General features: G+C 30.5%; 46 protein-coding genes and 2 tRNA genes (2 of these 48 cut by a window edge). 24 read left to right on the top strand and 24 right to left on the bottom strand.

Annotation, left to right across the window (positions count from 1 at the left end; all coding sequences use genetic code 4):
• Window positions 1-771 carry the 3' portion of a type I glyceraldehyde-3-phosphate dehydrogenase gene (gene gap / locus MAGB_RS02515; RefSeq protein ID WP_004024235.1) on the top strand. Its footprint begins 240 nt before the window's first position, so 771 of the gene's 1,011 nt are visible here — the last part of the coding sequence; its start codon lies off the left edge, out of view; its stop codon occupies window positions 769-771.
• A 31-nt stretch (window positions 772-802) separates the two neighbouring features.
• On the opposite strand, the gene MAGB_RS02510 is transcribed toward gap, so the two are convergent.
• Window positions 803-1,477, bottom strand: a complete 675-nt coding sequence (locus MAGB_RS02510; RefSeq protein ID WP_004024234.1) for a hypothetical protein — start codon at window positions 1,475-1,477, stop codon at window positions 803-805.
• A 128-nt stretch (window positions 1,478-1,605) separates the two neighbouring features.
• Between MAGB_RS02510 and mnmE the strand changes: the two genes are divergently transcribed.
• The 6 genes from mnmE (at window position 1,606) to MAGB_RS02480 (ending at window position 7,424) form a co-directional block, all read left to right on the top strand.
• On the top strand, window positions 1,606-2,943 hold the full coding sequence (gene mnmE, locus MAGB_RS02505) for a tRNA uridine-5-carboxymethylaminomethyl(34) synthesis GTPase MnmE (RefSeq protein ID WP_004024233.1): 1,338 nt from the start codon (window positions 1,606-1,608) through the stop codon (window positions 2,941-2,943).
• A gap of 9 nt (window positions 2,944-2,952) precedes the next feature.
• Window positions 2,953-3,714, top strand: coding sequence for a TatD family hydrolase (locus MAGB_RS02500; protein WP_004024232.1), 762 nt, complete (start codon window positions 2,953-2,955; stop codon window positions 3,712-3,714).
• Window positions 3,707-4,495 carry a 16S rRNA (adenine(1518)-N(6)/adenine(1519)-N(6))-dimethyltransferase RsmA gene (rsmA, locus tag MAGB_RS02495; RefSeq protein ID WP_004024231.1) on the top strand — a complete coding sequence of 263 codons (789 nt, stop codon included), beginning with the start codon at window positions 3,707-3,709 and terminating at the stop codon, window positions 4,493-4,495. The genes MAGB_RS02500 and rsmA overlap by 8 nt, the downstream gene beginning before the upstream one ends.
• Window positions 4,496-4,510: 15 nt before the next feature.
• Window positions 4,511-5,509, top strand: a complete 999-nt coding sequence (locus MAGB_RS02490) for an NAD(P)H-dependent glycerol-3-phosphate dehydrogenase (RefSeq protein ID WP_004024230.1) — start codon at window positions 4,511-4,513, stop codon at window positions 5,507-5,509.
• 89 nt (window positions 5,510-5,598) lie between these two features.
• Complete coding sequence (locus MAGB_RS02485) at window positions 5,599-6,111, top strand: MAG0490 family ComEA-like DNA-binding protein (protein ID WP_004024229.1); 513 nt, start codon at window positions 5,599-5,601, stop codon at window positions 6,109-6,111.
• Window positions 6,036-7,424, top strand: coding sequence for an MAG0480 family ComEC-like protein (locus MAGB_RS02480; protein ID WP_004024228.1), 1,389 nt, complete (start codon window positions 6,036-6,038; stop codon window positions 7,422-7,424). Before MAGB_RS02485 ends, MAGB_RS02480 begins: the two co-directional genes overlap by 76 nt.
• A gap of 18 nt (window positions 7,425-7,442) precedes the next feature.
• On the opposite strand, the gene MAGB_RS02475 is transcribed toward MAGB_RS02480, so the two are convergent.
• From MAGB_RS02475 to MAGB_RS02430, 11 genes are all read right to left on the bottom strand, one after another.
• Window positions 7,443-7,519, bottom strand: a tRNA-Arg gene (locus MAGB_RS02475).
• 6 nt (window positions 7,520-7,525) lie between these two features.
• Window positions 7,526-7,601: transfer RNA gene (locus tag MAGB_RS02470), tRNA-Cys, on the bottom strand.
• A gap of 89 nt (window positions 7,602-7,690) precedes the next feature.
• The gene (frr, locus tag MAGB_RS02465; protein ID WP_004024227.1) at window positions 7,691-8,239 is read right to left on the bottom strand and encodes a ribosome recycling factor; all 549 of its coding nucleotides are present in this window, start codon (window positions 8,237-8,239) and stop codon (window positions 7,691-7,693) included.
• Window positions 8,239-8,961 (bottom strand): UMP kinase, encoded by a 723-nt coding sequence (gene pyrH / locus MAGB_RS02460; protein ID WP_004024226.1) that lies wholly within the window; start codon window positions 8,959-8,961, stop codon window positions 8,239-8,241. The genes frr and pyrH overlap by 1 nt, the downstream gene beginning before the upstream one ends.
• A 189-nt stretch (window positions 8,962-9,150) precedes the next feature.
• Window positions 9,151-10,185, bottom strand: a complete 1,035-nt coding sequence (locus MAGB_RS02455; RefSeq protein ID WP_004024225.1) for a YihY/virulence factor BrkB family protein — start codon at window positions 10,183-10,185, stop codon at window positions 9,151-9,153.
• 130 nt (window positions 10,186-10,315) lie between these two features.
• Window positions 10,316-10,915, bottom strand: coding sequence for a transcription termination/antitermination protein NusG (nusG, locus tag MAGB_RS02450; protein ID WP_004024224.1), 600 nt, complete (start codon window positions 10,913-10,915; stop codon window positions 10,316-10,318).
• A 5-nt stretch (window positions 10,916-10,920) separates the two neighbouring features.
• Window positions 10,921-11,157, bottom strand: coding sequence for a hypothetical protein (locus MAGB_RS02445; RefSeq protein WP_004024223.1), 237 nt, complete (start codon window positions 11,155-11,157; stop codon window positions 10,921-10,923).
• A complete protein-coding gene (gene rpmG / locus MAGB_RS04210; protein WP_004024222.1) occupies window positions 11,157-11,306 on the bottom strand; it encodes a 50S ribosomal protein L33 in 150 nt (49 codons plus the stop codon). Before rpmG ends, MAGB_RS02445 begins: the two co-directional genes overlap by 1 nt.
• Window positions 11,307-11,361: 55 nt before the next feature.
• Window positions 11,362-11,868: a sigma-70 family RNA polymerase sigma factor gene (locus tag MAGB_RS02440; protein WP_235750735.1), complete on the bottom strand. Its 507-nt coding sequence runs from the start codon at window positions 11,866-11,868 to the stop codon at window positions 11,362-11,364.
• Between the two features lie 67 nt (window positions 11,869-11,935).
• On the bottom strand, window positions 11,936-12,637 hold the full coding sequence (rlmB, locus tag MAGB_RS02435; protein WP_004024220.1) for a 23S rRNA (guanosine(2251)-2'-O)-methyltransferase RlmB: 702 nt from the start codon (window positions 12,635-12,637) through the stop codon (window positions 11,936-11,938).
• A gap of 46 nt (window positions 12,638-12,683) precedes the next feature.
• Window positions 12,684-13,925 carry a class I tRNA ligase family protein gene (locus MAGB_RS02430; protein WP_004024219.1) on the bottom strand — a complete coding sequence of 414 codons (1,242 nt, stop codon included), beginning with the start codon at window positions 13,923-13,925 and terminating at the stop codon, window positions 12,684-12,686.
• Window positions 13,926-14,383: 458 nt separating this feature from the next.
• Here MAGB_RS02430 and MAGB_RS02425 point away from each other — a divergent pair, with 458 nt between their 5' ends.
• Genes MAGB_RS02425 through MAGB_RS02400 form a run of 6 tightly spaced genes read left to right on the top strand, consistent with a single transcriptional unit; the run spans window position 14,384 to window position 32,364 of the window.
• The gene (locus MAGB_RS02425; RefSeq protein WP_004024218.1) at window positions 14,384-24,364 is read left to right on the top strand and encodes a PDxFFG protein; all 9,981 of its coding nucleotides are present in this window, start codon (window positions 14,384-14,386) and stop codon (window positions 24,362-24,364) included.
• 15 nt (window positions 24,365-24,379) lie between these two features.
• A complete protein-coding gene (locus tag MAGB_RS02420; protein ID WP_004024217.1) occupies window positions 24,380-27,331 on the top strand; it encodes an ABC transporter substrate-binding protein in 2,952 nt (983 codons plus the stop codon).
• An 8-nt stretch (window positions 27,332-27,339) separates the two neighbouring features.
• Entirely contained in the window at window positions 27,340-28,425 is a 1,086-nt protein-coding gene (locus MAGB_RS02415) for an ABC transporter permease (protein ID WP_004024216.1), read from the top strand.
• Window position 28,426: 1 nt separating this feature from the next.
• The gene (locus MAGB_RS02410) at window positions 28,427-29,440 is read left to right on the top strand and encodes an ABC transporter permease (protein ID WP_004024215.1); all 1,014 of its coding nucleotides are present in this window, start codon (window positions 28,427-28,429) and stop codon (window positions 29,438-29,440) included.
• 7 nt (window positions 29,441-29,447) lie between these two features.
• Complete coding sequence (locus MAGB_RS02405; protein WP_004024214.1) at window positions 29,448-31,037, top strand: ABC transporter ATP-binding protein; 1,590 nt, start codon at window positions 29,448-29,450, stop codon at window positions 31,035-31,037.
• Window positions 31,030-32,364 carry an ABC transporter ATP-binding protein gene (locus MAGB_RS02400; protein WP_004024213.1) on the top strand — a complete coding sequence of 445 codons (1,335 nt, stop codon included), beginning with the start codon at window positions 31,030-31,032 and terminating at the stop codon, window positions 32,362-32,364. The genes MAGB_RS02405 and MAGB_RS02400 overlap by 8 nt, the downstream gene beginning before the upstream one ends.
• A gap of 72 nt (window positions 32,365-32,436) precedes the next feature.
• On the opposite strand, the gene MAGB_RS02395 is transcribed toward MAGB_RS02400, so the two are convergent.
• From MAGB_RS02395 to MAGB_RS02370, 6 genes are all read right to left on the bottom strand, one after another.
• Window positions 32,437-32,880: an MHO_1590 family protein gene (locus MAGB_RS02395; RefSeq protein ID WP_004024212.1), complete on the bottom strand. Its 444-nt coding sequence runs from the start codon at window positions 32,878-32,880 to the stop codon at window positions 32,437-32,439.
• Window positions 32,864-34,297 carry an MHO_1580 family protein gene (locus MAGB_RS02390; protein WP_036433295.1) on the bottom strand — a complete coding sequence of 478 codons (1,434 nt, stop codon included), beginning with the start codon at window positions 34,295-34,297 and terminating at the stop codon, window positions 32,864-32,866. Before MAGB_RS02390 ends, MAGB_RS02395 begins: the two co-directional genes overlap by 17 nt.
• A complete protein-coding gene (locus MAGB_RS02385; RefSeq protein WP_004024210.1) occupies window positions 34,272-34,619 on the bottom strand; it encodes an MG284/MPN403 family protein in 348 nt (115 codons plus the stop codon). The genes MAGB_RS02390 and MAGB_RS02385 overlap by 26 nt, the downstream gene beginning before the upstream one ends.
• Before the next feature lie 98 nt (window positions 34,620-34,717).
• Window positions 34,718-35,743, bottom strand: coding sequence for an ABC transporter ATP-binding protein (locus MAGB_RS02380; protein WP_004024209.1), 1,026 nt, complete (start codon window positions 35,741-35,743; stop codon window positions 34,718-34,720).
• Window positions 35,743-37,710, bottom strand: coding sequence for an ABC transporter permease (locus MAGB_RS02375; protein WP_004024208.1), 1,968 nt, complete (start codon window positions 37,708-37,710; stop codon window positions 35,743-35,745). Before MAGB_RS02375 ends, MAGB_RS02380 begins: the two co-directional genes overlap by 1 nt.
• Window positions 37,711-37,749: 39 nt before the next feature.
• Complete coding sequence (locus tag MAGB_RS02370) at window positions 37,750-38,574, bottom strand: HAD-IIB family hydrolase (protein WP_004024207.1); 825 nt, start codon at window positions 38,572-38,574, stop codon at window positions 37,750-37,752.
• A gap of 162 nt (window positions 38,575-38,736) precedes the next feature.
• Between MAGB_RS02370 and MAGB_RS02365 the strand changes: the two genes are divergently transcribed.
• The 5 genes from MAGB_RS02365 to MAGB_RS02345 all read left to right on the top strand — a co-directional run bounded on the left by MAGB_RS02365 (window position 38,737) and on the right by MAGB_RS02345 (window position 45,737).
• Complete coding sequence (locus MAGB_RS02365; RefSeq protein ID WP_004024206.1) at window positions 38,737-39,636, top strand: PfkB family carbohydrate kinase; 900 nt, start codon at window positions 38,737-38,739, stop codon at window positions 39,634-39,636.
• A 1-nt stretch (window position 39,637) separates the two neighbouring features.
• Complete coding sequence (locus MAGB_RS02360) at window positions 39,638-40,543, top strand: pseudouridine-5'-phosphate glycosidase (RefSeq protein ID WP_004024205.1); 906 nt, start codon at window positions 39,638-39,640, stop codon at window positions 40,541-40,543.
• 167 nt (window positions 40,544-40,710) lie between these two features.
• Window positions 40,711-42,165, top strand: coding sequence for a BspA family leucine-rich repeat surface protein (locus MAGB_RS02355; RefSeq protein ID WP_004024204.1), 1,455 nt, complete (start codon window positions 40,711-40,713; stop codon window positions 42,163-42,165).
• A 74-nt stretch (window positions 42,166-42,239) separates the two neighbouring features.
• Window positions 42,240-43,703 carry a BspA family leucine-rich repeat surface protein gene (locus MAGB_RS04400; RefSeq protein WP_004024203.1) on the top strand — a complete coding sequence of 488 codons (1,464 nt, stop codon included), beginning with the start codon at window positions 42,240-42,242 and terminating at the stop codon, window positions 43,701-43,703.
• A gap of 102 nt (window positions 43,704-43,805) precedes the next feature.
• Window positions 43,806-45,737 carry a S41 family peptidase gene (locus MAGB_RS02345; RefSeq protein ID WP_004024202.1) on the top strand — a complete coding sequence of 644 codons (1,932 nt, stop codon included), beginning with the start codon at window positions 43,806-43,808 and terminating at the stop codon, window positions 45,735-45,737.
• Between the two features lie 53 nt (window positions 45,738-45,790).
• Here MAGB_RS02345 and MAGB_RS02340 read toward each other — a convergent pair whose 3' ends face one another.
• The 5 genes from MAGB_RS02340 to MAGB_RS02320 all read right to left on the bottom strand — a co-directional run bounded on the left by MAGB_RS02340 (window position 45,791) and on the right by MAGB_RS02320 (window position 51,969).
• Window positions 45,791-46,444, bottom strand: a complete 654-nt coding sequence (locus MAGB_RS02340) for a deoxynucleoside kinase (RefSeq protein ID WP_004024201.1) — start codon at window positions 46,442-46,444, stop codon at window positions 45,791-45,793.
• 1 nt (window position 46,445) lies between these two features.
• Window positions 46,446-47,108, bottom strand: a complete 663-nt coding sequence (locus MAGB_RS02335; RefSeq protein WP_004024200.1) for a deoxynucleoside kinase — start codon at window positions 47,106-47,108, stop codon at window positions 46,446-46,448.
• Window positions 47,109-47,406: 298 nt separating this feature from the next.
• Window positions 47,407-48,384: an ABC transporter permease gene (locus MAGB_RS02330; RefSeq protein ID WP_004024199.1), complete on the bottom strand. Its 978-nt coding sequence runs from the start codon at window positions 48,382-48,384 to the stop codon at window positions 47,407-47,409.
• Window positions 48,384-50,372: an ABC transporter permease subunit gene (locus tag MAGB_RS02325; RefSeq protein WP_004024198.1), complete on the bottom strand. Its 1,989-nt coding sequence runs from the start codon at window positions 50,370-50,372 to the stop codon at window positions 48,384-48,386. The genes MAGB_RS02330 and MAGB_RS02325 overlap by 1 nt, the downstream gene beginning before the upstream one ends.
• Entirely contained in the window at window positions 50,365-51,969 is a 1,605-nt protein-coding gene (locus tag MAGB_RS02320) for an ABC transporter ATP-binding protein (protein WP_004024197.1), read from the bottom strand. The genes MAGB_RS02325 and MAGB_RS02320 overlap by 8 nt, the downstream gene beginning before the upstream one ends.
• 113 nt (window positions 51,970-52,082) lie before the next feature.
• On the opposite strand from MAGB_RS02320, the gene MAGB_RS02315 reads away from it, so the two are divergent.
• Both MAGB_RS02315 and MAGB_RS02310 read left to right on the top strand, forming a co-directional pair.
• Window positions 52,083-52,532 carry an MAG0130/MAG3770 family membrane protein gene (locus MAGB_RS02315; RefSeq protein WP_004024196.1) on the top strand — a complete coding sequence of 150 codons (450 nt, stop codon included), beginning with the start codon at window positions 52,083-52,085 and terminating at the stop codon, window positions 52,530-52,532.
• Between the two features lie 121 nt (window positions 52,533-52,653).
• Window positions 52,654-54,057: a BMP family ABC transporter substrate-binding protein gene (locus MAGB_RS02310; protein ID WP_004024195.1), complete on the top strand. Its 1,404-nt coding sequence runs from the start codon at window positions 52,654-52,656 to the stop codon at window positions 54,055-54,057.
• 45 nt (window positions 54,058-54,102) lie between these two features.
• Here MAGB_RS02310 and MAGB_RS02305 read toward each other — a convergent pair whose 3' ends face one another.
• Window positions 54,103-54,921, bottom strand: a complete 819-nt coding sequence (locus tag MAGB_RS02305; protein WP_004024194.1) for an MAG0110 family membrane protein — start codon at window positions 54,919-54,921, stop codon at window positions 54,103-54,105.
• 122 nt (window positions 54,922-55,043) lie between these two features.
• Between MAGB_RS02305 and MAGB_RS02300 the strand changes: the two genes are divergently transcribed.
• The 4 genes in view from MAGB_RS02300 to MAGB_RS02285 are tightly spaced (at most 1 nt apart) and all read left to right on the top strand, a layout consistent with a single transcriptional unit that may run on beyond the window.
• Window positions 55,044-56,045, top strand: coding sequence for an LLM class flavin-dependent oxidoreductase (locus MAGB_RS02300; RefSeq protein WP_004024193.1), 1,002 nt, complete (start codon window positions 55,044-55,046; stop codon window positions 56,043-56,045).
• The gene (locus tag MAGB_RS02295) at window positions 56,029-56,373 is read left to right on the top strand and encodes a calcium-binding protein (protein WP_004024192.1); all 345 of its coding nucleotides are present in this window, start codon (window positions 56,029-56,031) and stop codon (window positions 56,371-56,373) included. The genes MAGB_RS02300 and MAGB_RS02295 overlap by 17 nt, the downstream gene beginning before the upstream one ends.
• A gap of 1 nt (window position 56,374) precedes the next feature.
• On the top strand, window positions 56,375-57,244 hold the full coding sequence (locus tag MAGB_RS02290; RefSeq protein WP_004024191.1) for a hypothetical protein: 870 nt from the start codon (window positions 56,375-56,377) through the stop codon (window positions 57,242-57,244).
• Window positions 57,222-57,671, top strand: partial view of a lipoate--protein ligase gene (locus MAGB_RS02285; RefSeq protein WP_004024190.1) — the 5' end (the start) only. 588 nt of this gene lie beyond the right edge of the window; 450 of the gene's 1,038 nt are visible here — the first part of the coding sequence; the start codon lies at window positions 57,222-57,224; the stop codon falls past the right edge of the window. The genes MAGB_RS02290 and MAGB_RS02285 overlap by 23 nt, the downstream gene beginning before the upstream one ends.

Genomic DNA, 57,671 nt, shown 5'->3' with positions numbered 1-57,671 from the left:
CCTGCTTTATTGCCTTGAAAAGAACTTAATATTGACATAGTTTTGGAATGCACAGGTTTTTTTGTTAAAAAAGATCTTGCTCACAAACACATAGATGCTGGTGCTAAAAAAGTTATTATTTCGGCTCCTGCTGGCAAAGATGTAAAAACTGTTGTTTATGGTGTAAACCATGAAATTTTAAATGCTGATGATGAAATTATCTCAGGTGCTTCATGTACAACCAACTGTTTAGCTCCTGTAGTTAAGGTTTTAGTTGACAACTTTGGCATTGAAAATGGATTCATGACTACAGTACACTCATTCACAGGTGATCAAATGCTTCAAGACGGCCCGCACCGTAAGGGGGACTTACGGCGTGCTCGTGCTGCAGGACATAACATTGTCCCCTCATCAACTGGCGCAGCTAAAGCAATTGGACTTGTTGTTCCTGAAGCTGATGGTAAACTTGATGGTTTCGCACTTCGTGTGCCAACAATCACTGGTTCATTTGTTGACTTATCAGTTCAATTAACTAAGCAACCTTCAGTTGAAGAGATAAATGCAGCGTTTGAAAAAGCAGCAAGCTTATCACTAAAATACGAAACAGATCCAATTGTTTCATCAGATGTTATAGGTTCATACTACGGTTCAATATTTGATTCAACATTAACTAAAATTAAAGAATCAAACGGTCATATAATTTATAAAATTTTTGCATGATATGACAACGAAATGTCTTACACGGCTCAATTAATAAGAACATTAACTTATTTTGCAAAATTAACTAAGTAATAATTATTACAAAGCTCCTTCATTGGAGCTTTTAATATTTTAAGTTGCGTTTGTTTAAAAACGATTGATCAATTTTGGTATATTTCTGATTTAATTCGCTTGTACTTATACTCCTATATTTTAGGCTTATTGGCAAAAATACACAATTTATATATGATCTGTTTTCATTATAAAAATACTTACTACTTTGAATATGCTTAAACTCATACAGTGAACTTGATATGCCATATAAAATTAGCCTTTTGTTTTTATTATCAGGCTTACTTACTACAACTAACTGACAATGGTTATATGTTGTGTCATTATTAGTTTCTGGCTTGATCTTAAAATATTCAAAAATATTTGTATAGTTATCTTTAAGCAAGGGATATGCAAAATTATTAGTCAGTATTTTGATTGACTCTAATTTTTTCTCAAAATATTTCTGCTTGCTTTTGGGAATATCAAGCAGAATTTGCTCCTCAGTTAATCTTTTAGTTAAAATATCCTTAATGAGGCTTCCAGTATCCTTTCTGTACCTTCCAAAAAATGTCTTGCAATAGTTAAGGCCTAATGAATGAATTAAAAATTTATTATTAATAATTATTCTTATTCTTAGTTTTAGATCGCTTATACTATTTTTCTTTAATAAAGATATAGACTTAACATTATTTAAAAACATTGCATAGCTGACAAAGGTGTTACAAAACTTATTTTCATTTTCCATAACTTATTAAGTAGTGTTTTATGCAGATTATCAAAAGAAGTAAAAATTCGGGAAAAACGGCCTGTTTTTCCTTTTTTTGTTCACTTTAATACAATTCACTAGTTTTATATTATTGTAAAATTAGAAATATGATAAATGACACGATTACAGCAATTTCATCCGGTGGAAAAATCAATCAAGCTATTTCAATCATTAGAGTAAGTGGACCAGATAGTGTTAACGTTGTTAAAAAGGTTTTCACCGGTAAGGTAGGCACTAGTCATACAATTACTTTTGGTAATATTGTTGATAATTTAAATGATAATGAAGTGATTGATGAAGTTTTGTGTATGTGATTTTTAGGCACAAATAACTTTGTTGGCGAAGATACAGTTGAAATAAACTGTCATGGCGGCGTAGTAATTACTAATCGAATTTTAGAATTGTTACTTGCTAATGGTGCAAGGTTGGCTGAGCCTGGTGAATTTAGTAGAAGAAGCTTTTTAAATGGGAAAATGGATCTTATTAAAGCTGAAGCAATTAATGACTTAATCCATGCTAGCACAGTTAGTCAAACTAAATTAGCTATTAAAAAATTTGATGGTAAAACATCCATGTATATTCAGGAATTAAAGAATGAATTAGCCTATTTGATAGGCGAAATGGAAGTTTCAATCGATTATCCTGAATATGATTTTGACAACCCTTTTACAGATAAATTAATATCAAGATTAGAATCTATTAGAAGTAAAATTAATAAAACTATTGAGTTAAGCCAAACATCAAGAATGATCTTCGAGGGCATTAAAATAGCCATTTTGGGAAAACCTAATGTTGGAAAAAGTTCTATTTTAAATGCAATACTGGAAGAGGATAAAGCCATAGTAACAGACATCGCTGGCACAACTAGAGATATAGTTGAAGCTATGTGACAATACAAGGGACTTTTATTTAAATTCATTGATACAGCAGGTATTAGAGATACTAAAGAAAAAATTGAAAAAATTGGTATTGATAAATCATTTGAGCAAATTGACAAGGCCGATGTTGTTTTACACATATATGATCCAAGCCAAAATGATAATGAGTTTGATTTGCAAATTAAAGATAAGGCGCTTTCATTAAATAAAATTTATGTTCCAGTTATAAACAAAAAAGATTTGCTCAAGACAACAAGCGATGATTTTCTTTATGTGAGTGCAAAACTAAATGACTTAGATCCACTAAAAGAAAAATTGGTCACTGTTTTTAAAAATGTTGACTTAAACAATGATCAATATGTTAATAATTCTAGACAGTTAGCACTTATAAAACAGGCCCACAAGTCGCTTGATGATGCTATTCAATCAATCAAACAAGGCTATGATCCTGATGTTGTAATTATTGATCTTAGACAAGCTTGAAGTCATTTGACTGATATAACTGGTCGTGCAGATAACGAATTGCTGCTTGATGAGATGTTCAAAAACTTCTGCCTTGGAAAGTAGGAAAAAAATATGAGCATAAAATATATTGATTGCCATACCCATCCAATTAAAGAGTATTACAAGGATAACTTTCAGGTAATCGAAAAAGCCTATTTTAAAGGGGTTGCGGCAATGCTTATAACCGGATGTGATCCTAAGGAAAATCTTGAAGTATTAAATATTTGCTCGCATTTTGACTACACATTTCCGGTTATTGGTGTTCATCCTAATAATTCAACCGGAGCAGAAGACGGTATTATTGTTGAAAGTCAGCTTACCAAAAATGTTGTTGCTATTGGCGAAATTGGACTTGATTATCACTATCCTGATACCAAAAAGGATGTTCAAAAAGAATCGTTCATTGCCCAAATTAAGGTTGCCCAAAAGCATAACTTGCCTGTTGTTGTGCACATGAGAGATTCTTATGAAGACTTATATGAAATACTTAGTCAGTTTAATGATGTTAAGTTCATGATTCACACATTTAGTGGTAACTTATATTGAGCAAAAAAATTTAGTGAATTAGGATGCTACTTTAGCTTTAGTGCAATAGCAACTTACAAAAATAATTCGTCATTACTAGAAGTTTTACAATTCCTTCCTGTTGACAAAATACTAACTGAAACTGATGCTCCATACTTACCACCAGCAAGTAAGCGTGGGATGATAAATTATCCAAATTATGTTAAGCACACAGCAAACTATATCGCGGGAGTTAAAGGTTTATCAATTGAGAAGTTTACTGATAAAGTGTTAAAAAATGCAAAGAGGTTATTTAAAATAAATGTTTAGTGGGCATATTCAACCAAAAGCTAAGAAAAAATTTGGACAGAATTTTTTGCATAGTGAATCTGTTATTCAAAGAATAGTTGATATTATTAACCCTGAAGGTAAACAAATTATTGAAATTGGACCAGGAACTGGAGCTTTGACAAAATACCTTGTAAATAAATGCTCAAAGTTAGTTGCTTTTGAAATTGACCCAGATATGATCCAGTTTTTAAACAAGCAAAATTATTTTGATGCTGAAAATAAAAAGCTTGTTCATGACGACTTTTTAAATGCTAATTTGGACCAATATGCCTGTTTTGAAGTAGTAGGCAACATTCCTTACTATATTACTAGTGAAATAATATTTAAAATAATTGAGAATAGATTTTTGTTTAAGCGAGCAGCATTATTAGTTCAGAAGGAAGTGGCTGACAGAATAGTTGCAGCGCCTAATAGCTATGAATATTCTAAATTAAGCATAACTTGCCAATATGTTGCTAAAGTTAAAAAAGAATTATTTGTAAGCAAAAACAACTTTAGCCCTGTTCCAAAGGTGGATTCAGCAATTGTTACATTTGATTTTTATCAAGATAAGAATGATAATTATGACCAACTAAAAGACTTTTTTAAACTTTGTTTTAGTGCAAGAAGAAAAAAACTAATTTGATCTTTAAAACAGGTTTATTCACAAGAAAAAATTCTATATGCTTACAACTTGTTAAATATAAATGAAAACATTAGAATTCAGCAGCTAGACTTAGAAACTATAAAGAAATTATATTCTGAGTTAGAAGCAAAATAGATCGAGGAGAAAATTATGTCTAAGAAAGTAACTATAATAGGCACAGGTGCATGAGCTAGCGGATTAGCAAATGTGTTGTCTTATAATAACCATAAAGTCACCATGTGAGGAATTGATGCAAAAGAAATTAGTGACATTAATAATGGCATTAATTCTAAGTATTTTGGCGATAAAAAGTTCAATAATCCTAATAATGTTTGTGCAACTGCCAACTTAGAACAGGCATTGAATGAGCTTGATTTAATGATACTTGCTGTGCCATCAGGAGCTATTGACAGTGTTCTTAGTCAAATCAGAAACATATTAGGAACACGCAAAATTAAAATAGTTAATGTTGCTAAAGGTATAGATTCAAAGACTAAAAAATTCTTTTCAGATGTCTTAGTTGAGAAATTTTCAGACAATATTGAACACTACTGCTCAATACTTGGCCCTTCTTTTGCAGCTGAAGTATTTGAAAATGCACTAACAATGATTAACATTGTTGGGCCTGATCATGACTTCTTGCTAGAAGTGTCAAAAATATTCAATAATAAATATTTTAGGTTGATAATTAATCCTAATGAAAAAGGAAGTGAGTTATTTGCTGCACTTAAAAATGTTCTTGCAATAGGCATAGGTGCAATAACACATATGTTTCCTTACAAAAATACCGAATCTGCTTTATTGGCTGCAGGAGCAAAAGAAATTTACCAAATTTATAAAGCTTTGTTTAACTCTGCTGATAATAATTTGCCTTTAGAACTTTCAGCAATTGGTGACATATTCTTAACATGCTCTAGCGTGAAAAGTAGAAACTTTCTTTTTGGAACACAAATTGCCCAGAAAGGCCTTAAAACAGTGCTGGAAGAAAATACTAAAACAGTTGAAGGCTACCATAATGCCAAAACATTAGAAGATATATTAAATGATAATAAGTCAATTAACGCACCATTTTTAAGGTCTATTATCGATGTTTTATATCACAATAAGGATGTTAAAAAGTTAACTGACTTTATTGAAGAGTATAACTAAGCACAAACTTTTTAGGGAAAAACGGGGAGTTTTTCCCTATTTTTTTCTTTTTTTATTTTGGCAACCTATTTTAAAACTAATAAGATGAAATGAGAATTAAAAGATTTGTTATTGGCTCTTTAGTTCTAGTTGCTGTTGCTGCCTCTACAATAGCAATTACTTTTGATTCAAATCGTACCTCATTTTATAAAATTTCGCCAAGCGATAGCGATGTCGTGGCAATAGATGTATCGGGCGCAGTTTTATTTAAAGGAAAACACTATTTTAAGAAGGGAGTCAAGTTAAAAGAAATTCTAAATGTTGTAAAAGAAAATAATGCAGATCTTTCGAATGTTGACATGAACAAGGAGTACACAAATAATGTAAAAATATTTATTCCATTTCTGAAAAACAATTTTGATAATGATGTTAACAAACAAATACATTGACTAGAATTAAACGATGAGCAACAACTAAGAAAATTGGGAGTTTCCGCAAATGTTTCAAGACAACTAGTTCAGTTAAGGAGAAACAAATCCAAAGTTAGATGAGACGATATTCGCTCTTTAAAGGGCATTGGAGACAAAACTTTTTTAAAACTAAAGAAAGTTTTAATCTTGTAAGCCTAAATTTACTGGCATTTATTTTGCCTGTATTTATTCACTTATCTATTTTTAGTACTGAAACTAGGTATGTGTGGGTTGTAGCATATGTTATCTTAGCAGTGTACATTAATTTTAGAAATTGAAAATATTTAGGAACTGCTCTGGTAGCTATTGTTTTTTATCTGTGCATTTTAATGCCGACAATGTTTAAACATTTACTAGATGATGGTTTATATATTGTTCAAGGAACAGTAATTAAATCAAGTGATAATTATTTAATAATTAGTAACTCAAAACATAATGTTCTAGTCTTGGGTATCAACTTAACATCAGTGTCAAAAATTATTCATGGTTCGCTAGTTGAAGTGAAAGGCAATTTAAGTAAAAATTTGTCGAATATTAAGTTTGATAAAACATTTATATTATCTAATTCTATAAAATATGTTGTAAACAATTCAACAATTAAACAAGTGTCATATCAAACCGAAAGTCTTAATCAATTACTAAGCGCCTATGGTGCAAACAAGATCTACTTTGCTAGATACTGAAGCACAATGGTCTTTGGAATTAATGATTCTCAAATTGCCAATACAAAGGCTAGACTTATAAATGTTTCACATTTACTAGTCATATCAGGACTACATTTTGACTTATTATTCTATTTTATAGCGCTTTTGGCTAACAAGATATTCAAAAAACATAAATCTTCACTATACTTTGTAATTGCAATATTATTCTGTTATGTCATTTTGCTTAATTCATTTGTTTCAGCAATAAGAAGTTTAATAATGTTGTTTATTAAACACCAAAAGAGACTTGGAAATTATGAATTTAAGTATTATGATGGCTGATTCATAGCCTTAATTGTCGTTTTTAGCTTAAATTTTGATCTTGTATTTTCACTATCTTTTATTCTTTCCTTCACTTGTTCATTCGTTCTGCTTACACTAAGCAATTTAATAAATATAAAATGAAATATTCTAAAGACACTCATTATATTCACACTAATATATTTGTTTAATTTACCAATAATAGCTAAGATAAATTCATCTCTAAATCTCTTGTCTTTTATCTTTAGTATTGTTTTAATCCCGATATTTGAAATATATTATTTAATGTCAATAATTTTTTTCTGAAGCACTGACTTTATGAACTTTGCATACTATCTTTTAGATGAATTATTGAATATCTTGATAGATTTTTCAGCCCTACTGACGGTTAAAGTATATTCTTCCTGACTGTTAGTATCAATAAACATATTTGCCTGATTTATAGTGCTATCAGTCATGAGTGTGGTAAAAAATAATAAAAAAATTAGGCAACTTGCCTAATTCAGTAACATTGTTATATGGCGCGCCCAAGAGGAGTCGAACCCCTAACCTTTTGGTCCGTAGCCAAACACTCTGTCCAGTTGAGCTATGGGCGCATAATATGGAGGCACCAACCGGACTCGAACCGGTAAATCGGAGTTTTGCAGACTCGTGCCTTGGCCTTTTGGCTATGGTGCCACAATGACCGATCTCTAATTGCCGTGTAATGTATTATATATTAATAGCTCTATATAAAAAGCATATTTATAAAATAGAGATCGATTAAATTAAACTGTCATGATTTCTTTTTCTTTTTTAGATACTAATTCATCAACGTGTTCAATATTTTTGTCAACTATTTTTTGCACATCTGTTAAGTATCTTTTTTGCAGATCCTCAGAAATTTCTTCATTGGCCTTTATTGCTTTATTAGCATTTTGACGGGCGTTTCTAATAGCAACCTTAGCAGTTTCAGAATGCTTTGATAATGATTTAACTAATTCTCTTTTTCTTTCAGTTGTTAAAGGTGGAAATTTAATACGTATTTGGCTTCCTTCATCAACTGGATTAATACCTAACTGAGCACTAGTAATAGCTTTTATTATGTCTCTAACAGTTGTAGCATCAAAAGGCTTAATTAGTAGTTGTTGAGCTTCAGGAACACTAATGTTTGATAACTCTTCGATTGGTGTAAGGGTGTCATAATAATTAATTTTGATTCCTCTAATTAATTGCGGATTGGCTCTTCCTGTTGAAGTTTTTGAAAGTTCAAAAACTAAGTGATTTATAGCCTTATCAATTTCTTCTTCTAATTGTAAAATAAATAATTCATCCATTAGCTTACTACCTCAGTGTGATCAATCTCTCCATCAATAGCTCTTAAAATAGCATTTGGCTCATTGATGTTAAAAATAATTAAGTTAATTTTATTATCTCTAGCCATACTTGTGGCTGTTAAGTCCATAACTTGTAGCTTTTTGTCCAAAATTTCATCATAAGAAATTTTTCCAAATTTCTTGGCATCTTTATTGGCTTTTGGATCTGAATCGTAAATGCCAGAAACACCATTTTTACCCATTAAAATGACTTCTGCACCTATTTCAGACGCAAATAAAGTCGCTGCTGTGTCAGTTGTGAAATATGGTCTTCCTGTTCCACCAACAAAGATAACAACTTCACCTTCTTCTAAATATTTAATTGTTTTTTCATTAACATAGTTTTCAGCAACTTTTTGGTCAACAACTAAAGATGACTGAATACGAGTTTTTAAACCAATTCTCTCAAATCCACTTTTTAATGCTAAGCCATTCATTATTGTAGCTAGCATTCCAATATAATCTGCTCTGTTTCTAGGAATGCCATTTTTTTCAGCGCTTGCGCCTCTGAAGAAATTGCCCCCACCGATAACAATACTTATCTGTATTCCTCTATCTGAAATTTGTTTTAATTGACGTGCAATATCGCCAACCAAATCATAGTCGATTGCTAAGCTTTTTTCCTTATTAACTAACCCTTCTCCTGAAAGTTTAATTAATATTCTTTTGTACTTATTATCCATCTATCCGCCCAATACATTTATTATTTAATGTCTAAATAAAAATTTATTAAATTATAAATTAAAAATGCGAATTTGTCAAAAAGTAAGGCAAACCAGAAACTTAAGCACTTTAAAAATAAGCAAAGTGATGATGTTTTTAAATGAAAAACTTAACTAAAAAGGCTGTTTTATAGGTAAATAAGATAGACTCTAATAGAATTTTCTAAATCATATTTTTTTTGCAACTGTATATCTTGAATAAAAAGTCTTATAAAAAGCAGCATTTGTTATTATGCCTAAATACATAAAGTATGACATTGTTGAAACAAGCAAGGCAATATACATAAAAATTCCGAATATCCCAAATTTATAGTAGTCAATTAACGATGTAAGATACCCAAATATTGTTATAAAAACCATTGTTGGTAACGAAGCGATAAGCACTCCAGGAAGTAGCGATGATCATGGCACTTTAAATGCAGGGCTAACTTTAAACAACAATGACAATCCTACATATAAATTGAGCATTAAATAGAGTGAAAAAACAATGTAAAAATAAATGCTTCTGCTTAAATTACTGGCTTTATGCACTCCAAATAATTTGTATACTGATAAGTATAGCAATGAAGATATAAAAATATAAAGCGCAATGCAAACAACAATTAAAAATCCTTTGAGTCTATTGAAAAAATAGTTTCCTGTTGTTTCATGCTTATAAATGTAATTTATGCTATAAGTGAACTTGCCAAAACCACTAGATGAGATAATTAAAGAAGCTAAAAATAAAGTAATTATCAAAATGTATGTTTTCGCATTTCAAGTCTGTGGTATTGAATTAATAAATGATTCTAGTCCAGGGATTATTCTTCTAAGAATTTCATCATTAAACAAGTTGCTAAAATTGCCAGGAATTAATGAGATGGCAACACTAACACTCATTATTATTGGTATAAACGAAACTAAAGAATAAAATGCAAAGGAAACAGGAATAAAAACAAATTCCCTGCTAGTAAACCTTTTGTAAACTCTGCCCACAAGTTCGCTTAATTTGTTTTTGTTCTTTTTTAGCCTTATAGGCACAGCAATTAGCATAATTATCTTGATAAAAAACTTGATCACAATTTCTAAAAGTGATGTTTTAGATTTTTGAACAGACAAAATGTTTTTGCTAAATAACGACTTTTTTAGCATTCTGTTATATGCTCTGTTCATTTTCTTAACATTTTTATTAGTGTATAGATTCATTATGCTACCTTATTCAAAATTATACTTGCTTTAGTAGTATTTCTGCTATGAATGCATTTGTTAATGTTTTGCATTGATTCAAAATTAGTAAAAGACAAAAAAATAGAAGAACCCTTCTATTTAGCCATAATTATCTTTCTTTGCTTTCTACTACAGAATAGTCAAAATCAGTTGGAACTTTTTTGCCAAAGTGTTCAACTTCAACAGTAACTTTATGAATAGATTCATTAGCTTCTAAAACTTTACCAATTGTCCCTTTGAATGGCCCATCAATAATTTCTACTATTTCGCCAATGGTAAATTTGTCAATGATTTTTCCTGAGTTAAAGTCTTCAATTAATTGCTTTTCTTTTTCAAAAGCTAAATCAATTTCTTTTTTCGTAACTGGAGTTGGCTTAGTTCCCTTGCCAGCTGAACCAATAAGACCTGTGACATATTGTGTGTTACGCACAACAAATCAGGCTTTATCAGTCATATCCATATTAATGAAAATGTAGCCACCATACATATTGCTCATCTTAACTTTATAAGGCTCACCAAGCGCTTTTTTCTCAGCTTCTTTTGCTGTTAAAACAGGCTTTCTGAAAATTTTAAATGCGCCTTCTTCAGTGGCATTTTGATTGAAACATTCTTCAACTTGCTCACTAACAATACGGTTTTTTAAAGACTCAACAACTTTGTCTTCTTTCCCCGAAACCGTACTAATCATGTATCACATAAAACGTTGCATAAATACTAAGCGCCTCCTGTTTTAATGCCTGATTTTGTAAAAATAAAAGTAACTAAAGTAACAAATCCAACAACAATTAAAGTAAATATCATTGAAAAAACAATAACTTGCACAAAAGCTGCCCAACTTTTTTTAGATGCTGGTCACCTAACTCTTTTCAATTCTTTAACAAATTTACGCACCAAAAACTTTTTCTTTTTTGCTTCTTTTGTTTCTGCTTCAATTTTATTTTTCTTAACCATTATTTTTCTTCCTTGTGCATTGTGTGCTTATTACATTTTCTACAAAACTTTTTAACTGTAATTCTATCAACAGACATCAGGCTTTTATTGGTGGAATAATTCATGCTGTGGCATTCTTCACAACTTAGTGTTACTTTTTTTCTAAGCATAATTTTAATTATATATAAAATGCTTAAAATTATAAGTTTTTAAATTCTATAAGACTTAGGCTGAATAAAAAGTTATTATTTTTTCAACAATAGCATTTCTAAAAAGATTTAATTTATATGTTGAATGCGGTGATCATTTTCTAGATAAAAGTAGCTTAATATTAAAAACATCATTTTGACTAAAATACCTATAAAACAGTCTGTTAAAGTCTTCTTCATAAGCTTTTTCATATATTTCATTCTCAGCTGTGTCATCAGTGATATAAATCATTTCATCAATAGATGACATATTTAAATCGATAGAACGCTTTTTACGCTGTCAAAAATTTAACTTGTTTAAGCAAAAATTTTTGACAACCTGGTTAACATAGGCATAAAAATTAGAATCACTTTTATATTTATACTTGTGCAAAATGTTAGGGCATTCATATAAAAATTCATTGTAAATATCATCGGCAGTGATTGGTACTTTTTTATATGAAAAAATTGCTTTGTTAATTGCGTTAAAAATTTCTTGTTTAAGACAATGGTTGATTGCCATAATTATCTCTAAATTAGACATATTGGTCAAACTTTGCTCCAGTTGCCTATTATCATTAATTAAATGCTTTTTAAATGTAAATATGCTTTTATTCACTTCTATTTGCTAATTCAAATAATAAAATTCCCGTAGCCACAGATACATTCATTGACTGAACAGTTCCAAATTGCGGAATATAAACTTTAACATCTGTTGCATTAATTACTGGTTTAGAAATCCCTTTTTCTTCATTCCCCACTACTAAAGCACAATGATCAGCATATTGAACCTTATTATAAGGCACTGCATTCTCATCTAACAATGAAGAATAAATTCAAAAACCTCATTTTTTAAGCTTTTCAATGCTTGATGCAATGTTGCTCACTTTAATAATTTTGACTCCTACAAATCCACCTGAACTTATTTTCAAGACAGTTGAAGTAACATCAGTAGATCTGTCTTTAGGAATAATAATATGTTTGATTCCAGCTGCATTTGCTGTTCTTATTATTGCTCCAAAATTATGAGGATCATAAATGTGATCTAAAATTAATACATTTTTAGGATCATCTTTTTTAATTACATCTATTTCATAGTAATTAAAGTTTTTTAAAAACAGCAAATATCCTTGATGATTTTCTGCGTTATATTCTTTAAAAAATGAAGCATCTTTGACTACTATTTTTATATTTGAAAACTCCTTAAGTTTATCAGCGTGTGATTTACTTAGAACATAAACTGCTTCAATTGGCAATTTGGCCTTAATTGCGTCTATAACTGAGTTTTTGCCACACATATATAATTTTTTCATAAAGATACCCTCAATTTTTAATAAGTTTGTTCAATGTTGATAAGTACTAAATTAAACTATTTTTGATTAATTTTTCCCTCAATTTATCAGCTTTTTTGTAGTCTTTTATCCCTATAAAATAGCGTCATTGGTCATATATCTCTAAATGCTTACTATAAAAACTTTTGTTTGTTAATTCTTTGTGGAAAAGTGAAAGTAAGAAAAATAAATCTTTTGCCCTGTCCAATGATGGCTCTTTATTAAATTGCTTAATTTCATTGTTTAACATAAAATTAAAGTCAGAAAACTCAAGCTCTGAAACAGCTTCTAATGCTTTAGTTACAAATTCAGACTTATTGTAGTCATTCATGTTAAGAATTTCATTTTTATAATGTACGAAAATTTTAAATAACACTTTTTTATACTTATTTTCAATAGCTTTCATATTCTCAATAAGCTCATTAGTTATATTAATATTTGCACTAACTTTTGCATTTAAAAATATTAATTTTAAGGTGGCTATTCCATATCCATTTATAAAGTCATTTGCAAGAATAACATTTCCTACTGATTTAGACATTTTTTCACCATCAAGATTAAGCTGCCCACAACGAATTCACTCTTTAGCTAACTGTTTTTTATACAAAGCATAGTGTTGGATGTTTTCATTTTCATGATGAGGGAATGTTAGGTCCATTCCACCGCCGTGGATATCAACCCCATCGCTTCCAAAATGTTTGTCAATAAGTGCACTACATTCAGTGTGTCATCCTGGTCTGCCCATGCCAAAACTAGATCTAAATTTAATACCTACTGCTGTAGATTTTCAAAGCGCAAAATCGCCTTTAAACCTTTTGAGCAAGCTGTTTTCGTCAAAAACCATATTGTCAATGTTTTGATTAGAAACATGTCCGTAGTTTTCATTATTTTTTAAAACATCAAACCAAACATTGCCATTTTCATCTTTGTATGCATTTTCAGACAGATATAGTTTTTCAATATATTTATTGATGACATTCATATTTTTTGTTACTTTTTCAATTTTGCTAATTGTATTGACATTAAGCATTCTTAATAATTTTTGATAACTTTTAAAATAAAATGAAGCCACTTCACTTTCTTTGACATCCATCTGAATTGCCTTATTAATGATTTTGTCATCCACATCAGTGATGTTATGAACAAATTTAAATTCTTTATTTAATTCCCTATAAGCCTTAAGCATAAAGTCAAAAGTAATAATTGGCCTTAGATTTCCTATATGAGGCTCGTTATAGACAGTAGGCCCACAAACATAAATTTTTAACATAACAAAATTATATTATAGTAAGCAATTAATAAATATTTACAGCTTTTATATTTGCTTTTTAGTAGCCCGGTTTATGAACTTAGCTATATTAATTTTGGCTATATTAAAATGTAAAACTATAAATATAAATTAATTTTAAAATTTTGTTAACATTTTTTAATTTTTTATTTAAAATAAATATGTTATGAATTTTCACAACCTATATAATCGAAAGAGCACATTTATGAACATTAAGAATATTTTCTTAATGATGTTTTAATTTGGCTCTAATTTATTAGGTATTTTCAAAAATAATCTTTATTGTTTTGTTAATTTACGAGTAGCGAAATAAAGTAGGGCAAAAATCCTTCTTTATTTTGTTTTTTATTAACTTTCTAAACCTTAGTTCATAACACTAAAACTTTTTTAAATAATTTAGATACTAATAACGCTATAAATTAGCCTAATATGGAGGCTTTATGCCTAAAATTAATCTTAAAAAACATGTGTGACACAAATATGCAATATCTGGTGGTGTTTTAGCTGGAATAACAGCAATAACACTTGGCACAATGTATGGTTATTCAAAAACTTCAAATGAAAAGTTAGGAAGAAAAAACTTTACTGATGAAGCTGAATTAAAAAACATTTTTATTGACAGAAATGCTAAGCCTGAATCATTCTTTTTAGAGGTGCACAATAATAAGCACAAAGTGCATTATGATCCGCTTACTGAAGTTGTGACTGATGGCAAAACTAAATTAAGTTCAACTGAGTATTTGGACAAATATTATGCAAAGCATCACGCTTTGCCATATTTAAACATAAAATATGGTTCATTCAACTTTTATAACCAATACATTGAGGCTGTTAGTCCACTAGAGTTTTACAAGTTCACTGAATGATTTATGAAAAACGTGTCTTGAGGCCCTGAAATTATCACTCTTAAGTCATTTTCAATTGTCAAAGGTGTTGAAATGGCTGGAAACAGCATAACCTTAGGTTCACACTCAAACAAAAACAAAGAATACACAACCATCAAGTTTTTCCCTGATGCATTTTTTGGCACACTCCCAATTTATTCAAGCCTAAGTGGTAGAGGTAATGCTCAAGATTCACTAACATACAAATTAAACAAAAGTGTGCTAAGCGAACCTGAATTAAGAAAGTTTTTAGAAAACATTGGCAAGTATAATGCTCTTGCTAATATTTCAAATAAAACTATCAATGAGCAATTCTTTAGAGGAATTACAAATGTTAGATATCTAAAAAATCAAAAAGTTTATGCTCTAAGGCGCCCTGAATGGGAAAAAGAAGTTTTAAAAACTACTTATTCTACTGTTGAAAAGAATAGATTAGTTCAAAAATCACCTTATTTACTAGTTGTGGCCGCCAATAGTTTGTCTGAAGCAAAAGAAAAATTTGCAAGCAAGCTAAAAGAATACAAAGATAAAGATTCCCTAAAACTTTTAGATGGCTTTAGTGCTGAAAATGTTAACTTTGAAGAAAAAGTTATCGCTAATGCTGAAATTAAAGTAAATGAGTACAACAACACAAATGAAATAGTGGATAAACAACTACTTATTCATTTTGAAGATGGTTCATCATACACCATTCACAATGCTTTTGGTGAAATTTTAAATGCAACACAAGAGCAAAATGGTCAAAAGTCATTTAAAACTTTAGGTAAATATGTGCAATTTGATAAAGCATTAAAAAATGCTAAAAGCTTAATTGAAGACTTAACTTCTCGTTTCATCGAGCAAATTAGGACTAGATTTGAGCCAAACAAGTTTTCTGAAGAAATTCTTAAAAAATCGTTATTGCAATTTAGTGAATTAAATGGACTATATAGAGAGTGATTAACACTAAGGCAAACCATAGAAAATATGGAAGCTGACTTGCGTAATTATGCTGGTGCAAGGAAAGCTGTTGAAGAAGCTGAGAGATTAATACAAAAACTTGACAAGGAAATTAAAGAAGCGAACAGTGATGAAACCAAAAAGAAAGACTTAGAAGCTCAAAAAACCAAAGCAATGGCAGATAAAAAAGCTGCTGAAGCTGTGATCAACATTGAAATTTTTAAAAAAACACTTGAAGCTAGAACTAAAGAGAGAGAAAGTTTTATTAAAACTCTTGAAGGCCAGTCTGCACAGTTCAAAGAGGCTATAAACAAGGCAAATTCTGATATTAAACTAAAGCATACTTTAGAAAAAGAACTAAAAAGAATTGAATTTACAATAAAAAATACTAGACAGTTAAACGAAGATGACAAGAGTTTATTGGATGAGCTAAAGGATATTAATGGCAGCAGTTCAAATGGCAATAACAATGGCAATCAGCAAAAGTTGGTTAATGCTTTAACCATAGTAATAACTAAAAACAAGGATAAAGCATCAGCTTTATTAGACTCAGCCAAAAAATCTGGAAAAATAACCGAGCTTACAAGTAAATTAGCTTCTCATTTCGGCATTAAAACAGATGACATTGAAACATTAAATGCACTGGTTGCAATGTATGATTCATTTGCTAATGATCCAAGCATTGATAAATTGCAAGCTGAGTCATTTTCATCTAAAAATCCTGATGAAAAAGTTAAACTTTTAAAACAAGTTGATAAAACTATTTTTGAAACTAGTCAACAATTAAACAGACTAGTTACAGGAACTAATCCAACTGATCAATTTGTCGAAAAAGACTATTTTGCAGTGGATGTCGCTTATTTACCTAATGAATTAATATCTATAGAAACATTAGTTGATGCTAATACTAAAGCAAAACTAAACTGAAGAGATTTCTACAACTTAGATGAATTTGTTAAAGACAGAAAAAATATTTTGCCTGATGGAGCAACAGAATTTTTTGCGTACTCTAAATTTGTTAATGATCAAAAAGATGAATTAAGCAAGAAAAATGCACATTTGGGTGCTGATTTTGATTATGCAAAAATTTCTGACAAGCGTGAAGCTGTTAAAAAGGATTTAGAAAAAGTAGATGCTGAGATAGCAAAATTCGACAATAAAGTTGAAACTGTTAAAAAATTAGTTGTTCCTTATTTTGAAAACAAAGACTTGTTCCCTGAAGAATTTACATTGCTATATTCAGAAGTTCTAGATCCTAAAACCAACAAAAAGAATTTTGATGAATTTTGAAGTTCTAATGCTGATGTAGTATTAGAGTACTTAAAAAAGGCTTTAGGTGAGGAAAATGGCACTAATGATGATGAAGGCAAGACAATTAATGGTTTTATTAAAAAACACAGTCAAGAAGAATTCACTGAGCTAACTAAACTTTTTGCTGAAAGCTCACAATTAATTGAAAAAATTAATTCTGGTAAGTCTACTGATGATGAAAAGCTACAGGAAATAGAACTAGGCAAAAAGATCAGAGATCTTAGAGATAAAATCGATGAAAATGACAACCATATTCAAAACAAAATTGCTAGAGTTATAAATGCTAAAATTGATTTCCAGAAAGCAATCAATTTAGTTAATGAACTTAAAAAAGATATTGCTGAATATAAGAAAAATATTGCAAAAAGATATAACTCTACCTTCTTGATGCAGTTGTCTGATTACCAATTAAGATTTTTGAGCTCACAAAGTGTTAAAGAAAACAGTGAATTAGCAAATGCTTATAAAAAGCTTATAAGCTCATTTAATAACTCATCAGCTAACTTGAGCAAAAAAGTTGAAGAGTATATTAATTTAGTTGAAGAGAACAAAAAACAGTTTGCTAATACTTTAAGTAATGAGGACTATGCTGGCTGATATTCATTACTAAAACATGGTGATGAAGCTGCTATTGGGAAAAAGTTAAAAGAAACTCAGGGTGTAATTAGAAAAAGAGAAACTAGAGAAAGCATATTTAAAACCAAATGGGAAAAAATATCAAACAAACCTTTAGTAAATGCTCTTAATGATCACAAGCTTGATAATTCCAAAACATTAACAGACACTTTAAAGTCATATGCTGACCGTGTGCTTGCTTTAATTAAAGAATTTTTCGAAAAAGCTAGTGATAAATCACAATCAGTTTATGATCAACTTAAGAAAAAATATGCAGATGATTTGAAAAAAGTTGAAGATTCTTTAAAGAGTAAAAAATCAGAGAAGTCTTCGTTAAATGGTAAGTCTGAAAGTGCTTTAAAAATTACTAAATTAAATCAAGAAATAGATAAACTGTTTGCTGAATCTGTTGTTATTGCTGAGCAATTAGAACAACTTAAATTTTTCAAAAACTGGCATAAAACAGGCTTCAACGAATTAGATGATGTTAAGAAAAAAATTGATTCAAATTCTCTTCCTGCCTTACATTTATTAATTCCATTCAACAAGCTTGAAGCTGAATTAAGTGTATTTTTAAATGATAGAGATTCTGTATTAGAAACTAATTTATTTAAGGTGCTAAATAGACTTAAAAAGGTTTTAGGTGAAATAAATTCTGAAATAAGAACCAAAATTAGACCAATGGTTCACAACGAAGCTAAAGCTTACTTTGAAGCATATGAATCATATTTGACTTACAAAACAGAACTTGATGGACTTAGAGCAGATAAGGATTTGTTGGAGCAAGGTAATAAGTACCTTGTGAGCTTAAAAAATGACAAAGACCATCCAGAATATGCAAACTTCTACAACAATCTTTACAAAAAATTCGAAGAAGATTCTAAGAAAAATGAAGCATCATTGCTTGGTTCATTGTCATTAAAAGATGACCTTCTTTCAATATTTGAATCTAAAGCAGAAAGCAAGAAAGCAAATGTTGCAACGTTTAAAAAAGATTTATCAAGCTTTACAAATGCATTAGTCAAAGATATTATGCATGATGAAGTTGTGGCAAAAGCAAACTCATACTTAAATAACTTTAAGAAACCTGATTCAAAACTTGCTGGCGAAATGAAGAAAATTGAAAATTCAGAAAACTCTTCAGAGCTAGGCAAGGATCTAAAAGCATTTAATGAAACCATAACAAGTGCATACGAAAAAGAAGTTGAAACTTTTATAAAAACTTTTAAGGATAACCTAATTGTTGAGCAATATAAGGTTATTTTCAGAGAGCTTAAATCTTCAAAGAGTAACGAAGAAAATGAATCCGAAGGTAACAAGAAAGTTCCAGAATTTTTAAAGAAATTTGAAAAAGCATCTAATGGTGGTGGCTCTGTTAGAGAAATAGCTGGTAGATTCAGAAGAAGCCTACCTCTTCCTGACAGTGGCACAAGAACTCATACAAATTCTGAACTTGATAATTTCCTAAAAGCACTATATTCTAACATTAATGGTGTTGAAGTTTCAACAATCGAAACATTTAAAAAGTTTATTGCTGAATTACAGAAAAAAGCAACAAGTTTGGTTTCTAAAATACTTAATGAAAACCTAAAACATAAGTCTCAAAAAGATAAATTTTCTAATGAACTTCTAAAACATTTCAATACAGAAGTTGAATCAATTTACAAGCAAATTGGCAAAGATGACTATGACAATGCAAATGTTGTTGCTGGGTTGTCAGCGCTTTCAGGTATAGTTTCTGAATTTAATAAGAAATTTAATATTGAAACATCGCAAAATAGTGAACTAGCTAACTATGTCGCAGAGTTTAATAATTTATCCAAAAGATTAGAAGAAATTGTTAAAGATCTATCGGCTTATAAAACATTAATATTAGGTTTTCTGAACAATGAAGGTTGGGAAACAAGAACAAATGTTAATATTTCGAAATTCCAAACATCATGGTTTACTATGCCGTTTATTGAACTACTAAAATCTGATAAGACAAAACTAGCAAAACTTACTGCTTATATTAGCAGCAAAAAAGATTTAGATGAAAAAACCAAAAAAGCTTATTTACAGGCTTTAACAGCTGAAAACTTAAACAAAATTGAGGCCGAACTTGCTAAGTTTAAAGATCTTCCTCAGCTAACACCAAGAGCTGGCACTAGTGCAATAAATCCTGAAGTTTTATTCAACTCATTTGTTAAAAGAATGACTGAAGTTGAAAAACACATTGATAAAAGTGTTGAAGAATTTGGAGAATATCTAGGCAGCTTAGGTGAATACTTTGATACCTTAATCGCGCCTGCTTTAAGAGACCATAAATTATATGAAGCATATAATCACTCATTAGCACATTCAGCTAAAATAGTTGAAAACATCAGAAAAACTCAATTAATAAAAGAAGCTAGAGAACTAGATAAAAATGTTCAAGCAAGACAAATAACTAGTGAAGATGATGTCATTGTAGCTAAGTCAAAAATTGAGCTTATTGACATACTAACTAAGAAAAATATTCTTAAACCTAATGCTTCAAAAGAAGAAATTGATAAATTAATATTCAAAGCTGATATTTCTGATATTAATAAAAAAGGAAGTGTGCTTGAAGTAACTATCAAGAACGTTGATTCTGAAAATCCTTTTGGTTCACAAACTAAATTTGGAAGCAAATTTGTTAAGTTTGCAGTAGATGCTAATGCTGATAAAAATGTTCTTAAAAATATGAATGAATTTTTCTCAGTGTTAGGCTACAAAAAGATGGTGGCGCCTTCAGTTATAAAAGAAGAAAATGAGGTTAATAACCCTGAAACTGGCAAATCAGAAAGATCATATGATGTTTTTGCTGACGCATATGAAGGATTGACAGATGAACTTTTAAAAGAAGTGCCTTATGCTGGCGAATGATTAGATGGCTTGCATATTAAAAAGTCGATTAACTCTGATGGGGTTATGGAATACTCACTAGAGAATGGTAAATATTTAGGTTTTACCAAAAACAGCCGTGTTGGATTATGAGCTATTTTAAAAATGTCTGATCCAAACTTCAAAGGTATATCAACTGACTTCCTTAAATTTGTTGGAGCCCATGAATATGGCCACCATATTACCTTAAATGGTGCACATGATTTAAGTAACAAAGGTAGTGATCCAATATTTGTTAGTGCACTTACGCCAAATTCAACGCCAAATATTAACAACTACTACAGCAAGGATGCTGTTGAGCTATACTTAAAGGCCCGTACTCACGTTGAATTAGGCACAAAACGTTTATTAGATGAATTTGGCGCTTTAAAAGACTATGGTGAATATGCTGAATTCCGTTTTGCTAAAAAGGGTAAAGATGGCAAGATAACTTTTGAAGATAAAGCTGAAGATACAATCAAATCGATGGAAAAAGAATCAGACATTTGAGGTGTTGGTTTAGAAGACAGAGATTTATGAAAAGCCCTATCAAACAAGAACAGACGTTTCTTGCAAGACTTTGCTGGAATGCTAGAAGCTGTTAAGAGCAGAAGAGAACAAAATGGCTTAACTGCTAATGGTGATGAAAAATGATTAAGTCCTTTTGATATGTGAGTAATTAATGCAATCGACTACTACTCAGGTACACTTAACCCTACTGTTAACAGTGCATTAAAAGATGCCGCCAAAGTTAAATATATGGTTAAGAATGATAAAGGCGAGTATGAGTTTAAAGAAGCAAGCCTTTCAATGCTTAAAGGCATAATCAAAGATGGTCAAGGCAATTTGATTGAATTTGAAGAAGTCACTAAAAATGGTTCGAAACAAATTGAACCTAAAGTTGTTGAAGGACTTAAAGATGCCGAAGGTAACTATATATTAATAACTAAAGTTCTAATGCATAATGCTGATGGCTCACCTGTAATTAGTGTTCCTTTAAATGTTGATTTAACAGACACAAAGAGTCCATATTATGATAAAAATGCTGTTAAATTTGTTAATGACAAAATAAACACAATTGTTAAAACAATTAAGTCATTAATAGTTGACAGATTCAATATTAATGGTTGAGACACTTCTGATACTCGTTTGTCGTTAGATCCAAAAATTATTGTTGATTATCCTGAAACTAGAAATATATTTGGTGCTGGCTTACCAAGCGATGTAACTAAGATGTTCTTTAATATTTACAAGAATTATCTTACTAACAGAGATCCTGACCAGGGAACCTATAAAAAAGGCACAGATGGAAAAGTACCATTTATAAAATACTACAACAAAGATGGTTCAGAAAACACCTCATCTAACTTCCCTAAAGCTGTTCCAAGCAACTTAATTTATGGCAATCCTAAAGATTACATAAGTAAAAATGGTCATGGTGCACCAGCAAGTACAAATGGTGCTTCAGGAGAAGTAAAACTAGGTCATGTCCTTAGTGCACTATTTAATTCAGGTAACTCACTTAACAACAACATAAATGGTGGTGCTGGACAAGTATTGTGAATTGACAAAGACACAATGTATATGCCTAACGTTAAGTTAGAAACAGCATTTACAGATCCTTTCTTTGCTCAAACACTTCCTAGTGATTATCTTCAAGTGTTTAACTCTAAGAAAATTATTAAATGATTATCTAAATACACGCCAACCTTCATAACATCAAGCGCCAACCCTAATGGTGTTTGAAATATGCTTAATAGTTCAGGTCAAATTGTTACATTCCCTGATACTTCTCAAGCAGACTTTACCCAAGTTACTAAATTAAAAATGAATTACACTGAAAGTCTAAAACGTTTAGATCATAATGTGTTAACCGGTTTATTTAATTCATTTGCTTCTGGAGTTATGAAAAATGGCTCTATTGAATTTGATGATTACAAAAAATGGTTAGAGTTTGTTAACGTTGACTTAACTAAAGCTAAGTATGATAAAGCTACTGATACAGTTAAGTGAGAAGTAGATTATGTACAGAAAAAGATCAACATAGACAATTTCAAAAATGCCTATAAAACAGAGATAATTGACAAGTTAGCTAATATGACTGAAATGTCTGAAGAAGAGAAAAATGTATTCAGAGAATTCTATAAAAAAGCAATGGAAGACTCTTCAAACCAAATGTGAGCTAATGACATTATGAGAAGATTTAGCTCATCATTATTTGCAATGTTTAACTCTGCTTTAACATTTGATAAGCTAAAAAATAGCAACAAAGATGCAATGTGAATTTTTGACCAAAAACATGGTTATGGAGAGTTTAAGAAACAAGAGTTTAAAATTGATGGTGCTGATAGAAAGAAATGAGAAATTGGTGCTGATGATACAATCAAAACTTATGAAAATATTGCTAAAGAATTTGGTGTTGATCTAAAAGCCATAAACTTAGTTGACTCGCTTGTTTTTGATAGCAAGATTCAGCTTTACACTGACCAAACAATTGTGCATGTTTCATTACAACAATTTGAGTTAGTTAACATATTCACTTCATTAGCTAATGCTGCCTTCCATACTGGCCCATCTGATGATGTTAAGAATTACTTTATCAACAAAACTGAACGTAAATTTAACGAACTATTTTCTGACTATACATATAACTTTGCTGAAGTTATAAACCGTGATAACTTGCAAATAACATACTCACCTTCAAATCATGATTTTGGTAACACTCCTTCATTCTTATCTAATATTAGTGAAGCTAATACAGGATTAGAATATGTCGTTGATGGTACCACTACTGCTAAGTGAAAATCTAAAGCACTTAAATTGAATGATAGAGGTGGTCGTGATGGAATTAAGAATGCAATCTTAGATTATGAAAGATTAGCTGACAATGAAGAAAAACATAAGGCAAATGCTCTAAATCTAAGATACAAAAAGGCTGTTTTATCAGATGATAAAAACCTTAGTGATGATTCAAACTACAACAACAGTTACTTTGGAGAGTTTCAATCAATTAATAATGGTTGATTTAAGGATAGATGATACCGTGATTTCTTAAACTTTAAGCTTTATGATGATAAGGGCGCTGAAATAGTTGATGATACTATCAGAATTAAAGACTTGGAAGGCAAAGTGGTTAACACTAGAGCTAGAGCTTACTGACAGTACTACATTCAATCACAAGGTGTTGGTAAGAGAAACATTTCAGGCATTTGAAGAGATGGAAGCAAGGATGCTGTGGCAATGTTTGGTTATCTATCAAGCGATGTTGCTGAAAAAGCAAACTATCTTGCTTTTAAAGATAGACAAACTGGTGAAATTAAGACTCTTAAACTAACTAAAGATAACACAAGCAACATGTTCTATTACAAAAACCAACACATTGAAAACGAGAAAAAATTCAACGAAGCTAAGAGTGATGAAGAAAGAAAGAAAATTCGTCATACTCTGGCAGATGAACAATATGACTACAGCGACTCTAACGGAAAGCACAAAGGAAAAGGATTTGTTTCGTGAGTAAGTGACTATGGCATTATGTCTAAATACAGAAATGCTATATTATTGCCAGGACATACATATTCAGTTTACTTCTCTAGCGATGAACAAGGAACTAAAGATATACTTAATACAGACTTAGGAACATGAGAATCAATTGCTGAAAACGGCAAGACATTCTCGCAAGCTTCAATAAGAATGGCTAAAGGCGAAAAGCCTTATAAAATAGATGAAAATGGCAATAATGTTTATGAAAACATACTATATGTATATGACCAATTTAATGGGGTTAAATAATAAAGGAGACTAACCATGAAAAGAATTAAAAAGCTTTTATTAGGCATAGTTGCATTCAATTCTGCCTTAGTGCCACTTGTGGCTGCTAAGTGTGGCAAAATTGAAAGAAATTATGACCTTGGTTTAGTTTCTGAACCTATAAACTCCCTTAATTACATTAAGTTTTCATCTGTTAATAAAGTCTTGCCATCTTTAGTTGAAGCTCCTGTTAAGGCTGCTCCTGATGAAGCGCTAAAAAGAATTTTAAGCCTTCCGGAGTTACCTATTGGTTCATATAATAATGAACAAAGACTAACTCCACAAGAAATTAAAGAAGGCAAAACTCAAATTGATAAATATTTTGAAAAAGTTGCTCCAGCAGCTACACCTAGTTCTAGATTTTATCCCCTAGATCAATTAGGATCAACAACTGGTTCGCTTAGTTCTGACAGAGATGAATATCAGCCAGTAAGCATCTTGCAATCTGGTGGTAATGCAATTCAGTCTATGAACATTTTGCTTAACGAAGGCAAAAGCCGCTGAAGCAATGGTGATGAAGTAGTAGCTGATGATTATATTGATGCTATTCACTATATTCTCGACTTATCTACAGGTAGTCAGAAGTTAACTACTATTTTGCAAAGAAAGTTTGCTTATGCACAAGCTGTTGTTGATATTCAGCAAGAGTATATAAAGGAATTCGGCATCACTTATCAAAATCCATTCCAATATCCATTATTTAAAGAAATAGATAAAAAAGTTATATACGATGTTTTTGATCCTTCATATAAAGAACTTTATCCATCGCAAATTGAACAAATTCTTAAAGATGGCAAGTTTAAGGTCAAGAATTTAAGTCAAACTGAAGTAAATGAAATAAAAACTAAGGAACGTAAAATTCTTGATAAGCTCAAGGATGCAGTAAAAAAATTAGGACTATATTCTGGAAGAATTTACTGAAATTATTCAAATAAAGAAATTCTTTCTAGTGTTCCTTACTCGCCTGACTTTGATCCTGACAAAGATGAGACAATTATTATGCTTCCTAACCCTGAATACTTACATGGTAAGCATAGTGAAGAAGAACTAAAACAAATTCCACAACGTAAGGCAGTAAAGATTAAAAAATACCTTTTTAGTGACCCTAGACAAAAGTATTCTGATTTGTTTAAAGAACTTATGAAAAAGTCAAGAGCACTAAAAGCTAAGCTTCCAGTTTCTTATAGTGACAGTAATATTGATTCGTACAATCAAGCTGTAAATAAGCTTTATAAGGAAAATACTTTAGTTAATGACTTTATAGATTCATTCAAGCCAAAACACTATAGATGACATAGAGAACTGGCACTAGATGAGTATTCATTAAGAATTGAATACTCAGCAAGTGAGCCTTCGTCACTATCAAACGTTGTGCAAGATATGCAATCAAACTTATTCCCTATTAACCGTAAGTTTGTTGAAACAAATGGTGGAATTAATGAATTTGGTTTAAAACAAGAAAACTTCCTAACTGCTGGTGCTTTTCTTTTAAGTGACTTAGTACTTGGACCGCAAGGATACTTGTTGCTTACTAAAAATCAAAAATATTACTCTTCCGATAAAACATCAAGCGAGAGAATAAAGATCTTCTTTAGTTCAGATCCTAATATAAATGCTGCTTTATATGATGATAAATATATAGCTGCAACTAGAATCCCTGCAATTCAGCAATTAGCATACTGAACTGATAAAGAATATAGAAAATATATGAAGAAATCATCAGGATTTGGAACAATTGCTTTAGCTTTCAACCTTGATGATGAAAGATTTAGGAAACTTCCTAACAATTCTGATTCAAAATACTTATATGATGAAGATTTAAGAAATGCTATCTACTATGCAATCAATAGAGACGAAATGCTTAATATAGTAGGATGAAACTCTTCATATCCAGTTATAACATGAACTGCTTTTGGCCAAGGATCATCCTCATTTGGTGATGCTATTGAAGTTGGTTTTGACCACTTGGAAACATATACAAAATATGACACTGAGTTCAAAACACCTATCCCTGTGCAAAACTATAGTCACTTAAATCACTTGTCCAAATCTTATAAGTTTGAACATGTTGATAGAACTGACAAAGGTTTTCAATTAAAAATAGCTAACCAATATATGGATGCATTTAAGAAAAGACATCCTAACTTGAAGAAGATAACACTTAAATATATCTCGAACTCAACTGACGAGCATCAAAACGCTGGTATAGCCTTGCAAGACTTTATGTCTAAAGCATTTAATGGCTTTTTAGACATAGAAATTAAGAGTTTACCTGAAAACGTTTATGAAGATTTTAGAACAAAAGGTGAATTTGACTTGCTTTATAGAAACTTTGATGCCTTTGGTTCTGATGCTTATAGCTATGTAAAAGTATTCTTTAGAACTGATGGTATTGATAGCGAAAACGCTAAGCAAACTGGTTTTAGAAACAACCCTTCTGGTTCATGAACATATGAAAAGTACTTTAAAGAATTAGGCTATAAATTAGACGAAAACGGAAAGGTGACTATTTCAGATGAAGCTAAAAAAGAAGTTGATAAGATTAAATTCCGTCTTGGTTTAGCTAACTCTGCTGAAAGAGTTTGAAATAAAATTGTTGAGCTTTCTTTAAGAAAAGAAACATACAAAGATGAACAAGGACACATTCAACATGAATCGCTAAGCCAATTTAATGACAGAGTAACATCCTTCTTTACAAATCAGTTTACTGATGAAGAGATAAAAGAAGGCTGAACTGAACAAAGTGCTTTTGCCATAATAGCTGGCTTAGAAAAAATAGTTCGTGAAGCTGCACCTGTTGTACCATTGATGGAAGTTGATACATATTGAGAAATTTCTAGAGTAGGTGGTACTGAGAGTTTATTTACCTACTCATTACAATTTGCTTATGACACTGCATTCCCACCTAAGAAAAACTTGCCAACTGATGTAAGAGAAGAGGAGTTATAGGAGTATTTATGGAAAATTTAAAACAGAAATCTGAAAACTCATTTTTTGTTGATGATCTTTCAGAAATATCAGGAAAATTAGTTGAACAAAAACAATTAGTTGACTTTGATAATAAATTTAAACGTAAATTAAAATGACATCAAAAAATATTTAATATAAAATCGCCATGAGTGGCAAGTATGTTAAAAGCATTTGCAGTCATTTTAGAGTTTTTCCTAGTTGCCTTTATTGTTATTACTATAACCTTCTTTTTAATTAACTCAGTTCCTGGTGGCACAGGTTTAACAGCCGGCTTAGATGAAGCAGCTAGAAGAGCTGTTGAAGAAAAATATGGACTAAATCAACCCTTGATTATTAGATATGGTATTTATTTAAAAAACATAATTCACTTAGACTTTGGAATTTCTTTATCGGTTTTCCCTGGTGAAAGAATTAATGATTTTGTATGAGTACGTTTTTATAAGAGTTTCCTAATTGGAATTTTCTCAGTTATGCTCACTTTAGTAATGGGAATTCCTTTAGGAGTTTATGTAGGCATGAATCCTGATAAGCTTCCTGACCATATTGCTACTTTAGTTGTTTCAATTTTCTCATCAATTCCATCACTAGTATTTGCCTTATGGCTCTTATTGATAGGTAGAAAGTTAAATCTTCCATATATCTTTAACGAAAAAGATATATCAACATATGTTCTACCTGGCTTGGCACTTTCATTAGGCTCTATAATTGTATATATTAAATATATAAGAACTGAGCTTAACAGAGAACTAAACTCACAACACTGCAAATTCTGTTATTTAAAAGGTATTACAAAACGTCGTTTTGTTTGAACCCATGCGCTTAAACCAGCATTATTCCCAATTGCAACATTTTTCCCAGTTGTTATATTTGGTAGCTTTATTGGTAGTGTGTTTATTGAGCAAATCTTCTTTATAACTGGTTCTGGTGGCTTGCTACTTAATGCTATTACTTCAAAGGACTTTAATATAATTTTATTTATGGTTACATTATTCTCTTTAATAACAATTCTTTCATATACTTGCCGTGATGCTCTTTATAAAATAATTGACCCAAGAGTAAGAAGAAAGGGCTAAAATGGCTAAACTGTCTGAATGAATTAAGAATTGAAACAAAAAGAGAAAAAGAAGAGAAGAAAGTCCAAATAATGTTTTTGGCGAAGAATTAGCACCAAACAGATTTTTAAGGCCTTTGGCCTACAAAGAATGACAAATTGTTGGTAATCTATTTGAGTTTAATGAAACCAGCAAAATGCATAAGCAACAAAATTCCTTTGTCGAGTTCTTCTATCGTTTTAGTCGTTCTTTTGCAGGTGTATTTGGTTTTGTAACTTTAGTTATTTTAATGCTATTAGCGTTTATTATTCCATTAGTGACAAGACACAACCCATTAGAATTGTCTGTTGAAAACAGATTTGAAACATTCTTTACAAATGGTCACATTTTTGGCACAGATTCAGTGGGTAGAGACTTATGAGCTAGATTATGATATGGCCTTAGGTATTCGCTAGCTTTATCATTTATTGCAACATTTATTCAAGTTATAGTTGGTTTAATTATTGGAATTATGATGGGTCACTTTAGAATATTTGACAAAATAATGACTTTCATTATTAAAATAATTTCAAACGTGCCATCAATAATCATTCTTATTACAATTACTATTATTATTAAGCCAACTTTCTGGGTAATGATCTTTGCTTTATCGTTTACATCCTGAGCTGGTATTGCTAACCAAATGCGTTCTCAAGTATTGCGTGCTAAATCATTTGAATGAGTTAGTGCATCTAAAATTTTGGGAACTCCAACATATAAAGTATTAATGAATTACTTGCCAATTTTAATACCATTATTAATTACCGAGATAGTATTTCACATCCCCGGAATTATTCTTTCTGAAACATCATTAGCTTTTATAGGTTTGTCTATTCCAAACGTTGCTACTTTAGGAAACTTAATTAGTGAAGGATCAAAAAACTTTACAGTTTTCCCACGTTATGTATTGGTGCCTTCATTTATGCTTATTTTAGTTACTGCTTCTATTCAGCTAATGTCAGGTGCAGTGCAAGATAGCTTGCTAAGACAAAGATAGGAAAAACATGAATCAAGAAGAAACACAAATTAAGCATAATAAACTACAAGGTTATAACAAAAAGTTTCCTAAACCATTAATTTATAATAATTTTCCTGCACCTTTAGATATGATGGAAATAAAGGCTGAAAAAGATAAAGGTTTTTGAAGAAGTTTTATTGACTACTGAAAAAACCTTGGCAAGCAAATTAAAAGAATATTTAAAAAAGATAAAACCGAAGTTGACTTGTTTACAGGCACAAAAGTCGAAGATGTTTTCGGAGTACCAACTAATGTTGCTGCTGAAATAGAAGATATTTACTTAACATTTAAAAATCCTGCTAATCCTAAAGAAAAGAACTTAGTGCTTAGAGGACCGAGTTTAAAAATCTATGAAGGTAAGATTCATGCACTTATTGGTGAATCTGGTTCTGGCAAGTCTGTTATTACGTCTTTGCTTTATGGTCTTACTGGCTCAAACGCCATAATTGAAGGCGGCAAAATTAGATTATATGGTCTAGAAGTGCAAAACTTCACAACATATAATTGAGAGAAATCTAAACTAAGAGGAAGAATTATTTCTGCTGTTTTCCAAAACCCTATGTCGATACTGGATCCAACAATGAAAGTTGGAAATCAAATAATGGAAGGCATGCTAGTTAATAAGCTAGTAAAAAGCAAAAAAGAGGCTTATCAAGAGTCTTTAAAATACTTAAGATTAACCAAAATTAACAATCCTGAAGATATTATGAAAAAATATCCTCATGAGCTTTCAGGGGGTATGATTCAAAGAGTTGCAATTGCATCAATTGTGTCACTAAAACCTAAAATTTTAGTTATGGATGAACCCACTACTGCTCTAGACCCTACTGTGCAAGCTTTAGTTCTTGACATTATTAGAGAGTTGCAAGAAACTTTTAATATAGCAATTGCCTTTATTACCCATGACTTAGGTGTTGTGGCTTCCATTTCTGACTTTATAAATATTATGTATGCAGGTCAGATTGTTGAATCAGGAACTAAAGAAGAAATTCTTTATAATGCTCAACACCCATACACTTGAGGTTTGATTACATCAATGCCTGATTATAATAAAGGTGAAAGACTACAAGTTATTAGAGGTGCAGTGCCATCAAACTTAAACAATATTGAAGGTGATGCCTTTGCTGTTCGTAACGATTATGCCTTAAATGTAGACTTTTTGGACGAGCCACCAATGTATCAAATTTCACCAACCCACTTTGTTAAAAGTAATTTATTGAATGAACAAGCTCCTGAATATGAACCACCTAAAGTTATCAAGAAATTATGAAATAAATATGATGAATCGTTAAAGTCTATTTATGGAGATAACATTTTGGTTGATAACTCTGTATATGATCATTACAAACAAAAAGCTGATGAACATAATAAAGTGGCTAATGAACTAAATGATGAAAGAAAAAGCATTTTAGAACAAAGAAATAACCCTGAAAATAACAGCGATGCTCCTTTAAAAATAACTGATAAGCAAGGAAATAATTCAGCCAAAAAAGCCTATGAAACAGCCAACAAAAGTAGAGTGTCAATGTTTTTTGATAAGTATTATGGCAACTCAAATGGAGGCATAAATGAGTAAGCAGTACTATGTTGAAAAAAGAGCTTTTGGCAACACACTTTACCGTGAAGTTGTTGAAGGAACAAATGAAATGCTTAATGCTTACCCAGAAAAAAATGCTTTGGTCGAAATCAGAAACTTAGACATTGTTTATGGGTCAGGGGCCAAGTCATTTCCTGCTATTAAAGATTTAAATTTAAATATTTATGATGGTGAAGTTCTAGGGTTAGTTGGTGAATCTGGCTCAGGTAAATCTACAACTGGTAGGGCTATTATCGGATTAACCCCTTATGAGTTTGGTCAAATTAAAATTTTAGATAGAATTGTGCCTAAGAACATTGATAAAGGGTGAAAGTTTAGCAAAAAATACAAAGACACTATTAACTTTATGGTAAATAAAGTTCAAATGATTTTTCAAGATCCAACTAACTCACTGAACCCATTCAAAAATGTTGAATATGTTGTCGGCGAAGGTTTATCAAACACCAAAAATGCTAAGTTAATTTACCTTACAGACTTTGACGAAGCGACTTTTATGGCTATAAATAGCTTGATTCAGTTAAAGGATCCTGAAAATATCATTTATGATTCACCTCTTAATAAATATCAAGAAGAAGGTGAGACAATTGAATCATCATATAATTTCGTTTTTGTTGAATTTGTCAAACTTTTAGAGCAAAAAGCGAGTGACAACCCCGAAATTTATAATGATATTTATAAAAAGATTTTGGTTGAAAAGGAAGAGAGAGACAAAATGTCTAGTCTTTCTGAGAAGCAATGCAAAAAGCTTTTAGTTATAGACATTTTGAAACAAGTTGGACTTGATGACACTGTTTTAGGAAGATTCCCGCTAGAATTTTCAGGTGGTCAACAACAACGTCTTGGAATTTGTAGAGCTGTGGTTTTAAGGCCCAAATTATTAATAGCTGATGAACCTATTTCTGCCTTAGACGTCTCAATTCAAGCACAGGTTATAAATATTTTTAATGATTTAAAAGAAAAATATCACCTCACAATTTTATTTATTGCCCATGACTTAAGAATGGTTGAGTATATTTCAGACAGAATAGCTGTTATCAACCGTGGAACTTTATTAGAAATCGGGCCAACTGACGAGATTATCAATAACCCTTACCACCCTTACACCAAGAGCTTGTTGGATGCTGTTCCTTCTATTGAAAAGGAAAAAGGGTCTCTTATGGGAAAAGTATATGATCACAAAGTTCATAACTATACCGAAGAGTATCAGCCCAAATGACATAATGTTGGAAACAACCATTTTGTTCTAGCAACTGCTGCTGAAATAGAACAATACAGACTTGAATCTGTAACAAAAGAGAGACAATAGTCTCTTTTTTGTTTAATGCTGTTTTATAGGGTTTTTGGCTTTATTCCACATAAATTTCCTTGAGTTAAGTCGCTAATGAACAATTAATTTTGAATAATTACTATCCTTAAAAATTTCTAGTTTGTAGCTCTTATACTCTGGAGCTTGGTTTAAGTTTAACTTAAAATGTAATTCTAGCTTTCCAGGGTTAATAAATTCATAATCAAACTCAATGTCTTTTTCATAATCTGATAATTTTGACAGTACATCCTTAACAATCGCTGACACAATATTGTTCTCTAAATACAGAGTATTATTGTCATCAAACTTTATAAATTTATAGTAACTTGCTGGCGATAAATTAGGAAATGAAACAGATAAATTATTTATCTTCTCTTTTTCACTTTCCTTTTCAACAGGTGTTATTTTACTTCCATTAGATTTTTTAACAGATAAGACAACAAATGGTGTGGCTGTTGCTGCAACACCTGCTGTGGCCAGTACGGGATATAGAATTCATTTAGCTTTCTTTCCCATTTTTAAACCTTTCAAACATTTCTACTGTTGGATTTTCTTTTAGTTCAATTATTTCCTTTATTTGATCACTTGAAAATTTAAATTTATAAGGTTGAGTTCTCTCATTGGCTTTGTCACCAATTTTTAGTTTTATTAATCCTGAATATGGATCTAACATAGGCCTTATTACTTTTTGACTATTGTTTATTACTACAAGGTGCTCAGAATTTTTATTCTTTTCATTTGTTTTTCATATTAGCCTATAGCTAGTATTGAAATTTCCTTTGAAATTAAATGGGATAAACAATCCTTTATTCTGGCCTGAGACTGAATTTACCAATTTGCCTTGTTTATAGTCGAATTCATAATAATCATTTATGGCTATATTCTTTATATCAACACCTTTGTTATAAATTGATGATGATGTCTCTGTCTCTACTGGTATTGCGCTTTTGCCTAAAAATTCATTGTGAATAGAATCAATTAATAGAGTTCCAAACGACTGATTTTTTATAAAGTGAGTGTTAGCATCCATAACTTTTCTAAGTCCATCAAAGCTGTCTTGATTTGGGTATTTTTCTTTTAAAAAAGGTGTGCCCTTTCACTCTTTTTTGTAAAATCCTGTTTCATTATGCTTGCTGCTCTCTGACTTAATTTGAACTAAATTTACTAACTTTTTGTCTTGTGATAATGGATTAATGTTAATATTCATATTCAAGTATTTAACTTCTTCTTTGGTTTGCCCAAATTCATCAAATCTGAAATTGTAATGCTCTGGAACTTTTATAATAGCTTTATTTTTTATTGCATTTATTGTTTTGTCCCTACTATGCAGTTTGTTTAATTTGACCTCTCAAAAATCATAATCTCGTTCACTCGCTGAGTATTGACGATTAATTGGAAAAGTTACAACAATATTTTCTAAATCGCTAAATGTTAGACCTAAATAATCAGAAGTAAGGGTCATTACTTGAAGCATTGCGCTACCGTCAGTTGTTCTAGAAACATAGTATTTAGTATCTTTTAATGAATCATATTCATCAAAATTTTTCTCGAGCTCATCTTTGTAAAATTTTATATTTTGTGTGTTCTCAGATGTTTGTTCAACAACTTTATTGTTAATTGAAAGCGAAAAACTTAAATCTTCATCACTGTCAATTGATGTTGGCGAAACTCTTCAGTATCTAAGTACAAATTTATCACCATTAAAAATCCTTCTAATTTCAATTGCGCCTCTTTTAAATAAATTCTTATGCCTTTTTAAGGAAGTATCAAAAAATGAAAATGCGTCCGCCGAATTAGATCAATTTACATATCATGTTCCTGTGGCTTTTGTTGTAAATTCTCTGTTGTCAATATAAGTCACATTTGACTGTTTTATAGCGCTATTATTCAAATCGCTTATTAATAAATTACCTGGTAATATAATAGTAAACAAACTCCTCAATTGCATTTTTTCTTAATCTATAATAAGCTGATTTTGACATATTTCTTTTAGCGCTATTTTCATTATGGTCTATAAAATATTTTTTAATAAATTCAGCATTGTTTTCATTCATATAGTCAAACGTTCCATAAAACCTAGACTTATAATTACTTAATGAATCATCCTTGTAGCCAAATAATTTATGTGCTTTTTCTCTTATCAATTTAGCCTTGTTCATTTCATCATCAATAAGGCAAAGCGTTTTGATTATGTTTATTTTTTCTTTAATTGGAATTTCTGATGTTGTGTCTTTTATATAATGGTTTGTATCCATTTTTCTCCTTTCACTATAAATAAGGAGGTTTTTAAAGCAAAGATAAAAAAGTTGAAAAAAATGGGAAAAAAGGCTTGTTTTTCCCATTTTAGAGTTTGTTAGCTTGCTGATTTTTCAAAAAATCTGCTGATTAAAGGCTGTGTGTTTTTGGTGATTGAAATTATTTCAAGATTTAACTTTAATATTTCTTTAACTAAATTAGCTTTATCTTCATTTGTCTTGAGATTGCAGAATACAATATCGTTCTCAATATAAAAGTCTATGTTATTTGCTTCTAAGTAAGGCCTAAGAGGCATATTGTTGTTCACTTTTACTTTAGTATTAAAATTATTATCTTCTATTTCTAAGTCATTTATTGAGCCTGAATATAGTAATTTTCCTTCTGAAAGCAAAGTAAAGCTATCAATATATTTTTCTAATTCGTCTAGTATATGACTAGAAATAAAAATTGTTTTACCTTCCAAATGTAGCTGTTTTAGAGTGTTAAACAGCTTAATTCTTGAACTAGGATCTAAATTAGCTGCTGGCTCATCTAATATCAGAATTTCTGGATCATTAATAAGCGCCTGAATAAGCATAATAGATTTCTTTTGCCCTGAAGACATATAAGCAGGGCTTTTAGACATATCTGGCACATGGAAGCCATATGTGTCCATAATATAGTTTATTCTGTCTTTAATAACTTTTTTATCGACACCAGACATTAGTGCAAGTGAGTAAATATATTCAATTGCTGATAAATTTTTAGGAAAAATAGTAACTTCGGGAATGTATCCTATTTTTCTTTTGGCAGATGAATTAGTGAATTCTAAGCCATTAATAAATATTTTTCCAAATAGTCCGGGATAGAAACCTAAAATAGATCTTATTGTAGTTGTCTTCCCTGATCCGTTGTTGCCAACAAAGCCATGAAATTGTCCTTTTTTAACATCAAAACTTAAATCATCTACAGCTTTTTTATAGGTCTGTGGGGCAATTTTAAATATCATTGATAAATGCTGTACAGAAAGAGCTACATCAGCTTCAGGCTTGTGATATTGTTTATGTTTAGCTTCAGCAAACATATGGCTATTTTCTCTTCATTTTTTATAAATTGATGATAATGAATTTCTTTTCTTTTCCATTATTTAAAATTCTTTCTTTCAAATTGTAAATAGCCTAATGTTATAAACGTCAACGATACTAGGAGTGTTATTCCTATTGATGTTGGTGTTTCAATGTAATTTTTTCTTTCCAGTTCAATTAAATTGTCATTTAACTTCACAACTTTAATGATGCTTTGTTTATAATTCTTGTTGAATTTGCTGAATTTTTCTTGGCTTTGTGATAGATAAGGAATTATATTTTTGGTTTCTAGTGAGTTAGCAAAATTGCCATTTTGCTTTTCTCCTACAATATTGAATATATTAATTGTTCAAAATAGTTGACTAAAAGCAGTAATTGCTCTTTCACGCATAATTGAGATATAACTGTTTAATCTAGTTTTTTGAATTTCGCTAAGTTCTTTTGTATCAAATCTTGCTTTTATATAATCATCAAGTGTTGCAGAATACTGCATAAAGTCAGGGCTTTGTAGTAAATCATATGATAGCGAACTGCTCTTAGATTTTAAATGCTCGAATAACTTTTTAAGATTTGGATCTTTTTCACTTTTGGCTCTTTCCTCGATTTTGGTTTTTACAAGATCAAATTCATGCTTGTTTTTTAGCAATGCATGTTTCGTTAATCCAGTTAAAAAGTCGATGATTTCTAAAGCATTAACTGCGTCCACAGTGCCTGTTAAATAGCTTTTTAGGTCTAAAAAATTAAATAAAGCTACTTTTATTAAATCAACATTCTTTTTCTCTAATATTTTATTAATTACTTTTTTAGTAAACTCATCAAAGTTTTCAAAATTTCTGTTTTGAATGTCATTAAAACCAATGCTAAAAAGTGGTTTTTCTTCAAATCTATCTCAGTCAAATATATCCTTGAAGTTGCTGATGTTGTAGCCTAAAGAATAAAGATCATTATCAGTTGTTTTAACCAAAATTTGGTTATTAATATCTAGGTTGTACTTGTTTTTTAAATAACTAATTACATCCTTATTTAATTCACCAGTTTCTTTATTTATGACACTTGCTTTGTTATCTAAAATATTGTAATTTAATGTAACATTTCAGTTTCTTAAATTTTTATCATAAGCTGTAAAGGTTGGGAAATAGTATTCTTTAAAGTTTGACCAGTATATGTGTGAGTAAAATGACTTTTTAACTTTGTCAGCTAGCTCTTTAATTGATTCTCTTTTTTCAACTTTAAAAGTTTTAGAAAATGGATTAAATGCTAATTTTTCTTGATTTTCTAGCATATTAGCAATGCTTTGATTTTCGATTAATAAGTCATCTTGAGACCTGATTCTTTTGTTCAAATTCTCGACTGCATTTGACGAATCGCCCTTTAAATCAGGCGAATTAGGAATAAGTATTATTGGTCTGTTAGCAGCTTGATATGTAGTTTGTATTACATCAGTTCCTGATGAAAACTTAATAAAGCCTAATGTCATAATTCCTAGAATAGGAATAATTGACACAATAATCTGAAACACTTTTGATTCTACAAAATTTTGTACTATGGCTGCTATTCCTAAAGCAAGAGCAGCACATAATAAACCTGTTCCGAAAAATGATAATGTTGAAAGCAAGGCTTTTGAAAATGTAAATGGAATAATTAACTGGCTAATGAAAAACATTGTGCTCATTAATGCCATGGAAATAATAAGACCAATTATGCTAGCAAATATATTAGTAAAAAATATTTGCTTTCTTTTAATTGGCTTTGAATAAAGTAAGTATTCTATTCCCTCATTTTTATAACGGTAAAAAAATGTTTGTGTCACAAAAGATGAAATAACAAAGGATGCGATCATACAGAAGTTTGCTGACAGTTCAATATATTGATTGCTGTCTAATATTCTTTGTACATCTGAAGCACCTATTGCAAGTCTTACGCATGTAACTAAGATTATATAAAAACCCCCTATAACTAAGGGCGAAATATAAGAGCTTGCCAAGCGGAAGTAAATTTTAAGTTGCATTCTGAAAAATGCACTCATTTTGCCTCCTTTTAAAATTTAGTGGCTAAATTTTGTTGTTTATTTAAGAAAAAAGTGTTCAATGGTTTTTCCCAATCCGGCTTTTTTATTGGTAAAAGGGGAAATAACATCAGCAATGTTTTTGAGACTGTGAGTTGAGTTTTTCATAGCAATTAATTGCCCAACGCGGTTAACGCATGTTGCGTCATTAAGAGTGTCGCCAATGTGCACACATTCTTCAGGACTAACGCCTCTAGCTTTAGCATAAGTTATTTCTGCTAAGCCTTTAGTTGAACCAATTGGTGTAAGTTCTAAAACTTCATTTCGATTGCCTGTAAAGGCTATTTCACAGGTGTCTCTGAACCTTTCTTTTAACATCATAGCGAAAGCATATAGTTTTTTCTTGCTTGGGTGTCAAAGCACCATTTTGTTAATTTCTGTGTCATTTTTGAAGTGTTTATATCTTCTTGCCTTACCTCTAGTTCAGCGTAATGCAATTGATATTAATCAACTATGTGTGAAAGCTAAATCTTTTGTGTCAGAGTTAAAAATCACACTAATACCGTGCTTAACTATTTCATTATAGATTTTCTCAACATCGTCTTTTTCAAACTTACCAAAGTGAATTACCTTACCGTCTTGCTTAATGTAAGCTCCATTCCAAGCAATGAAATTATCTAGACATTGCATTGGTTCTAAAAACACGTTTGATGGCTTAGTTGGAGGTCTGCCTGTTGAAACAACAACTTCAATTCCTGCTTCTCTAGCTTTTTTTATGTACTCTAAATTTTCAGCACTAATTCTTTTGTGACCATTAATTTTTAAATCTATGGTTGTGCCATCTAAATCAACAAAAATGATCTTAGGTTTAACTACATTTTTCATAATTAAAATTCTATATTAATTTTAAGTTTAATCAATAATGTTAGTAACAATATGGCTTAGCAGGAACATTTATGGAAAATTTGGAATTATATATTTTGCTTATTAAGTAAATGTTTATTGTGTGCACTATAATTAGGGAAAGTAAAACTTTGCTGGAGGCTTATGAATGTTGTTGTAATTGGCTCAGTAAATTATGATCTTTATGCAAAGATTGATAATGAAATTATCTTAAAGGACTCTAATCCTTCAAATATTTATAGTACGCTGGGCGGCGTTGCTTATAATATTGCCAAAAATTTAAAACTAGCAAATGTTCAGGCAACTTTAATTGCTGCTGTCGGAGATGATTTAGAAGCAAAATGAATTAAAAAGCAATTAGATAATGACTTAATTAGTCATAAGCTAATTGTCAAAGAAGGCTATAAATCAGCCAAATACGTTGCTTTTTTAGATAGAAATTCTGATATGAGCATTGCTGCTAGTGATACTAAAATTACAGAGTCTGTTAATTATGATGATTTAATGCAATACAAAGACATATTAGACAGTGCAACTTATATTTGTCTGGATGCTAATCTTAGCGAAGATTTGATTGCTAAAATTTGCAAAAATTATAGTCATAAATTTATTGTTGCTGAAGGCGTATCTTGTCATAAGATTTTAAAGTTTAAGCCTGTTTTACAGTACATTTCGGTTATGAAAGCAAATAAAATTGAGTTCCAGAATCTGCTTAATTCTTCTGAAGAAGATATATTTATATTGGCTTCTGAAGCTATTAAAAATGGAGCAAAAGCAGTTGTTATTACTGATGGAGCAAATGGAAGCATATATTTTGATCAGGATGAAAAAACTGAATTTTATATGCCTAATTCTATAAAACCGCTTTCTGCTTCTGGTGCAGGGGATGCGTTTTGCGCAGGCTTAATTTATGGGCTTATTAATAAGCTACAAATTTTGAAAATTGCAACAATTTTCTCTAAATTTGCGCTGCTTAGTGTTAAAACAGTTAATGATGAATTAAATGATAATGATTTAATGAAAGAATATATGGAGGTTAACTAATATGAATATAGTTTTTAGTAAGGAAGTTGAAAGTGCCTTAAAACATAAAAGGCCTGTTGTTGCTTTAGAATCAACAATTATTACTCACGGAATGCCTTATCCTAAAAATGTTGAAATGGCGCTTAATGTGGAAAATATAATTCGTAAGCAAGGCGCTGTGCCTGCAACAATAGCCATAATTAATGGAGTAATTCATGTCGGGCTTGAAAATGATGAAATAAATGAGCTTGCCAAATTAAAAGATGCAATCAAAACTAGCAAGAGAGATTTTGGCTATGTTTTAGCAAACAAAAAAAATGGTGGCACAACGGTTTCTGGCACAGTTTTAGTTGCACAAAAAGTAGGTATTCCTGTTTTTGCAACCGGTGGAATTGGTGGTGTTCATAGAGGAGCTGAAACAACTTTTGATATTTCTAGAGATTTAGATGAATTATCGACCAACAATGTTTTAGTGGTTTGTGCCGGTGCTAAATTAATACTAGACTTAAGCTTAACGCTTGAGTATTTAGAAACTAAAGGTGTTGAAGTGTTAGGCTATAACTGTGATAAGTTACCTGCTTTTTATTCATCATCTAGTGAATTTGATGTTACATACAATGTTCATTCAGCTATCGAAGTTGCTTCAATAATGAAAGCTAAGTGAGAATTTACAAATGGCGGAATTATTTTAGCTAACCCTATTCCTGAACAATATGGTCTTGAGTATGAATATATTTTAGATAACATTAACAAAGCAATTGAGCAAGCTAAAACTGAGGGAATTAGTGGCAAAAAAACAACTCCTTACTTACTATCAAAAGTACTTGAATTAACTGAAGGAAAAAGTCTTGAAGCTAATATTCAATTAGTTTATAACAACGCTAAAGTTGCCGCACAAATAGCAGTTGAGTATGCTAAGCAAAAGTAAAATTGCTTAGCAAGCTTTAAAGTTAAATATGAAAGTTTCATATAGCTTTCATATTTTTTGTTATTTTTCAAATCCAAAATTACATGTCATACCTTAAAATACTTTTAAAAAAAGTATCTAACTAGTTAACTTAATGCAACAAAAAGCCAAAAAAATGAAGGAAGAATATGAAAATTAAAAAACTTTTATTAATTGCGCCACTGTCGACAATTTCTATGTCTTTTGTGGCAGCTAGATGTGCTAAAGGTGAGTCTAAACAGACTGAAATTATAAACACAGGAGCTAATAGAATAGAGACGCCTGCGGATGAGAATGCTGAAAATAATTTGGGTGAATTAAGTGAACAAAATGGCAATAAAAGTCCTAGTAATAGTGAGCAAAACTTTAACAAAAGTACAACTGATACCACTAAAAACAGTGAACTAGAAAATTCTAAAACCCCTATAAAAAAGGAACTTAGGGATGATGAAACATATAAACTAAATAATTTAAAAGACAGCTTGCATAATGATGCACCACTAAAAGAACCAACAATTTCTCCTGAAGATGCTAAAAAATACAAAAAGGCTATTGATGATATTTGAAAAAAACACAAATATGGTTTTGCTGACTTTCACACATTTGATGACGTTTTAAAGCAATTAAGAGTTTATGCAGGCAATAATATAGCTAAGTTTCTAGAGTTAAATGACAAAAATAATACAAATAATTCGATAAATAAAAATAATCCAAAAAAAGTTATTGATTTGAAAATAGGAAGTAAAAAATTCTCTTTAAAGTTTGGAGATATAAAACACACTGTACCAACTGTTTATTCATATAAAGGTGAAGAAAATAATCAGTTTTATGTTTATGGAACTGAAAGTAAAGACTTTAATATTAAAAATTCAAAGAAAATAATAATTAAGCAACTGGGCTATTATAAAGATTCAAATGGTGAGTACTTTAAAATTGTAACCGTGCCTAAAAACACAGTTGAAGTGCCGGCAATATTGCCTTTAAAAATAAACTCCTTAGCTGAGGCATTTAAAGGGCTTGAAGAGGAAACAGTAACAAATTTAGATAAATGAGACACTACAAATATAGTTAGTCTCTTGTCAACTTTTGATAATGCTAAAAATTTCAATCAATCTTTGAAAGACTGAAACACCTTAAATGTTAAGAACATGACATCTGTTTTTACTGAGGCAAAGAAATTCAACAGTTCTCTAGAAAACTGAAAAACAGATAATGTAATAACTATGGAAGACATGTTTGCTGGAGCAGAGAGCTTCAACCAAGATATTAGTAAATGAAATACAAAAAATGTCACTGATATGTCAAAAATGTTTTGAGGTGCAACAGCCTTCAACAGTTCTATAGGAAATTGAGATGTTTCAAATGTAAAAAGTATGGAAAGAATGTTTGCTTCGGCTGAAACATTCAATCAGGACATTGGCAGATGAGATGTACAAAAAGTTGAATCAATGTATGGAATGTTCGGTGGAGCTAAATCATTTGATCAAGACATTAGTTTATGAAAGCTATATGAAAAGGTTTACTATCAAGATTTCACAAATAATGAATCAGTTCTTAATCATGACCACTTACCACAGAAATTTAAAACAGCTTACAAAAGATAATTGTTTAGTATACTTAAACTTATAGCACTATAAAACAGACCTAAACAAAAAAGTGAACAAAAGGAATAATATTTATGAAAAATAAAATTAAAAATAGACTGCTTCTTTTATCAGTATTATCATCGCTGCTAATCCCGGCAATTTCAGCTAGTTGTACAAAATACAGCAGTACAGAAAATAATCCTATAAATAGGGGGGGGGCTAATGTTCTTCCTCTAGTGGATGACGATTCAAACTCTAACAATAATAAGGAATCTAATTCCAATAATGGATCAAAAAGCGAAACAAGCACAGAGAATAATAAATCACAAGTAGATCCAAACAATTTAATTAAAGAAAATGAAAAAATGTTGTCTGATTCTCCTGATGTTAATAGTAATGACACACATGAATCTCTTCATTTTGGGATAATCCCTTCTGAAAAAAATAAAGAACAGCCCGAGGGAAAGATTACAAAGGAAGATCAAGAAAGTCTTAAAAATAAAATTGAAACGTTGTGAAGGAAGCATAAATATGGTTTTGCTGATTTTCATACATACAATGATGTTGTTGAACAGTTAAAAGTTTACGTTAATGATAAAACATCTAAATTTTTAAAGCTTTTTAACAGTGAATTATCAAACGATTCAATCAAGAAAAATAACACTAAACAGGTTATTGATCTTCTTGTTGGTGATGAAAAAATTACCTTAAGATTTGGAGATATTAAGGATTCTGTTCCTATTATTTATGCATTAAGTGGTGATGAGACTAATACAACTGTCTCATACACTAAAGACCCTAAAAGTCTTAAGATTGCTGCTGATAAAAAAGTCATAATTAAGCAATTAGGCTATTTTAAAGATGAATCGGGAAAATTTATCAGATTATTAACTGCTCCAGAAAACACAATTGAAGTGCCTGAACATCTTCCATTAAAAGTTAATTCTCTTTCTGAATCATTTGCTGGTATAAAAGCAAAAGAAGTTAAAAATCTTGAAAAATGAAACACAGCCAATATCGTTAGTTTACTTTCAACATTTAGTAAGGCTTCAAATTTTGATCAGTCATTAGAGGGCTGAAACACCTCTAATGTTCAGAATATGAGTTCTACATTTTTTGAAGCATCAAGTTTTAACAAACCGCTAAAAACTTGAGATACAAAGAGTGTAACAACAATGTATTCTATGTTTTCCGGTGCACAGAAATTTGATCAAGATTTAAGCGGCTGAAAAACACACAATGTTGCTGATATGGCTGACATGTTTTGAGGTGCTTCTGTTTTTAATAGCAAATTAGATAACTGAAATGTTTCTAAAGTTAAAAGTATGGATAGAATGTTTGCTGAAACAGATAAGTTTAATCAAGACATCAAAAATTGAAAAGTTGAAAAAGTTGAATCTATGTATGGAATGTTTGGAACTGCTAAAGCTTTTGATCATGACTTGAGCTCATGAAAAGTTAGTTCGGGAGTTAACCATCAACACTTTGTTAATAAAGACTCAAAATTGCAACAAAAGCACATTCCGCCTATGTTTAGAACAACTGTTCTAAAGTAGAATAAACCTTTAAAATAGCTTTTTTGGGACATTTTGTTTATTTCTGTATACTTTTAATAAAGAAATGATCGATTGTGTTTTTTAAAAAAAATAAGGAGTGTCATGAAAAAGGGTATTGGGTTTTTGACAAGTACTGTTTTTGCTACAGCCTTAATTAGTTGCAATAATAAAGAAATAAATATAACCAATGTTAATAATGGAAAAGTTAAAGACAAAACAGTAATTAGCCACCCTAAAAAACACGCAAATATCGTTTACTTCGCTGATAATAAACCAGTCAAAGAAATCCAAATTGATACTAATTCGGTTATCAATTTTGAAACTATTCTAAAACCAGGATATAAATTTGCTGGTCATTTTTTTGATAAAGATTTTAAATCACCAATTCCAAATGATTATGTTGTTAATTCTGATTTAAATGTTTATCTAAAATATGTCCCTAATTTCACTAAGTCAACATATGAATTAAGTTCTATAACTAGAACCGTTGTCCCTATTACTAACAGTGTTGATTTTTATGAACTTAATGATATAAATTACATTTCTGTTGATGATTTTCTAAAAATATCAGATGGGATTCTAGAATTTGAACAAAATTACTATGATGTAAGTTATCAATCCAAAATATATGATTTGCAAAAGCAAATTAATTATTCTTATAATAATGATACTTTTACCATTAACTCTATAAATAAGTTTAATTCATCAAATGGCAATAAGCCATTTGAGCAAAATTACTCACTTAAATTTTATTATCAAAATCAACAAATAATTTTATCTAGTTATGAATTTTTGAACTCAATATTGCCAAGAGAATATCAACAAAGCCTTCTATTTGAAATTAAAGATGAAACAATCAGCAATGATAAGCCTGTTGTTATCGATTTAAAAAGATATGGGCTTGAAATGATAAAGCATGATAACAAAATTTTTGTTCCTTTTAATGTCATAAATCAAGTTCTCTTAAGTGAATCTGTAAATCAGTTTTATTTTAATAACGATAGAGTACTTATCTTTAATTTTTATGAATTGCATTCTCCAGAAAATCTAGAATATAGACAAATGTTAAGCAACACTAATCCAAATAAAAAAGTAATAAGCGAAAGCATGAAGGAATACCAATTTAAATTCTTTCACTTTCTTCTAGATAACTTCTATGGCATAAAAAATAAAGATCCTAATTGACCTTTAGGCTTTTTAAATAAATATAAGACAGGTTTGTTGGATTCTGACGAAAAGCACTATAAAACAGTTCATTCAGTAATAAATGGTTTAGATGATTTACATACCAAACTATTTATGAATGGATATAATCAAGATGAAAAGCAGTATGATGATTTAAATAATAGTTTTGATGACACTAAAATAATTAAAGAGTATTGAAAACTTTATTTTAGTTTTCAAAAAATGTCTCCAAGAAATGGAAATGGCTTTGTTAAGTCAACTTTAACACCAGATAATAAAACGCTGATTGTGCGTTTTGATGCTCTAATAGATGGCATAACAAGTATTTTGGAGTCGGCGTTTGATGAATATAAATCAAAAGAAATAAAAAATATTGTATTAGATTTTTCTAATATGCTTGGTGGTTCACTTTATGCAGTTTATGAATTACTAGGTTTTATAACTGACAAAGAGTTTAACTACAATCTAATTAACCCACAATCAGGCACTAAAAATGCAACGAAGGTTAAGTCTAGAACACCTAAAAAAGACTTTAAATTTTACCTTTTAACATCGCCAGTAACTTATTCGTCTGGAAACTTATTTGCTGGTGTTGTAAAGGATAATAATTTAGCCAAAATAATTGGTTATAAAACACAAGGTGGTGCTTCATATTTAAAAATGTCTGTGTTACCGACAGGCAATATTGCAGTTTTAAGCAGTAATAATGTTTTTGCTAACAAAAACTTTGAAAGCTATGAATATGGAGTAAGTCCTGATATAGAATTTCCAAAAAATCCTGATGGGTCAAATGCTTATAGCAAATTGTTTGATACCTCATATATACAAGAAATAGTTAATAAAAACTAACTTATATGCCTGTTTTATAGTCATATAAAAAAATCAGGTCTGCGTGCCTGATCTTATTTTGTTTCTTTAATGTGTTTCTTAATTTTTGACACTGCTTCATTAAATACATCAGTATCTGATTTGTTATTTGAATCAATTATTTCATATGGAATATTGTACTTTATAGCTAAATCAATAAAGGTTTCTTTATAAATTTTGTGTAAATATTTGAAATACTCTTCGTTTTCATAAAAGTTGTCTATTTCAACTTTTCTGCCTCTTTGGAAAATTCTAGACTTAAATGTTTCTCAATTTATATCAATAAAAAGAGCAAAGTCTGGGTTACAGCTTGGATCATATATGTGATTAAATAACTTATCAAAAGCTTCAAAATATTTCTTTTTCTTCTTATTCAAAGTTGCGGCGGCAAAAATGTAGTGCTCTAAAATAAATCTGTCCAAAAACATATGACTGTTTTGGGAGTCATTTGTTTTTGCAAACTTATCTTTTTGCTTATGAAAAGAATCAGTTAGTGATTCAACTAAAAATGATTGAAAAGCAATATCAGTGTTTGGTTGCTTTTCATAGCATCACCTTAAAAAAGTGTTAAAAACCGGATCATTTTCACTAAATTCTTCAATATAAATTGAGTTTGGATAATAATCACTGAGTTTTTTAACAAGCGTGCTTTTGCCGCTGCTTATCATTCCGCTTATGCCAATTATCATCCTATCCCCTTCTGAAAGTTTTTTTATGATTTGCGATAATTTCTAAAGCTTTTTCAAACACTTCATCTTCAGTAAGATTATCGGTTTCAATAATTTTGTACTCTAGCTTAAATTTTTCAGCTTGCTTAATGAATAAGTCTTTGTATAAATTGTACAAAGTCTTGAAATATTCTTCATTTGCATAAAAATTATCAATTTCAACTTGCCTTCCACGTTCAAAAATTCTTTTTAAAAATGTTTCTCAGCTCATATCTAAATATATGGCAATATCAGGGGTTTCGTCTTTTGTAATTAAGTGAGTAAACAAGGCATCATATCCGTTTAAGTAATTTTGGCCTTTAGGTCTTAAATTTACATTTGCAAATATGTAATGTTCAATGCTGAAGCGATCTAAAAATATATGATCGGTTTCTCAGTTTTTATTTAGCTTGTTAAACTCGTCAATTAGTTCGCTTAATTTCGTTGTGTGATTTTCCACAACATATGATTGAAAGCCAATAGTTAAGTTCGGTTGTTTTTCATATAGTCATTTTAAAAATGTATTAAACACTTCGCTTTCTTCATCATATTCTTTAAGCATTAATGAAGTGTTAAAATGCTTGTGTAATTTTGCTGTTAGTGTGCTTTTGCCACTGCTTATCATTCCGCTTATTCCTATTAGCATATCATTCTCCTTTGTAGTTTTAAAAACATAATTATTTTACATATTTTAAATCCTTAAAAAAGACAAAAAACGAAAGTGTTATAGCAGGTATAGAAAATGAAAAAAATTTTTTCATTTTTGGCTCTGTATGCCTATAAAACAGTTCTTTTGGTCTTATTTGTGTATGATTAAAATGCATAAAAAGCATGTTTGCTAAAGATATGCAATTTTACTACCAAGAATGCTGTTTTATAGTGCTGCAGGTAATAAATAAAATCAGCTCAGTTTTTGCTCTGAGCTGATTACAATTTATGATTAATTATCTCTTAGACTTATCGTAGTTTATACCAGAAGCGGCAGGGCCAGGAGCCAGACCACTAAAGGCCATAATTGAAATAAGTGTAAGCACATATGGAATAGCTTTAATTAGTTCACCAAATTTTTGTACTTTGTCTCTTGTTTCTACAGTAACTACTTTGTCAAATTCAACGCTAAGTAATCATGCGCCTATTTGTTGGAAGAAACCAAAGAATAAGGCACAAACCGGAACAATTAAGACATTTCAGTGTGACATAATCATAATTGCTAAGGCTAGGAAACCAAAACCATTAGTTTGCCCTGTAAATGGAAGTTTTTGGGCAAAAACCCCGCCTGCCATTCCTGCTATACATCCAGAAATAACAATTCCTGTTCATTTGTATTTGTAAACATTAATACCAGCAACGTCAACAGCTTGTGGATTTTCACCAACTGCTTTGAAACGTAGACCTCATTTTGTTTTGTTTAGCGCAAATCATGAAATAACTACAACAGCAATTAGTAAGAACAATTTAAAGCTTAAAATGTTTCCAAAATTGTTATAGTTTGTGCTTAATGCAAGCTCTTTAACAGTATGATCAATTTGCTTCTGTGGATTGCCTAAAAGAGATGGGTTCATAATTGCAGCACAAATACCAACTGATAAAAGGTTTAATGCAACACCAGTTATTGTGTGTTCGGCTTTTAGTTTTATTGTTGCTAAACCTAGCAATAGTGAAAACAACGAGCCAAATAGTGCGGCAAATATAAGTGAAATTATCTCAAGACCAGGTACATCTAAATTAAGCCCGTTTATTCTCCCGCCACTAGTGAAAAGGGCAGAAGTAATACAATATCCAAGTGCGCCAACTGACATTGTACCTTCGATTGCAATATTAACTGTTCCTGATCTTTCTGCAAATATTCCAGCAATAGCTGCTAGTCCAAGAACACAGGCGAAGAATAATGTTTCGTTAGTTATAAATGCTATACTTTCCATTAATTACCTCCTGTTATTACAGCTTCTATTGCTTTAACTTTTTCTTTATAATGATGGAACAAGTCTTGACTTATGCCAATATTTGAATTTTCATCGCTAGAATCATTTTTAACTTCAATACCTTTATATGAAGCTAATAAATCTTTTTTGTAAACATCATAATTAGCTTTAATTTGAGTTAACTCTTCACGTGACTTAGCTAGTTCATCTGTCAATTTATTAACTAATTCAGCATTGTTTTGTGCTTGAGCACTTTTTATTTGCTTATTAAGATCTTTAATCATTGCTTTTTTATCTTCATAAAGATAAAATAATTCGTTTTTAAATTGCTCTAAATTATGTTCTTTGACTATTTTATAGTGCTTTTGGTCATATAATCTTTGAGCAAAAATTAGTCTTGATTCAATAAATAGGTAATTGTCCAGCAATTCTTCTTGTATCTTTTTAAGTTCAACTTTTAATTGAGTTAACTTAACATTTTTAAGGTTTTTGATATCTTTAATATCAAAGTAACCATATCTTGATAATTCTTGATTAAGTGCAACTTTATCTTTAGCTAACTTTTGGAAAATTTTCTCTATCTCTCTGTTTGATAATTTCTTATCTAACTTTTTATCAGTTCCTTGTTTAACTTTAATTAAGGCTTCATTCTCTATATCTCTAATTTTGCTCTTAATCTCTTTGTATTTTGGTTTATTTTCTGCATAAACTTTACGTGCTTCAATAAGAAGTGTTTTAGTGTTTTCTTTAACTGCTTTAACTTTTTCTTTGTAGATTTGATAATGTCCTTTATACACTTTTTGGGTCAGCAAGGAAATCCATAACCTAAATTTCCGAATAGGCCTGAAATTAGTAAACATCAAGGCAAGAGCTGAAGTAAAGATAATAACACCAACAACTAGGTCAATACCACCTTCTTTAACACCACTAGTTGAGTAAAAACTAATTAATTCAATTCTAGAAAACTCGAGCATCGTGTAGAAAACTGATGAGAAAAGAATTCCTATTGGCGAGTTAATACCAATTAATGATATAGCTATTGTGTCAAAACCTAGTGGCAGCGGACTGGTTAGCGTTATGACATCATACTGCTTAGCTTTAAAGACAAAGTGAATAAATCCTGCAAGTCCTGCTAATGCACCAGAAAAGCCCATTGATAAAACTGTTGTTAATTTTTGATTAACTCCAGCATATGAGCTAGCATCTTTGTTAAGTCCATTCATTTTGATTTTGTAACCTAAAGAGGTAAATGCAAAAATCATGTATAGAGTTAGCGACACAAACGCTACCAATACTATTCCAAAAATTCAGAATGAACTTTTATCAAAAAACCCACCTGAAATGTTAATAGGAGCTGAACCAGTTGATGTATTTTTAAACACAAAACTGTTATTAAATGGTGATTTTGAACCAAATATAAAACTACCAATGTAAACGGCCACTCAGTTAAGTAAAATAGTTGAAACTACTTCATGGATGTTGAAAAATGCTTTACATAATCCAGCTATTGCAGCATATAAGAAGCCTATAACAATTGAAAGAAGCATTATTAAGAACACTAAGCCTTGGTTTTTAATAACACCATTGCTTTCAATTACATTACTTTGGTTAATTAATGCTAAACAAATAACACCCGAAAGTGACATTTGTCCAGCAACCCCAATGTTGAATAGCCCTGTTTTAAAGGAGAATCCGACACCAATTGATGCTAGTGAGTAAATAATAAAAATATAAACTCAGTCTATGTTGCCTTTAGTTGCTGTGGCATTGAAAACTTGGGCAAAAAACTCAAATGGATTGGTTTGGAAAAATACTAAAAGCACAATGCTTGATATAAAAATTCCAAACACAACTGATCAAATTGAGTTATATGCTTTTCTTCTTGTTGAAACAGCACTATCGGCATTTACGCCTTTTTTAACCTTGCTTCAGAAATTCCTAAAGAATGATAAAACAGGATTTTGTTGTTTTTCAGCACTCTTATTCATTGCCCTCTCCTTCTGTTTCATCATTCTTATTTGATGCAGCCATTAATAAACCTATTTCAGTTCTATTAAATTGTGCTGCAGGTTTAAGATCTAATATTCTACCATCATTAATAACAGCGATTGTGTCAGCCAAAGCCAAAATTTCATCAAGCTCATATGAAATTAACAATATAGCTTTGCCCGCTTGTTTTTCTAAGAGAATTTTCTTATGGATTAAGTCAATTGCTCCAACGTCAAGCCCTCTGGTTGGTTGTACTATCACAAGTAGGTTGTGCTCTGTACTCATTTCTCTACCAACAATTGCTTTTTGTTGGTTACCGCCAGAAAGAGATCTAGCTAAAGAATTACCATGGTTTGTACCTCTAACGTCAAAGTTAGTGACAATGTTTTGGAACAATTCTTCTTTTTTGTTGGCTTTAATAAAACCAAATGGTGCATAAGTTTTATTATTTAGCAATCTTAGAATAGAGTTGTCTCTGATACTAAAATCTAAAACTAGTCCGTGCTTGTGTCTGTCACCTGGCACAATGTTAATTTTGGCTTCTCTGTTCTTTTTATCAACACTTCAGTTGGTTATGTTGAACTCAACAACTGATTTTGGATTATTTAAATCAAAATCAGGATTTTTAATTTTAATTTCGCCTTTTGATGGTTTAACTAGGCCTGCTAAAACATATTCTAATGTTTCTTGACCATTGCCTTCAACACCAGCTATTGCTAAAATCTCGCCAGGATGAACTTTAAATGACACATCTTTTAAAGAAACTGAATCTCTGTTTTTCTTAGTTGAAACATTTTCAAATGAGATAAGCTCTGGTTTATCATAACCATCAAATAATGAAGTGTTTTTGGTCTCAACAACTTTTTGACCAACCATAGCCTCAGCTAACTGCGGAATAGATGTTTTGGATACATCATATGTTCCAATTACCTTTCCTTTTCTTAAAACAGTTGCTTCATCTGCAACTTGCTTAACTTCGTTGAGTTTATGGGAAATAAAAATGATGGTTTTGCCGTTTTCCTTAAAAACTTGCATTGTTTTAAGTAAACCTTGAATTTCTTGGTCTGTTAAAACTGCTGTAGGTTCATCAAAAATCAAAATTTCAGCATCACGGTAAAGCATCTTCATGATCTCAACTTTTTGTTGAGTTGCTACAGTTGCTTTAGATGTTTTTTGGTTTAGATTAAAATGTAAATCATATAGCTCTTGAATACTTTTAATTTTAGCTTTAGCTAACTTAAGATCCAATGTGCCCATTGAATAATTGTAAGTGAACTCAGAACCCATAATTACATTTTGTAAATTAGTATAAGCAGCAACTAATTTAAAATGTTGGTGAACCATACCAATACCTATTTCATTAGCTTGGTTAGGGTTCTTAACAATTACTGATTTACCATTAATTTTGACTGACCCTTCAGTTGGTTCATATAAACCAAATAAAATTGATGTTAGCGTACTTTTGCCAGCACCATTTTCACCAATAAGCGCGTGAATTGAGCCTTTTTTAACTTTGAAAGTTACGTCATCATTGGCCCTTATACCAACAAAGTCTTTAGTAACATGCTCAAATTCAACGGCATATTCATGCTCCATAAAACCCCCTTTCTTGTATAAAATATATTTAAGTAAATACAATTTAATTATATATAAATGTTTTTTTATGTTAGCCTTTGGAATGCTAAATTTAGTAATTAGTAAGGGAATTTATGAATAAAAATATAAAGTTAATGAATATTGAGATAAAAAAATTAGAAAAACTAGCTTCCTATGATCAAAATAAAAAATTTAGAATTCTTATAATATTTTTTCTAGGCTTTCTAACTCTTTTAACTTTTTTCATGATTATGTTTGCTCTGATGTATTCTAAGCAAAAAACTTTGCTTATTACTTTTAGTTCTATAGCATCAGCAAGTTTTTTACTGCTTGTGTTTTTAATTGGCCCATTTTGCATGCTTTTAACGTTAAGCAAATGAATGAATTTTTTAATGAATAAAAAGCCTGGCGAAAATATTTGAAGTAAGTATCATCCTGGCAATGTATCGATAGTATTCAACTTGTTTATAGGTATTTTGGTGTTTAACACACTTAATAATAAAGGGTTAAAAATTACTAAAACTGAAAGAAAAGTAATAGAGTCTGTTTTATTGTTTAATTAGTTTAATTTGCCTGTTTCACACTACTATTAGTTAATATTAAATTTAATATAATATATATGGTTTAAAAACTAAACTGGAAAATTTAATTTTTGAACTTTATATATTTGAATTAGGGATAAAAATGAAGAAAAATAAATTCTATCTATTTTTAGGGGCTGCTCCTGTTTTATCAGTACCATTAGTTGCTGCATCTTGTGGCGACAAGTACTTTAAAGAAACAGAAGTTGATGGTGTAAAAACTATTTCAACACTTGCACACATTACTTCTCGTAAAGGACTTAAACTAAGAGAAGGCTTAACTGTTGAAAATGCACCTAAGGCAACCTTTATAACTGATGAAGGTTCTGTGCATGATGAATCATTTAACCAATCAGGATGAGAAGCAGTTCACAAAGTTTCTTATGAACTTGGTTTAGACAAAGCACAAGTTAGTGGTAATAAAGGCTTAAGAAACAAAGTTTATGAACCTAAAAAAGGTCAATTACTTGAGGCTTACAAAAACGCTATTGACAGTGGTTTTAAATACATTGTTCTTTGTGGATTCACTCACAGAGATGCACTTGTTGGCTTAGATCAAACTTACATCAATAAGATTAAAGAAAATAATATTGTCTTTATCACTGTTGACTTTAATCTTTTCACAGAGACTGATGCAAATTTTAAAACATTTATTGAAAAAATAGGTGAAGGTCACTTTGTTCCAGTTATCTTTGACACTAAACAAGCTGCTTATATAGCTGGTCGTGCTCTTGCAGATTACTTCTCACAAATTTATAAAGACCAACCCGAAAAACGTACAATTGGTGCATTTGGTGGTATTCCTTGGCCAGCAGTTTCTGACTTTATAGCTGGTACTTTCCAAGGTATTATTGAATGAAATAAAGAACATCCTGAAGCTAAAACTAAGTCATTAAATGAAACTATTGAACTAAATACTTTATTTGTATCTGGAACACCACAGGCTACTACAGCAATTAACTCTGTAGTTAAAGCCACAGCTTCTTACCCTGTTGCTGGTTCACTATCAGTTGACACAGCAAAAGAAATTAAAAAATTGGCTGACAAGGAAAAATTCATTATTGGTGTCGATGCTGACCAAAAGAATGCATTAAAAGGCAACAGAATCTTTACATCAGTTATGAAATTAATTGGTCAAGCAATTTACAACATTTTAGCTGACTTATATAGCAAAGGCGAAAACAATTTAGACCTTCAACCAGGGTTTGAAATTGGCAAGAAAAATGGTACTCCAACAGTCTTTGGCTATGGTGATACTGAAGACAAACAATATGTAGGTGTTGCTACATCAGGATTATTAGATGATAAAAATGATGAAATAGCTAACAAAGCACTAAAAGACGCAACCGAATACTATGTGAAAAACAAAGCTAAAATCCAAGAAACCTTAAAAAAACAAATGGAAACAGCTAAAAGCGCGTTGGGAAATAAATTCCCTTCTGATGATGATGCTGGTAGTCAATTCAAAAAAATGGTTGACTGATTGGCTTCTGAAACAAGAAAATAACCTTAATCAACATAAAAAACCGGGCTTGATACCTGGTTTTTTGTATTAATTTTTAGCTAATCTTATTAATCTTATTAGATATATAAGCGCATATATATAATCATATGCTAACTTAAATCCAAAGTATATCGTTAGTTTCATGAACTCTTTTTTAGTTGAGTCATTGCTTACTGAAGCATTAAACGCTTTGTTGTATCTTGTAATTAATCATCAATCGAATGCCATATAACTAATCATTAAGGCAAACCCTATTGATGGAAATAGTGCATTAATTCAAGAGTTGAATATAAAGACACTTAATATAAATATGAAAAAGAAGCTAATGGTTAAGAATATTATAATTGCATACACAAATTTTATTTTTATTAAATCAAAGTAGGCTAATACTGCCATTATTGATAATATGGCAACTGGCAGTAAAATAACCCCAAATGTTTTGGCTATAGCTAAGTTATCAATGCTTACACCAGTAGAAAATGTTGCTAATAATTCTACAAGCGCAAATGATAATAGCACAATACCTAACAGTATCATGCTTAAAGTTATAATCACTAACTGCACCCAGAAATTCATTTTTGGGCCTACAATAAACTCTATAAAAATCAGCACTAAAAGCCCTAAAGCAAGACCAAGCCCAATAAATGGATTGCTTTGCAAGTAATCTAGCGCTTTAGCAAAAAATGCTAACATAACAATAGCACTAATAAAAGCTATTGCTGTTGCATATGAGAATCAACCAACCGAAGCACCAAGAAAAGCATTTTTTCTGCTTGCAACAGATGAAGCTCTCTCGAATCTTCTAAAGTTTTTTTGGTTAACATTTTGATTTTCTATTAATCTGTTTTCCATTACTTTATTATACATTTATATAAAAATAAGTTTCTAAGGAAAAATTTTGCTTTTAGTGCTATATTTTGACCATTTAAAAATATGCATAAATTTCCAAAATGCCTATTTTATGCTGCTTTAGTTTTATAATTTTATTTATGAAGATAAGCATTCTTGACCATGGGCTATTAACTGACCAAAATAACTATGAAAAAGCTTACAAAGAAGTAATTGAACTTTGTCAATATGTTAGGGATTTAAATCTTTATTCTTTTTGAATTAGTGAGCAACACAATGTTAATTCATTGGTTATTTCTAGTCCGCTTATTCTTCTTGATCATTTAGCTAACAATGTTAGTGGCATTAAATTAGGGTGTGGGGGCATTATGCTTGCTAATTATCAAGCATATAATGTTGCTGAGCAAATTCAAACATTAAATCTATTGCACCCAGAGCGTTTTATTTATGGATTTGGCTCAAATATAGGCACAAAAGAAACTATTAAGCTTTTAAAACCATCATTAACTTCTGCAGAATTTCAACAAAAAATTATTGCTGTTAATGAATATTTAAACAACAATAAAGAGTTTGATTTTAAGGTTAATCCTAACATAAGTAAGCCTGTTGACATTGTTATGTTGGTAACATCTGAACAAAGTGCAATTTTTGCAGCTATGCATAAATTTAAAATCAATTATGGCTGGTTTTTAAACCCTTCTAAGGTGTATGCTGAAACTGTTATTAATTCATACATTGAGACCTATAAAACAGCTTGAAATGAAAATCCGCCTGAAGTTGCTCTTAGTGTAAATGTAGTAAGCGGTGCTGATTATGAAAAATCAATGAGAAATCATAATTTGATTGCATTTTATCGTTCTTTTGCTGATCCTAATCATTTTGCTTATTACCCATCATATAGTGAGTTTGAACAGTTTGTGTTTAGTGAAGAACAGCACAAAAATTTCTTGCGTTTGCACAAAAGTATCTTTAATGTTTTTGATGATGAAAGCATGAACAAGCTAAATAGTTTATGCGAATATTTAAAAGTACATCACTTGATGATTTTGCCAACAATTGCAGATATAAATGATCGAAAAATAGCTATCAAGAATGTTGCTGATTTCTATGTAAAAAGAGGTAAAAATGAAAAAAGTTGTTAAGTATTTAGTTGTGGAAAAACTAGAAGGCAAAGACCAGTTTTATTTAAGATTTACACCTGAAATGCAGGATGATATCGGAACAATTGGTTTTATTCAATATAAAAACACTGACAAAAAAGTGTTACACAAAGATGATATTTTCTTAAACTTAGAAGCTTCAAAGGCTATCTTGACACTAAAAATGCCTTTTGATGCTACTGTTGTTGAAATTAATAAAGATGCAATGGCCAATCCTAAATTATTAAGTTCACCAAAAGATAGTGAAAACTGAGTAATGATTTTAAGCGACATTGACCCTAAGACTTTGGAACAATTAGAAGACTTTTAATATGCTTAAATTAAACTCTGTTAAAGAATTAGACTCGCTTATTAATGAAGCTGATGCTATTGTGGTGGGCATTGGTTCAGGAATGACCAGTGCTGATGGCATAGGCTATAGCGGACAAAGATTTGTCGAAAATTTTAAAGACTTTATTGATGAGTTTAAGTTTCTAGATATGCTTCAAGCAAGTGTTTATCATTTTGATGATATTCAAAATTATTGGGCATTTCATTCTAGATTTATGAAGCTTAATTACTTTGACCAACCTGCAAGTGAAAGTTTTTTGAAACTAAAAGAATATTTAAAAGGCAAAAACTATCACATAATTACAACAAATAGTGATAATTCACTAGAAGCTGCAAACTTTGAAGCTGACAAAATTTTCTATATTCAAGGCAAATATAACTTGCTTCAGTGTTCAAAAATGTGTCATAACACACTTTATTCAAATGATAAAGCAGTTTATGAAATGATTGAAAAACAAAAGGATATGAAAGTGCCTTTAGAACTTATCCCTCGCTGCCCTAAGTGCAACAACTTTTTAGAAGTTAACAAGCGGCTTAAAGGCAAGGGTATGGTTGAAGACAAACGTTTTTTTGAAGAGAAAGAAATGTATGAAGACTTTATTTATAGGCATAAAGGTCAAAAGATCCTTTTTTGAGAAATAGGAGTTGGTTACTCAACTCCAACATTAATTAAATTTCCTTTCTGAGAAATGACAAAAGAATTTTCTAACTCAAAATATATTGCAATGAATAATAAATCTTATAGAACTCCGCTTGAAATAAGACAAAGAACTTATGTTTGGACAGATGATATCAAACAAACTATTAATAAATTGTTAGAGGTTAAAAATGATTTTAGTAGAGCCAATTAGAAATGGTAAATATGTTAAAGATGGTGCATATTGATTAGCTATACAAATTTGAGCAATGAATCACTTGAGACTAAATGAAAAAATTGTGTTTCCGGGAATTGCTGCTCCTCATATTCAATTAGGTTACTTCCAAAATCCTGAAGTTGAAGTTAATTTTAAATACTTAAAAGACCACAACTTAGAAGTTGTGCGTCGTAATACTGGAGGTGGGGCAATTTACATTGATGATAACTCTGTTAATGTTTGCTACTTAATCCCATATGACGAAAAAGACAATATTTTAGGTAATTACGACAAATTTTATGAACCAACAATCAAAATGCTTAAAGAATTAGGGGCAAAGGATGTTGTTCAATCTGGCAAAAATGACTTAACTATTGACGGTAGAAAAGTTAGTGGCGCTGCAATGATGCTTAATGGTGATGTT

The organism is Mycoplasmopsis agalactiae 14628 (assembly GCF_000266865.1).
GTDB lineage: Bacteria > Bacillota_I > Bacilli_A > Mycoplasmatales > Metamycoplasmataceae > Mycoplasmopsis > Mycoplasmopsis agalactiae_A.
This window is presented reverse-complemented; position numbering and strand designations above follow the sequence as displayed.